General features: G+C 36.4%; 60 protein-coding genes, 1 tRNA gene, 1 other RNA gene, 1 riboswitch and 1 other annotated feature. Of the genes, 14 read left to right on the top strand and 48 right to left on the bottom strand.

Going from position 1 to position 57,671, the window contains the following annotated elements:
* Nucleotides 1-13 precede the first annotated feature (13 nt).
* The 3 genes from ABF682_RS03115 to groES form a co-directional block, all read right to left on the bottom strand.
* Nucleotides 14-1,843 (bottom strand): APC family permease, encoded by a 1,830-nt coding sequence (locus ABF682_RS03115; RefSeq protein WP_289977869.1) that lies wholly within the window; start codon nucleotides 1,841-1,843, stop codon nucleotides 14-16.
* A 362-nt stretch (nucleotides 1,844-2,205) separates the two neighbouring features.
* The gene (groL, locus tag ABF682_RS03110) at nucleotides 2,206-3,831 is read right to left on the bottom strand and encodes a chaperonin GroEL (RefSeq protein ID WP_289977858.1); all 1,626 of its coding nucleotides are present in this window, start codon (nucleotides 3,829-3,831) and stop codon (nucleotides 2,206-2,208) included.
* Nucleotides 3,832-3,866: 35 nt separating this feature from the next.
* The gene (gene groES, locus ABF682_RS03105) at nucleotides 3,867-4,151 is read right to left on the bottom strand and encodes a co-chaperone GroES (RefSeq protein ID WP_289977857.1); all 285 of its coding nucleotides are present in this window, start codon (nucleotides 4,149-4,151) and stop codon (nucleotides 3,867-3,869) included.
* A 176-nt stretch (nucleotides 4,152-4,327) separates the two neighbouring features.
* Here groES and ABF682_RS03100 point away from each other — a divergent pair, with 176 nt between their 5' ends.
* The gene (locus ABF682_RS03100) at nucleotides 4,328-4,960 is read left to right on the top strand and encodes a lysostaphin resistance A-like protein (protein ID WP_415618989.1); all 633 of its coding nucleotides are present in this window, start codon (nucleotides 4,328-4,330) and stop codon (nucleotides 4,958-4,960) included.
* Between the two features lie 44 nt (nucleotides 4,961-5,004).
* Here ABF682_RS03100 and ABF682_RS03095 read toward each other — a convergent pair whose 3' ends face one another.
* Nucleotides 5,005-5,661, bottom strand: coding sequence for a redox-sensing transcriptional repressor Rex (locus ABF682_RS03095; protein WP_289977855.1), 657 nt, complete (start codon nucleotides 5,659-5,661; stop codon nucleotides 5,005-5,007).
* A 228-nt stretch (nucleotides 5,662-5,889) separates the two neighbouring features.
* Here ABF682_RS03095 and ABF682_RS03090 point away from each other — a divergent pair, with 228 nt between their 5' ends.
* Nucleotides 5,890-7,830: an ABC-F family ATP-binding cassette domain-containing protein gene (locus ABF682_RS03090; RefSeq protein WP_415618988.1), complete on the top strand. Its 1,941-nt coding sequence runs from the start codon at nucleotides 5,890-5,892 to the stop codon at nucleotides 7,828-7,830.
* 416 nt (nucleotides 7,831-8,246) lie between these two features.
* Here ABF682_RS03090 and ABF682_RS03085 read toward each other — a convergent pair whose 3' ends face one another.
* From ABF682_RS03085 to ABF682_RS03055, 7 genes are all read right to left on the bottom strand, one after another.
* A complete protein-coding gene (locus ABF682_RS03085) occupies nucleotides 8,247-9,032 on the bottom strand; it encodes an EAL domain-containing protein (RefSeq protein WP_415618987.1) in 786 nt (261 codons plus the stop codon).
* Nucleotides 9,033-9,037: 5 nt separating this feature from the next.
* Entirely contained in the window at nucleotides 9,038-10,330 is a 1,293-nt protein-coding gene (locus ABF682_RS03080) for a glycosyltransferase family 2 protein (RefSeq protein ID WP_415618986.1), read from the bottom strand.
* Nucleotides 10,327-10,806 (bottom strand): hypothetical protein, encoded by a 480-nt coding sequence (locus ABF682_RS03075; RefSeq protein ID WP_415618985.1) that lies wholly within the window; start codon nucleotides 10,804-10,806, stop codon nucleotides 10,327-10,329. Before ABF682_RS03075 ends, ABF682_RS03080 begins: the two co-directional genes overlap by 4 nt.
* Nucleotides 10,807-11,085: 279 nt before the next feature.
* Nucleotides 11,086-12,123 carry a tRNA (adenosine(37)-N6)-threonylcarbamoyltransferase complex transferase subunit TsaD gene (gene tsaD / locus ABF682_RS03070; RefSeq protein WP_415618984.1) on the bottom strand — a complete coding sequence of 346 codons (1,038 nt, stop codon included), beginning with the start codon at nucleotides 12,121-12,123 and terminating at the stop codon, nucleotides 11,086-11,088.
* Nucleotides 12,116-12,703 carry a ribosomal protein S18-alanine N-acetyltransferase gene (gene rimI, locus ABF682_RS03065; protein WP_289977849.1) on the bottom strand — a complete coding sequence of 196 codons (588 nt, stop codon included), beginning with the start codon at nucleotides 12,701-12,703 and terminating at the stop codon, nucleotides 12,116-12,118. Before rimI ends, tsaD begins: the two co-directional genes overlap by 8 nt.
* Nucleotides 12,678-13,403, bottom strand: a complete 726-nt coding sequence (gene tsaB / locus ABF682_RS03060) for a tRNA (adenosine(37)-N6)-threonylcarbamoyltransferase complex dimerization subunit type 1 TsaB (protein ID WP_415618983.1) — start codon at nucleotides 13,401-13,403, stop codon at nucleotides 12,678-12,680. The genes rimI and tsaB overlap by 26 nt, the downstream gene beginning before the upstream one ends.
* Nucleotides 13,404-13,644: 241 nt before the next feature.
* The gene (locus ABF682_RS03055; protein WP_289977844.1) at nucleotides 13,645-14,175 is read right to left on the bottom strand and encodes a folate family ECF transporter S component; all 531 of its coding nucleotides are present in this window, start codon (nucleotides 14,173-14,175) and stop codon (nucleotides 13,645-13,647) included.
* A 35-nt stretch (nucleotides 14,176-14,210) separates the two neighbouring features.
* Nucleotides 14,211-14,307: riboswitch (THF riboswitch) on the bottom strand.
* Nucleotides 14,308-14,608: 301 nt separating this feature from the next.
* On the opposite strand from ABF682_RS03055, the gene ABF682_RS03050 reads away from it, so the two are divergent.
* From ABF682_RS03050 to ABF682_RS03040, 3 genes are all read left to right on the top strand, one after another.
* Nucleotides 14,609-15,538, top strand: coding sequence for a hypothetical protein (locus ABF682_RS03050; protein ID WP_289977843.1), 930 nt, complete (start codon nucleotides 14,609-14,611; stop codon nucleotides 15,536-15,538).
* Between the two features lie 399 nt (nucleotides 15,539-15,937).
* On the top strand, nucleotides 15,938-16,714 hold the full coding sequence (locus ABF682_RS03045; RefSeq protein ID WP_415618982.1) for a phosphosulfolactate synthase: 777 nt from the start codon (nucleotides 15,938-15,940) through the stop codon (nucleotides 16,712-16,714).
* Nucleotides 16,707-17,363, top strand: coding sequence for a histidine phosphatase family protein (locus ABF682_RS03040; protein ID WP_415618981.1), 657 nt, complete (start codon nucleotides 16,707-16,709; stop codon nucleotides 17,361-17,363). The genes ABF682_RS03045 and ABF682_RS03040 overlap by 8 nt, the downstream gene beginning before the upstream one ends.
* A 90-nt stretch (nucleotides 17,364-17,453) precedes the next feature.
* Here the strand turns inward: ABF682_RS03040 and ABF682_RS03035 are convergent, their stop codons facing one another.
* Complete coding sequence (locus ABF682_RS03035; RefSeq protein WP_415618980.1) at nucleotides 17,454-18,521, bottom strand: YdcF family protein; 1,068 nt, start codon at nucleotides 18,519-18,521, stop codon at nucleotides 17,454-17,456.
* A gap of 158 nt (nucleotides 18,522-18,679) precedes the next feature.
* Between ABF682_RS03035 and ABF682_RS03030 the strand changes: the two genes are divergently transcribed.
* On the top strand, nucleotides 18,680-19,654 hold the full coding sequence (locus ABF682_RS03030; RefSeq protein WP_415618979.1) for an asparaginase: 975 nt from the start codon (nucleotides 18,680-18,682) through the stop codon (nucleotides 19,652-19,654).
* Between the two features lie 112 nt (nucleotides 19,655-19,766).
* On the opposite strand, the gene ABF682_RS03025 is transcribed toward ABF682_RS03030, so the two are convergent.
* The 13 genes from ABF682_RS03025 to ABF682_RS02965 form a co-directional block, all read right to left on the bottom strand.
* Nucleotides 19,767-20,519 (bottom strand): acyl-[acyl-carrier-protein] thioesterase, encoded by a 753-nt coding sequence (locus ABF682_RS03025; protein WP_415618978.1) that lies wholly within the window; start codon nucleotides 20,517-20,519, stop codon nucleotides 19,767-19,769.
* A gap of 17 nt (nucleotides 20,520-20,536) precedes the next feature.
* The gene (rsmI, locus tag ABF682_RS03020) at nucleotides 20,537-21,427 is read right to left on the bottom strand and encodes a 16S rRNA (cytidine(1402)-2'-O)-methyltransferase (RefSeq protein WP_415618977.1); all 891 of its coding nucleotides are present in this window, start codon (nucleotides 21,425-21,427) and stop codon (nucleotides 20,537-20,539) included.
* A complete protein-coding gene (locus ABF682_RS03015) occupies nucleotides 21,424-21,768 on the bottom strand; it encodes a DNA replication initiation control protein YabA (RefSeq protein WP_289977829.1) in 345 nt (114 codons plus the stop codon). The genes rsmI and ABF682_RS03015 overlap by 4 nt, the downstream gene beginning before the upstream one ends.
* Before the next feature lie 14 nt (nucleotides 21,769-21,782).
* Nucleotides 21,783-22,778: a DNA polymerase III subunit delta' gene (gene holB / locus ABF682_RS03010; protein ID WP_415618976.1), complete on the bottom strand. Its 996-nt coding sequence runs from the start codon at nucleotides 22,776-22,778 to the stop codon at nucleotides 21,783-21,785.
* A gap of 11 nt (nucleotides 22,779-22,789) precedes the next feature.
* The gene (locus ABF682_RS03005) at nucleotides 22,790-23,119 is read right to left on the bottom strand and encodes a cyclic-di-AMP receptor (RefSeq protein WP_289977826.1); all 330 of its coding nucleotides are present in this window, start codon (nucleotides 23,117-23,119) and stop codon (nucleotides 22,790-22,792) included.
* A 26-nt stretch (nucleotides 23,120-23,145) separates the two neighbouring features.
* Nucleotides 23,146-23,784: a dTMP kinase gene (gene tmk, locus ABF682_RS03000; protein ID WP_289977823.1), complete on the bottom strand. Its 639-nt coding sequence runs from the start codon at nucleotides 23,782-23,784 to the stop codon at nucleotides 23,146-23,148.
* A gap of 79 nt (nucleotides 23,785-23,863) precedes the next feature.
* Nucleotides 23,864-24,103: a YaaL family protein gene (locus ABF682_RS02995; protein ID WP_289977818.1), complete on the bottom strand. Its 240-nt coding sequence runs from the start codon at nucleotides 24,101-24,103 to the stop codon at nucleotides 23,864-23,866.
* Nucleotides 24,104-24,117: 14 nt separating this feature from the next.
* Entirely contained in the window at nucleotides 24,118-24,717 is a 600-nt protein-coding gene (gene recR, locus ABF682_RS02990) for a recombination mediator RecR (protein WP_289977815.1), read from the bottom strand.
* 29 nt (nucleotides 24,718-24,746) lie between these two features.
* On the bottom strand, nucleotides 24,747-25,061 hold the full coding sequence (locus tag ABF682_RS02985) for a YbaB/EbfC family nucleoid-associated protein (protein WP_415618975.1): 315 nt from the start codon (nucleotides 25,059-25,061) through the stop codon (nucleotides 24,747-24,749).
* A 14-nt stretch (nucleotides 25,062-25,075) separates the two neighbouring features.
* Entirely contained in the window at nucleotides 25,076-26,815 is a 1,740-nt protein-coding gene (gene dnaX, locus ABF682_RS02980) for a DNA polymerase III subunit gamma/tau (RefSeq protein ID WP_415618974.1), read from the bottom strand.
* Between the two features lie 69 nt (nucleotides 26,816-26,884).
* Nucleotides 26,885-26,971, bottom strand: an RNA gene (ffs, locus tag ABF682_RS02975) — signal recognition particle sRNA small type.
* A gap of 41 nt (nucleotides 26,972-27,012) precedes the next feature.
* Nucleotides 27,013-27,507: a tRNA adenosine(34) deaminase TadA gene (tadA, locus tag ABF682_RS02970; protein WP_415619028.1), complete on the bottom strand. Its 495-nt coding sequence runs from the start codon at nucleotides 27,505-27,507 to the stop codon at nucleotides 27,013-27,015.
* 12 nt (nucleotides 27,508-27,519) lie between these two features.
* The gene (locus ABF682_RS02965) at nucleotides 27,520-28,128 is read right to left on the bottom strand and encodes a class I SAM-dependent methyltransferase (RefSeq protein WP_415618973.1); all 609 of its coding nucleotides are present in this window, start codon (nucleotides 28,126-28,128) and stop codon (nucleotides 27,520-27,522) included.
* Nucleotides 28,129-28,322: 194 nt separating this feature from the next.
* Between ABF682_RS02965 and nrdH the strand changes: the two genes are divergently transcribed.
* Genes nrdH through nrdF form a run of 4 tightly spaced genes read left to right on the top strand, consistent with a single transcriptional unit; the run spans nucleotide 28,323 to nucleotide 32,061 of the window.
* Nucleotides 28,323-28,553, top strand: coding sequence for a glutaredoxin-like protein NrdH (gene nrdH, locus ABF682_RS02960; protein WP_289977806.1), 231 nt, complete (start codon nucleotides 28,323-28,325; stop codon nucleotides 28,551-28,553).
* On the top strand, nucleotides 28,550-28,930 hold the full coding sequence (nrdI, locus tag ABF682_RS02955; RefSeq protein WP_289977805.1) for a class Ib ribonucleoside-diphosphate reductase assembly flavoprotein NrdI: 381 nt from the start codon (nucleotides 28,550-28,552) through the stop codon (nucleotides 28,928-28,930). The genes nrdH and nrdI overlap by 4 nt, the downstream gene beginning before the upstream one ends.
* On the top strand, nucleotides 28,902-31,079 hold the full coding sequence (gene nrdE / locus ABF682_RS02950; RefSeq protein ID WP_415618972.1) for a class 1b ribonucleoside-diphosphate reductase subunit alpha: 2,178 nt from the start codon (nucleotides 28,902-28,904) through the stop codon (nucleotides 31,077-31,079). The genes nrdI and nrdE overlap by 29 nt, the downstream gene beginning before the upstream one ends.
* 22 nt (nucleotides 31,080-31,101) lie before the next feature.
* Nucleotides 31,102-32,061 (top strand): class 1b ribonucleoside-diphosphate reductase subunit beta, encoded by a 960-nt coding sequence (gene nrdF, locus ABF682_RS02945; protein WP_289977801.1) that lies wholly within the window; start codon nucleotides 31,102-31,104, stop codon nucleotides 32,059-32,061.
* A gap of 252 nt (nucleotides 32,062-32,313) precedes the next feature.
* Here nrdF and mprF read toward each other — a convergent pair whose 3' ends face one another.
* The 17 genes from mprF to ABF682_RS02860 form a co-directional block, all read right to left on the bottom strand.
* Nucleotides 32,314-34,899: a bifunctional lysylphosphatidylglycerol flippase/synthetase MprF gene (mprF, locus tag ABF682_RS02940; RefSeq protein ID WP_415618971.1), complete on the bottom strand. Its 2,586-nt coding sequence runs from the start codon at nucleotides 34,897-34,899 to the stop codon at nucleotides 32,314-32,316.
* Nucleotides 34,900-35,046: 147 nt separating this feature from the next.
* Entirely contained in the window at nucleotides 35,047-35,415 is a 369-nt protein-coding gene (gene rplL, locus ABF682_RS02935) for a 50S ribosomal protein L7/L12 (protein WP_289977799.1), read from the bottom strand.
* 45 nt (nucleotides 35,416-35,460) lie between these two features.
* Nucleotides 35,461-35,964: a 50S ribosomal protein L10 gene (gene rplJ / locus ABF682_RS02930; protein WP_289977798.1), complete on the bottom strand. Its 504-nt coding sequence runs from the start codon at nucleotides 35,962-35,964 to the stop codon at nucleotides 35,461-35,463.
* Nucleotides 35,965-35,992: 28 nt separating this feature from the next.
* Nucleotides 35,993-36,130 (bottom strand) — a sequence feature (ribosomal protein L10 leader region).
* 59 nt (nucleotides 36,131-36,189) lie between these two features.
* The gene (gene rplA / locus ABF682_RS02925; RefSeq protein WP_415618970.1) at nucleotides 36,190-36,879 is read right to left on the bottom strand and encodes a 50S ribosomal protein L1; all 690 of its coding nucleotides are present in this window, start codon (nucleotides 36,877-36,879) and stop codon (nucleotides 36,190-36,192) included.
* Nucleotides 36,880-36,981: 102 nt separating this feature from the next.
* Nucleotides 36,982-37,407 carry a 50S ribosomal protein L11 gene (gene rplK, locus ABF682_RS02920; RefSeq protein ID WP_003688885.1) on the bottom strand — a complete coding sequence of 142 codons (426 nt, stop codon included), beginning with the start codon at nucleotides 37,405-37,407 and terminating at the stop codon, nucleotides 36,982-36,984.
* A gap of 113 nt (nucleotides 37,408-37,520) precedes the next feature.
* Entirely contained in the window at nucleotides 37,521-38,255 is a 735-nt protein-coding gene (locus ABF682_RS02915) for an alpha/beta fold hydrolase (protein WP_415618969.1), read from the bottom strand.
* Between the two features lie 22 nt (nucleotides 38,256-38,277).
* Nucleotides 38,278-38,829, bottom strand: a complete 552-nt coding sequence (nusG, locus tag ABF682_RS02910; protein WP_289977793.1) for a transcription termination/antitermination protein NusG — start codon at nucleotides 38,827-38,829, stop codon at nucleotides 38,278-38,280.
* A 131-nt stretch (nucleotides 38,830-38,960) separates the two neighbouring features.
* Nucleotides 38,961-39,128: a preprotein translocase subunit SecE gene (gene secE, locus ABF682_RS02905; RefSeq protein WP_415618968.1), complete on the bottom strand. Its 168-nt coding sequence runs from the start codon at nucleotides 39,126-39,128 to the stop codon at nucleotides 38,961-38,963.
* Nucleotides 39,129-39,141: 13 nt separating this feature from the next.
* Entirely contained in the window at nucleotides 39,142-39,291 is a 150-nt protein-coding gene (gene rpmG, locus ABF682_RS02900) for a 50S ribosomal protein L33 (RefSeq protein ID WP_415618967.1), read from the bottom strand.
* Nucleotides 39,292-39,345: 54 nt separating this feature from the next.
* On the bottom strand, nucleotides 39,346-39,882 hold the full coding sequence (locus ABF682_RS02895; protein WP_289977790.1) for an NYN domain-containing protein: 537 nt from the start codon (nucleotides 39,880-39,882) through the stop codon (nucleotides 39,346-39,348).
* A gap of 2 nt (nucleotides 39,883-39,884) precedes the next feature.
* Nucleotides 39,885-40,634 (bottom strand): 23S rRNA (guanosine(2251)-2'-O)-methyltransferase RlmB, encoded by a 750-nt coding sequence (gene rlmB / locus ABF682_RS02890; RefSeq protein ID WP_289977789.1) that lies wholly within the window; start codon nucleotides 40,632-40,634, stop codon nucleotides 39,885-39,887.
* A 1-nt stretch (nucleotide 40,635) separates the two neighbouring features.
* Nucleotides 40,636-41,040, bottom strand: coding sequence for a Mini-ribonuclease 3 (locus ABF682_RS02885; protein ID WP_289977788.1), 405 nt, complete (start codon nucleotides 41,038-41,040; stop codon nucleotides 40,636-40,638).
* Complete coding sequence (cysS, locus tag ABF682_RS02880) at nucleotides 41,033-42,454, bottom strand: cysteine--tRNA ligase (RefSeq protein ID WP_415618966.1); 1,422 nt, start codon at nucleotides 42,452-42,454, stop codon at nucleotides 41,033-41,035. The genes ABF682_RS02885 and cysS overlap by 8 nt, the downstream gene beginning before the upstream one ends.
* 347 nt (nucleotides 42,455-42,801) lie before the next feature.
* On the bottom strand, nucleotides 42,802-44,286 hold the full coding sequence (gltX, locus tag ABF682_RS02875) for a glutamate--tRNA ligase (RefSeq protein WP_289977784.1): 1,485 nt from the start codon (nucleotides 44,284-44,286) through the stop codon (nucleotides 42,802-42,804).
* A 128-nt stretch (nucleotides 44,287-44,414) separates the two neighbouring features.
* Nucleotides 44,415-45,542 carry a PIN/TRAM domain-containing protein gene (locus tag ABF682_RS02870; protein WP_415618965.1) on the bottom strand — a complete coding sequence of 376 codons (1,128 nt, stop codon included), beginning with the start codon at nucleotides 45,540-45,542 and terminating at the stop codon, nucleotides 44,415-44,417.
* Between the two features lie 21 nt (nucleotides 45,543-45,563).
* Entirely contained in the window at nucleotides 45,564-46,934 is a 1,371-nt protein-coding gene (gene radA, locus ABF682_RS02865; RefSeq protein WP_289977782.1) for a DNA repair protein RadA, read from the bottom strand.
* Nucleotides 46,935-47,017: 83 nt separating this feature from the next.
* Nucleotides 47,018-47,554, bottom strand: a complete 537-nt coding sequence (locus ABF682_RS02860) for a dUTP diphosphatase (protein ID WP_415618964.1) — start codon at nucleotides 47,552-47,554, stop codon at nucleotides 47,018-47,020.
* A 105-nt stretch (nucleotides 47,555-47,659) separates the two neighbouring features.
* Here ABF682_RS02860 and ABF682_RS02855 point away from each other — a divergent pair, with 105 nt between their 5' ends.
* The 3 genes from ABF682_RS02855 to ABF682_RS02845 all read left to right on the top strand — a co-directional run bounded on the left by ABF682_RS02855 (nucleotide 47,660) and on the right by ABF682_RS02845 (nucleotide 50,059).
* Nucleotides 47,660-47,953 (top strand): GNAT family N-acetyltransferase, encoded by a 294-nt coding sequence (locus tag ABF682_RS02855; RefSeq protein ID WP_415618963.1) that lies wholly within the window; start codon nucleotides 47,660-47,662, stop codon nucleotides 47,951-47,953.
* A 13-nt stretch (nucleotides 47,954-47,966) separates the two neighbouring features.
* A complete protein-coding gene (gene rpiA, locus ABF682_RS02850; RefSeq protein WP_289977777.1) occupies nucleotides 47,967-48,650 on the top strand; it encodes a ribose-5-phosphate isomerase RpiA in 684 nt (227 codons plus the stop codon).
* Between the two features lie 74 nt (nucleotides 48,651-48,724).
* On the top strand, nucleotides 48,725-50,059 hold the full coding sequence (locus ABF682_RS02845; protein WP_415618962.1) for a C1 family peptidase: 1,335 nt from the start codon (nucleotides 48,725-48,727) through the stop codon (nucleotides 50,057-50,059).
* A 331-nt stretch (nucleotides 50,060-50,390) separates the two neighbouring features.
* On the opposite strand, the gene ABF682_RS02840 is transcribed toward ABF682_RS02845, so the two are convergent.
* The 4 genes from ABF682_RS02840 to ABF682_RS02825 form a co-directional block, all read right to left on the bottom strand.
* Nucleotides 50,391-51,065: a 2,3-bisphosphoglycerate-dependent phosphoglycerate mutase gene (locus tag ABF682_RS02840; protein ID WP_415618961.1), complete on the bottom strand. Its 675-nt coding sequence runs from the start codon at nucleotides 51,063-51,065 to the stop codon at nucleotides 50,391-50,393.
* 243 nt (nucleotides 51,066-51,308) lie between these two features.
* A complete protein-coding gene (locus ABF682_RS02835) occupies nucleotides 51,309-52,481 on the bottom strand; it encodes an NlpC/P60 family protein (protein WP_415618960.1) in 1,173 nt (390 codons plus the stop codon).
* 358 nt (nucleotides 52,482-52,839) lie between these two features.
* Nucleotides 52,840-53,793 (bottom strand): DMT family transporter, encoded by a 954-nt coding sequence (locus ABF682_RS02830; RefSeq protein ID WP_289977771.1) that lies wholly within the window; start codon nucleotides 53,791-53,793, stop codon nucleotides 52,840-52,842.
* Between the two features lie 14 nt (nucleotides 53,794-53,807).
* A complete protein-coding gene (locus ABF682_RS02825; RefSeq protein WP_289977769.1) occupies nucleotides 53,808-54,752 on the bottom strand; it encodes an AEC family transporter in 945 nt (314 codons plus the stop codon).
* A gap of 225 nt (nucleotides 54,753-54,977) precedes the next feature.
* Here ABF682_RS02825 and ABF682_RS02820 point away from each other — a divergent pair, with 225 nt between their 5' ends.
* Nucleotides 54,978-56,141, top strand: a complete 1,164-nt coding sequence (locus ABF682_RS02820) for an LCP family protein (RefSeq protein WP_415618959.1) — start codon at nucleotides 54,978-54,980, stop codon at nucleotides 56,139-56,141.
* Between the two features lie 314 nt (nucleotides 56,142-56,455).
* On the opposite strand, the gene ABF682_RS02815 is transcribed toward ABF682_RS02820, so the two are convergent.
* Both ABF682_RS02815 and ABF682_RS02810 read right to left on the bottom strand, forming a co-directional pair.
* Nucleotides 56,456-57,439: a beta-ketoacyl-ACP synthase III gene (locus ABF682_RS02815; protein ID WP_289977764.1), complete on the bottom strand. Its 984-nt coding sequence runs from the start codon at nucleotides 57,437-57,439 to the stop codon at nucleotides 56,456-56,458.
* A gap of 139 nt (nucleotides 57,440-57,578) precedes the next feature.
* Nucleotides 57,579-57,664, bottom strand: a tRNA-Leu gene (locus tag ABF682_RS02810).
* Nucleotides 57,665-57,671 lie beyond the last annotated feature (7 nt).

Below are 57,671 nucleotides of genomic sequence, written 5' to 3'. Positions count from 1 at the left end.
AGCCCTATAAAACCTATTTTTTTAAATGATAGCTGTACGTTGATACAATAATGTTCTCACGTGAATTTAAAACGGCACGTAATCTTAAACTAGTCTGGTTGTGTAAAATGTTTTGCCATGGTTTACGCGGTACAAATTGTGGCACTAAGACTGTCATTGAGTAATTCTTTTCCGCCGAGTTCTTAGCAATAACATCGCAAAAACGTAAAACAGGGGTTGCTACTGAACGGTATGAAGAATGTAAATCAACAAAGCGTACATCTGGGAATGATTCCTTAAATTCCTTTGCAGTCTCATGTTCCTTTTTGGGGTTCTCATCAAATGAAACATGCATTGCGATTACATAATCACCGATTGATCTTGCATAATTGATAGCTCCAGTCGTCACATGAGTTACTGAACTTACAAGGACAATTACAGTTGAACCATTGTAATCATGAAGTGAGGCTTCTTCACTCAAGCGTAACTGGGAAGCAACCATGATATAATGATTATGAATTTTTTGAAATGCAAATAATAAAACCGGCATAATTATCAAATATGGCCACACATTTTGAAAATGTAGCAAGAACAAAAACACAACTAAAAGAAATGAAATAATTGTTCCTAACAGATTAACAAGGGAATTTAAAATCCAATTGGTTCCTCTTTCTCTGAACCAATGAATGATCATCCCCGACTGAGAAAGTGTAAACGGTACAAAAACACCGACTGCATACAAAGGAATTAATAAGTTGGTTTGCCCATGAAAAATTAAGATTAAAACAATCGCTCCAACTGCAAGTGAAATAATTCCATTTGAATATGCCAAACGGTCTCCTTTGTCCATATACATATGTGGCATAAATTTATCTTTTGCTAAATTATAAGCTAGTATTGGAAATGCTGAGAATCCGGTATTAGCGGCAACTGCCAGTATCATAGCTGTCGAGAATTGTAGGAGATAATAAAAGATTCCCTTACCGAAAACCGCCATTCCTATTTGAGATAAGACCGTTTCTTTGTTATTAGGAAGAACACCCAGATAATAACTCAAGAAAGTAACTCCTGTAAAAAACGCACCTAGAATTACGGCCATCAGAGCTAAGGTATTAGCGGCATTTCTTCTTTTAGGTTTTTTAAAATTAGGGACTGCATTACTAATAGCTTCCACACCCGTCAAGGAAGATGATCCCGCTGAAAATGCCTTAAGAAACAAGATTAAAGACATTCCAGGAACTGCTCCCCCTATTGGTGCAGGCGCATTATATTGAACCTTATTCGTAATAATATTGAATAATCCCCATCCAAGCATCGAAACCAAAATAGTAATGAATAGATAAACTGGAAATGTTAAAAAAGAAGCTGATTCACGCATGCCGCGCAAATTCAAAGTCATAATAAATAAGACAATGATAATTGCAATAGCAATACTATATGTCCTCAAAAATGGAATTGCTGAAGTGATTGCCTCCGTCCCGGAAGTTACAGAAACGGCTACAGTCAACATGTAATCAACTAGCAATGAACCACCTGCAACTAAGCCGACTGGTGTTCCCCAGTTCTTTGTTGCAACAATATATGCACCTCCGCCAGATGGATATGCATGAATAATTTGTCGATAGGACAATGTTATTGCAAACAATAGAATCAAAACAATCCCAGCTGCTGGTAACGCATACCACGTAGCCGCAGCAGATAAGGCCACCAAAACTGCTGTAATTTGCTCAGTCCCATATGCTACTGATGATAATGCGTCAGAAGACAGCAGAGCCAAGGCTTTGAACTTTGTTAGTTGTTGGTTACCCTCATCTGCAGTTTTTAAAGGTTTTCCAATCAATAATCGTTTTAAATAGCGCCACATTTAATTTCCCCTCTTTGATAAATAAGATAATCAAATTCTATGAAATAGTATTATTTTACTATCTGCTAATTCCCTATTAAAACAATTTATCACACTTTACATTCAGTTGCACCCTCAAAATAAGAACAATCTTACTATTTTGCTTAATAAAAAGGGCTAAATCAAAATATACATTTGATCTAGCCCTTTTTATTAATAAACCTTAAACATGTCATATGCATCAATTTTTCTCTAACTTCAAATTACTTAAAGCCAAGACCACACTGCATCCTAGTGAATTCAAGTTAATACTAAGATTTTAATAGCTTAAGCTTATGTCAGTCACACTTACTTTAACTATCATAAGCCCAATCAGTTAGTTATTACATCATTCCGCCCATGCCTGGTGCAGGAGCAGCAGGGGCAACAGGAGCTTCAGGAGCCGGTACCTCAGCAACAACTGCTTCTGTCGTTAACAATAATGCAGACACACTTGCCGCATTTTGTAAAGCAGAACGCGTGACCTTAGTTGGATCAACAATTCCAGCTTCTACCATATCAACCCATTCATCTGTAGCAGCATTGTAACCAATTCCTGTTTTTTGTGATTTTAACTTTTCCACAATCACAGAACCTTCAAGTCCTGCGTTAGCAGCAATTTGACGGACAGGTTCTTCTAAAGCACGCTTAACAATATTAATACCGGTTTGAACATCACCAGTCTCTTCCAATTCGGAAACTTTGCCAATAACGTTAACCAATGCTGTTCCGCCACCAGAAACAAATCCTTCTTCAACAGCTGCTCTAGTAGCATTCAATGCATCTTCAATACGATACTTACGTTCCTTTAATTCTGTCTCAGTTGCTGCTCCGACCTTAACTACAGCTACACCACCAGCAAGTTTAGCTAGGCGCTCTTGTAGCTTTTCACGATCAAAATCTGAAGTTGTTTCAGCAATTTGTTTCTTAATTGTATTTACACGCTCAGCAATCTCAGACTTATTGCCGGCACCCTCAACAATAGTAGTCTTTTCTTTTGTCACAGTAATCTTGCTTGCAGAACCAAGCTGATCAACCGTTGTATCTTTTAATTGGAGACCTAAGTCTTCTGTAATAACAGTCGCACCAGTCAATGTAGCAACATCTTGCAACATCTCTTTACGGCGATCACCAAAGCCTGGAGCCTTGACAGCAACAACATTGAACGTTCCACGAATCTTGTTCAAAACAAGCGTAGGTAAGGCCTCACCATCAACATCATCAGCAATGATTAACAATGGACGCCCTTGTTCTACAATTGATTGTAAGAGATTGAGAACTTCTTGAATGTTTGAAATCTTCTTATCAGTAATCAAAACATATGGATTGTCTAAATCTGCTTCCATCTTATCATTATCTGTAACCATATATTGTGAAAGGTATCCACGATCAAATTGCATTCCTTCTACAACATCCAATGAAGTATCAATTCCCTTTGATTCTTCAATTGTAATAACACCGTCATTTCCAACTTTTTCCATTGCATCCGCAATTAACTTTCCAATCTCTTCACTAGTTGAAGAAATTGCAGCAACTTGAGCAATATCACTCTTTGATTCTACTTTGTGTGACATTTCATGCAGTTCATCGACTGCAGCTTTTGTTGCCAACTCAATTCCTCGACGAATACCCACTGGATTTGCACCTGCAGTTACGTTCTTCATTCCTTCCGTAACAATTGCTTGTGTCAATACAGTAGCAGTTGTAGTACCATCACCTGCAATATCATTTGTCTTTGAAGCAACTTCCGCAACAAGTTTTGCTCCCATATTTTCAAAGTGATCTTCAAGTTCAATTGCCTTTGCAATAGTTACACCATCATTTGTAATTGTTGGTGAACCATAAGACTGTTCCAAAACAACATTTCTTCCTTTTGGACCAATTGTTGATTTAACCGTATTTGCTAACTTATCAACACCTGCAAGCATTTTTGAACGAGCATCTTCTGAAAATTTAATTTCTTTTGCCATTAATAATTCACCTCATAGTCGATTTATAATAATCTTTAGTCTACAATTGCAACAATATCTTTTTCATGAACAACCAAATACCCTTTTTCTTCGTATTTGACCTCTGTGCCAGCATATTTATCAAACAAAACTGTTTCACCGACTTTGACTGATAAAGCAACCTTTTCGCCGTTATCTAAAACTCGGCCTGCACCAACAGCTGCCACTTTTCCTGTTTGTGGCTTTTCTTGAGCATTGCTAGCAATCACTATACCGCCAACAGTTTGTTCCTCATCTTTTTGAACTTCCAAAATAACACGATCTCCTAAAGGTTTAAGCACTGTATATCCCTCCAATATTGTTTTGCTTTTAGCACTTTATTAGTTCAAGTGCTAATCACAACTATTACTATAATCAATTCATGCTAAAAATGCAAGTTTTTTATCACTCTAACTGCAAGAGTGCTAAATTAATATATGCTATACTAGACCTATTATTAAAGTGAATGGAGCTAACTATGAATATCAGAAAAAATTCTTTCGTACTACTCGTAACATATCTTGTTGTCATGCTATTTCCGAATCTTTTTTTTACAGTAAGCAAAAGTAATCTATTGCTGTTCATCACAACTAGTATTGTGGGAACTGCAGGAATATTCTGTATGTTCTACCTTAACCAGAAATTTCCGTTTGCGAACCATATTGATTCAAAAAAAAGCTCCCTGACTTCAGTACTATTATTAGGTATTTTGGGAACAATTCTAGCTTTTCTTGTCCAAAAAGTAACAATGCTTGCTGAAATTTATTTTCTACATCAACCAGCGGTCTCCGAAAATACAAGCCAAATAATGACAATTATCGCTCACTATCCTTATTATTTAATATACGTAATAGTTGCTGCACCGGTAATGGAAGAATTTATTTTTCGCAAAGTATTCTTCGGTAACCTCTCAACCTTTATTAATCCAATGGGAGCTGCACTCTTCTCAAGTATTCTTTTCAGCATTGCTCATGCTGACGGGCACTACTTAACCTATGCTTGTTTAGGACTAGTTTTGAGTTTTGTATACTACAAGGCTCACAATATTAAAGCACCAATCATTACTCATATACTTATGAATCTTCTGGTTGTTGCACTTCAACTAAAATAAAAAGCCTTACCGCAGTAAGAACTTTAGCAAAGCATTTTTAGCTGTTAATCTTCTGATGGTGTTTCAGCTTCATCACCAAATTTATTCAGGAAATAAATTAGGGTTTGTAATTCATTTGTTAGATCAACGTTCTGAACTCTAACAGTACTAGGAACTGTAATTCTAAGCGGCGTAAAATTAAGTATTCCCTTAATTCCAACATCAACAAGCTCTTTTGTAACCTTTTGAGCGACACTGGATGGAACGGTTAAAATTACAATCTCAATTTGCTGAACTGTTAACTGCTCCTTCATATCAGCCATATCATAAACCGGGACACTACTTTGAATTGTTCCAGTGATATCCTGATTAATATCAAAAGCAGCACTAATACGCACATTATTACTCTGATGAAAATTATAATTCAAGAGCGCATGCCCGAGATTACCAACTCCAATCAGTGCTACATTTGTTAACTGGTCTTGCTTTAAGGTCTTCTTGAAAAAAGCAAGCAAGCTGTCCACATCATACCCATATCCTCGTTTTCCTAGAGCACCAAAGTATGAGAAGTCTCTTCTAATTGTTGCGGAATCAACCTTAACAGCATCTGCGAGCTCGGTTGATGAAATTCTTTGTTTGCCTGCATCCGATAAGAAGTGCAAGTAACGATAATAAATTGGCAGTCTTTTGGCTGTCGCGTGAGGAATTTTTGATGTTACCATTGTTTGTCTCCCTTCATTAATAAATGATTCAGTCTTTTTATGTAGTATAGCACATTCCTTGTGAAGTTACGTATTTAACTATCTTCACAAGCAATAATGTTGTACACTATATTTTACCGTATTCATGCTACACTAAAATACATTCACATGCAATAGAATGAGCAATTACTTACCAAGTTTCACAAAGATTATAATTGCTATTAATTTTAATATTCAAGAGGTGTTTTTATGATTTTACTTCAAGTACAAAATGTTGAGCGTCTATTTGGAAGTGATGTTCTCTTCCAAAAAGTTAACCTTGATGTTCAGGAAAGCTCAAGGATTGCTCTCGTCGGGCGAAATGGAGTCGGCAAAACGACATTAATTAAAATGATTGTTGGCTTGCAATCGCCTGATAATGGTCAGATTACAAAAAATAAAAAAATGACAATTGGCTATCTTGCACAAGAGAACGGTTTAGATTCCTCAAAAAGTATTTATGCAGAAATGCTTACTGTTTTCAATGATTTAATGAAAATGGAGGTCAAACTGCATGAACTAGAAAATGCAATTGCAAACTTTAATCATTCTACCCAATCAAAATCACAGTATGACACACTTCTTGACAGTTATGACCAGCTATCGCACAACTTCAAAGAAGCAAACGGTTATGGCTATGAATCAGAAATTCGAGCTGTTCTTCACGGCTTTAAATTCTATGAGAAGGATTTTTCAACTATCATTGGAACCCTGTCTGGTGGACAAAAAACTCGATTAGCACTTGCAAAACTATTGTTAGAAAAAAATGACCTATTAATATTGGATGAACCAACAAACCATTTAGACATCCAGACTTTAGGCTGGTTAGAAGGCTATTTACAATCATATTCCGGTGCTCTCTTAATCATCTCACATGACCGCTATTTCCTTGACAAAATCTCTCAGGAAGTTTGTGAACTCACACCAAGTGGGGCGGAGCATTACCATGGGAATTACTCTTCCTATATTGAAGAAAAGGCAAAACGTTTTCAACAGAAAATGAAACAATATGAAAAACAACAAGAAGAAATTGAAAAACTTGAAGATTTTGTTACACGCAACATTGTACGTGCATCAACAACAAAGAGGGCTCAAAGTCGCAGAAAACAGCTTGAAAAGATCAAGCGCATAGAGCGGCCCACTGACGGACAACAAGGACCTCATTTTCAATTCACCGCGGATCGGCAAAGTGGCAATATTGTCCTAACTGTTAATAATGCCTTTATCGGTTATGGAAACAATCCCATCTCGGGTCCAATCAATATTGATTTACGAAAACATCAGATGATGGCAATCGTTGGCAGCAATGGGATTGGCAAGTCAACCTTATTGAAAAGCATCCTCAGTAAAGTCCCTCTGATCAGTGGAGAATATTCGTTTGGAACAAATGTAGATACAGGCTACTACGATCAGGAATTAAGAAATTTGCATACTAAAAAGACTGTCTTAAACGAATTATGGGATGAACATTCTACCACTCCTGAGAAGGATATCAGATCAATTTTGGGAAGCTTCCTTTTTTCTGGAGATGATGTAAAGAAAGTTGTTCATAATCTTTCTGGCGGTGAAAAAGCTCGTTTATTGCTGACAAAACTTGCATTTAATCACGATAACTTCCTAATTTTCGATGAACCAACTAACCATTTAGACATTGATAGTAAAGAAGTTCTTGAAGAGGCACTTCTAAACTATAATGGAACTGTTCTCTTCATTTCACATGATCGTTATTTCATCAACAAGGTTGCAACCAGTGTGCTCGAAATATCTGAGAATGGCAGTCAGCTTTACTTAGGTGACTACGACTACTATGTTGATAAAAAAGAAGAACAGCTTTTACTTGCACAACAAAATGAGCAAAATAAAGTCGTAATTACTAAGGAAAAACCAAATAAAAATAATTATCAACTTAATAAAGAGCAGCAGCGACAAGAAAGAAAGCTGCGTCGTGAAGTTGAAGAGATTGAAAAACAACTTGAGAAGCTCAATTCTGAAGAAGAAGAAATTCAAAAACAGATGACACTTCCAGAAGTTTATTCCAATCTGCAAAAGAGTAATGAATTGCAGGTGCTACTAAAAAATACGCAAAATACAGTATCTAATTTGGAAAATTCTTGGGAAGAAAAAAGTATGGAGCTTGAAAACTTTGCTTAATACTATAGTATTAGTTCTAATAGAAATTATCTGCTTTAGTTTCTATTAGAACTTTTTTTATCTTGCTATGATAAAATAACAGAAGAAACAGGGCAGAATGTATCAAAAAATATATTAGTCTACAAAACCTAATTGCTGTTAGTTTGGATAACGACAGTATCAATGACTTTTCCAAAAAATAAAGGTCGTTTTTTCGACTATTTGCACCCATTGCTCAGCACATTAATCTCAGAAAAAAATAGGCAATTAATCACTACTCGTATTTAAGCAGCAACTAATTACCTGAAAATTGATGAGCAATTGTGAAAAAATGCATTATCATTACATTCTTTATTTTTAAATCGACAGCAAAAGCTGCAGCAATCAACAAATCAGACCACAAATCAACTAAAAAATATAGTTACTTTTTCTTAATTTTAAAGTTCTTTTAACGGTTTTGGTCTACTTATCACAAAGCCCTCATAGGCCGAAAAATCAAATTTTTCGGATAAGGCAAACTCTTCTTCATTTTCTAGTTCCGTAATAAAAATTTTTAAATTATTTCTCTGAGCAATTCTAACCCATTTACCAATATTTAAATCAAGCCAATGTTTCTCTCCGTACTCACGATACCTAGACATTGGAATTTTAATTCCACCTACATACTTTAAAAACGGTTTGACCCTACTAAAATAATCATCTGTCGTTTCAATCCTATCAATAATTACCAAAACATCCCTATTTTTCAAAAAAGATAGTTTATTTTTCAATAATCTTGCTTGGATGAAGCCGAGGTTATTTGTAATGCTAATTTCAATCTGCAATTTTGCAGGACTCACTTTGGACTGCGCCCAATTAACAAAGTAAGTAAATCGTAAATCAGTTAACTGCTCTAAGGTAACATTTAAGGCAACAAATCCTGAAAAAGACTCATCTTTTTTAAACATTTCATTGAGCAATGTGATTGTTTCTTGTAAAGAAAAGGTCCCTAAATGTTCTGGCAAAGTCCATTGCTCTTCTTCTGAATCATAGGCACGCAAAAGGCACTCATACCCAACTAATTTATTTTGTTTATCAACTTCTGCTTGTACAAAATATGCATATTTTTTTTCTCTTTCTTTATCATAAACAATTCCGTGTTTCTTATATTTCAAGTAAAATGAAATGATAATTTCGTAAATTGCAAATATTAATACAATAATTAATACCTCAAAAAAAAACATTTTTTCTACCTCAGATTTATTTTCTTTCGTTCCGGGCTCTTCCAAACTCCGCTTTTTTTGCCTGTTAAGGTCCTTACAGCAGGAATAAAACGAGTAACAATTGTTAGAGGGTTAACAATCCAAAAAAGCAACATATATAGAGGGGCAAAGAGCAAGTATTTCATTTTTACACCTTGATTGTCCAATAACAAAGCTGTAATTAATTGTAATAACCCACCACACATTTCAAAAAACAAAAAAATAAAACTCATAATAAATGCTGTCCAAACTGTGTTGAAATCTCCAAGTAAAGAAAAATAAACAATTGATAGTAAAAAGAAAATCGATGAAAAAATATAAAAAAAAGACCAAACAATAGCCAATGTTGAATCCAAAAACATGGACATTTGGAATTTATGTTTAATTGGATGACACCGATACTCATTAAAATATGTCAGCCAAACTTCAATCCCCCCCTGGGCCCATCTTTTTCGTTGCTTATATAGCTCCCCTAATTTTTCGGGAACATTCATGTGAAATAATATTTCAGGTGCAAACTTAGGAATCACTCCAAATTTTTGGTGATCCCATGCAATACTAATATCTTCAGTAATTCTATTCTGTCGAAACCCACCCACGTCGACCAAAAATTTTTTCCTATACATTGTATTAGCGCCACTATATGCATACATCGAATTATTAACTGCTGTTTGCGTTCTTTTGATAATACCCACAATACTTGAAAACTCAACAGTTTGTGATTTGCCCAATAGAGTAGTTCGATTCTGAACATCCATATTTACGGTTACAGCTGCTGTATTTAGATCTGTACTGTTCAAAAAATAATGCATGTACTTTTTAAGTGCATTTGTTTCTGGCAATGTATCTGCATCATTACTTAAAATATATTCTCCTCGTGCAAAGGCTATGCCAATGTTGAACGCATGCGCTTTTCCTTTGTTTTGTTCAATATTAATGATACGTAAATTATCAAACTTTTTTTGAGCACTCTTTAATATTTCTAATGTTGAATCTGTAGATGCATCATTAAGAACCAAAATTTCATAATTTTTATAATTTAACTTTGTTGAGAGATACTTAATTGTATCAGCAATCATAATCTCTTCGTTATGTGCAGAAACCATTATGGTAATAAATGGCTCTGCTATATCAATAATGGAAGTCAGATTCTCTTTTTTACTTTTTCTCAAATATTTATACGATAACCCACCAATAAACCAGTTAACTGAGCCAACAATTGGATAGATAGATAATAAAATTAAACAAGATTGTACGATAAGTAATATTCCATTTTTCATTTATTCCCCCCTTTAACGACATTGAAAATTTCATCATCTGCCAAGTTATCTTCTTCTTTTAATGAATAAAAACTAATTGATTCCCGATACTTTTTGGAACCAAACTTTCGATTGGCATAAGCTTCAAACCTCTCTTGACGCCTTAGGTCTTCCATCGAATCAAATAGTGGCCATTTCTCGGATAAAGCCTCTCTTCTATTATTTTGAACAATTGTGGAAGTTATTGTAAAAATAACACCAATAATTGTAAAAAAAACTAGTAATTCAAAAATTATCTTAAACGTCTGAAATTCAAAATCATACTTCCAAAAATTTAGTTTACTATTTAACTCCCAGCGTGTTACTGAAAAGGAGAAACCAGTAATTATGACTGGTATTATTACAAAAGCCCATGAAAATATTGCAACTAAAGTCTGCCATATTTTCAATCCAAGATGTCCTTTCTCAAAAAACAAATCATCGTAATTATCTTTCACTTTTAAACCTCCTTTACGTACTTTTAAATGTAATAATTATTGACACAAAACAATCTTATTATAATTCAAAAAGCAACAAAAAGCATCTATGAAATAATGCAAATAATCATACTAATCTTTAGCAATCTAACCTATAGTTTACGAAACTAATTGTTTGAATGAATACATTTAAAAGAATAAGGAAAACGATTATGCAGCCATAAAGAACCACCTTTAATTTCAGAAATTGTTATAATTTCCAGCATATGTATATATATACATATCCCCTTTCTCGTACCCTTATCTTTCTTCATCAAACCATTCAAATTCTAAACTAGGATCTGCATTTAACGCTAACCCTGCAACTTCTCCATTTTTCCATGCGATATAACCAGCTGCACCAATCATTGCAGCATTATCACCACATAATTTTAATGGGGCCTTGATTAATTCAATGTCAGTATGTTTACTTATTAGTCGATCTAAACCATCTCTTATTCCCTGATTAGCTGCAACTCCGCCCGCTAAAACCAACTGTCTGACTGGAAATACATTAAGTGCATGCTCGGTTTTATGCAATAACACATCAATTACACTCTGCTGAAAACTTGCAGCTAAATCATCAGTGTTAAGCTTTTCTCCAACTTGATCTGCATGGTGGACAGTATTAATAAATGCACTCTTAAGACCGCTGAAGCTAAAATCAAAGTTGTCTTCCTTGAACATTGCTCTTGGAAATGAAAAAGTATCACTTCCTTTATGAGCCATTTCATCAATCTGTTTGCCCGCAGGATACGTTAATCCCAAAACACGACCGATTTTGTCATAAGCTTCACCTGCTGCATCATCGCGGGTCTCGCCAATAATCTGATATTCATTCTCTTTGGGTAAATAAACTAATTCGGTATGACCACCTGACACTAGCAAAGCCATTGCTGGAAATTTGATTTCACTTGTAAATCTTGCAGCATAAATGTGCCCTGCCATATGGTTCACAGGAATTAATGGCAAGTCATGTGAAAATGCAACTACCTTGGCACATGCAACACCGACAAGCAATGCCCCAACTAGTCCTGGCCCATATGTGACTGCTACCGCAGAAAGATCGCTATATGTTACGTTTGCTTCAGTCATAGCGTCCTCCAAACACATTGTCACTTGCTCAATATGGTGCCTGCTCGCAACCTCTGGTACAACCCCTCCGAATCTTTTATGACTTTTAATCTGAGTTGCAACAATGTTTGACAAAATCTTGTTACCATCTTCGATAACAGCCACACTTGTTTCATCGCAACTTGATTCAAAAGCTAAAATCAATTCTCTTTTCTGATTATTCATTTACCGATTCCTTCTTGTTTTTTATTGATAAGCGCATATCTACAGCATCCTCATGATTAGACTGATAATAAGACTTTTTTAACCCGATGTTCTTAAATCCGATTGTACTGTAAAGTTTTTGAGCACGCACATTACTCAAACGTGTTTCAAGAGACAGTGAAGAATACTCATTGAACCTTGCACACTTAATCATCGTTTGAATTAGAAACTGTCCCAAACCTCGATTTTGAAAATCAGGATCCACCGCAACGTTTGAGATGTGAACATCTCTGACTTTTTGGTTAAATGATGCACCAATAAAAGCAACAAGTCGATCATTTTGCCGCATTATTAAATACAATTTATTCTTTTCATTACGTAATTCACTCTCAAAAACTGTTTCATCCCAAGAGTTATCATCCATGTAAACCAATTTTTGCAGTCTAAGCATTTCAGCTACATCAGGAACCACAGCTCTGCATAAAAGATATTCACTATCATGTATTACAACTCTTTGATTGTCAAAAGTTAATGAAGTATCTTCAAAGTAATTAAAGCAATAATCCAAAATTTTGTTAAATTTTCTCAACAAATGCTTCATCTGCTTCCCCCTGATGCTTTTCTAACCATTGGCTTTCTGCCTGCGTTAATCTCAGATAATCAGGTACAAAGCTATGAATCTCAACTGGTTTTTCTTCTAAGCCCAACAGTCCTAGATGATAAGCTTGCGGATAATCGGTTTCCATGCTCGAAAAAGCAACCTGTTGCTCTTTACTCGTCTGCTCTAAAATTTGTTTTTTAAATTTGTGGCTGTCGCTTCCAACAAAAATCAGCCGTTTATACTTTTTGATTTGCTCAAGCAACTCGACTAATGAAACATGTTGATCAGAAATTACATTAACAAGTTCAATGCCAGCCTTGCTGTAAACCCCAGCGAAGACATTACCGCGTCTTGCATCAAAAAGCGGAACTATCATTGTTCCTTCTTCATTAATTCCATCCGCTAAAACTGCTAAGCTTGAAACCCCCACCAGCTCTTTTGTGAGCGTAAATGCAAATGTTTTAGCCGTTGTGACTCCTATCCGTAAACCAGTGTACGAACCCGGCCCCTTTGCAACTACAAATCTATCGATATCTGTCGGCTTCATTCCAACACTACTCAATAGATTAGCAATTTGCGGCATCAATGTTACACTGTGATTTCTTGCTTGATTTGTGGTAATTGTTGCTACTAACTCTTTATCTTTTAATATTGCAATACTCAAAGGTTGATTTGAGGTATCAATTGCCAATATGTTCATTTTATTTACCGCCCCGATTTATCTTTAAATTCCATGAATAATACTAACACAATTATTATATGAACAGTTCTGTATGCTAATTTTTTAATCATTGTAATAAATCTTTAAGAACAATTCTCAGACATTCACTACTATTTCATTTTACTATAAAAATATGGTTTAAAAAAACGATGAGTGGAATTATATATAATTTCCGCCATCGTTAATTTGAATTTTAAATTTTATTGTTTACTGTCACAACTCAGTCAATCCGTTTAACCAGTCCGGCCAAAGCTTTATTCTTGCCAACAACATACAGTAAAATAATCTGGACTGGAATCATTAACAATTCCTTAACGAACCGCATTGGGAAAATTGCCCAAAAATTAGCATGATATAAAAGGGTTAACCAATAGGTGTTCATTACTGCATCTACAAGGAAAACGTTAACCAATACGGCAATGATAATTCTTGCCACAGTGATATCCTTCTTATAGAACAAGAGTCCGTAGACAAAAGCCCCTACAAAAGCGGAAATTGTGAAACCTGCAAAATATCCTCCAAGACCTCCAAAAACCAGCGTCCCGATAATATCTGCACATGCCGCACCAATTGCTCCTAATAACGGACCAAACCAATATGACATAAAAAATACTATCACGAAAGTAAAACTGATTCTAACAGACCAGATTCCAAACGATAAAAACTTAGCTACAACAATATTGAGAGCGATTAATAAGCCCATCAACACAATATTGCGCACCGACAAACGTGAAACAAAACTACTATTCATATAAGACATCTCCTCTTTGGAGTTGCCACAAAAAATGCGGCGAATGCGAAAATAAAACCGCAGGCGCTAGCCTTTCGTCCAGAAGACACATTCCGTCCTTCCAGCACTTGACGCTCTATTTTCTACCCCGAAATTTGTACTGTGTGTACCAAAATAGTGTATCACATTTACATACTTAATTGTTACAATTTTTCTCAGAATAATCAAAAATAGTATTTGTAAAACTCAAAAAGGGCAACTATATCTCAAACACTTATAGTTTCAGCTGAATAAGTTCAGGATACACCCCGTTTTCACAATTTTAAAATCGCCTTTTTTGTGAAATTCATGTAATATCTTTTTGAATATTTGCTTTATTTCTGCATTTAAGGTCAAATTAGTGTTAACATCGATTCATGAGCTAATAATAATTTATGAGATGAGGTTACATATTGTGATAAAAAATCTTTATAATCCATTAAAATCTTACTTTGGAGAGAATAAAACCATCTTCAAAAACAATTGGCTTTTTGCTGGTATAATATACGTTTTGCTTATTCTTATAGCAAGTATATTGTTTTTGCTAGACTATGAACTTTTCGCGGTAGGTGTTTCATCAATTTCTACAAGCATTACACTTTTATTATACGGGCAATCAAGCTATCTAATATTCATTAACCTTTTAGAAATAATTGGCAGTCTGATCCTGTTCTTCTTAATTGCACTGTTTTGCTTCTTCATTCGAACAACTATTCAATATGCTGTTCAAGACACTCTGAAGAATGAGCTTGCAAAGGTTTCTTTCTCTAGTGTCTTTAAAAAATTTAAGCAATTAAATAAGAATCAAGTACTTCGTTTATTCTGCTACTTTGCACTATTCATTTTTTTGTGGTTGTTGCCTTTGCTTGTGATTCATCTATTTACTAGCAAAATTGAAATTGTTACGGCTCTTCTACAATTCCTCTTTTTCGTTGTACTACTTTGGAAAGGGATTGATTACTCGCAGGCACTTTTTCTATATCGGGAAAATCAGCCGCAGTTTCTGGGACAATCACAGCGTTACGCATTAAAGGCAAGCAAACGTTTCATTAGAAGTTTACGTTTCAAATACCTATTATTATTAATCGGTTTATGTATTCCACTAGCCGTTTGGATTGGTCTTTGGAGCATAGTTACTTATTTTGGATTCTACATTTGGGAACCAATCATGATTTATGGTGGACCTTTTGTTGGAGTTATTGGTGGCTGTTTCTACCTACCATTTGTTCAATTCACACTCGCTTACTTTTATGAGAAAAATAATAACAGTGACTTGCTTGAAAAGTCCTTTCGTGACTGTTTCAAACCAGTCGGAAAACTCACTGGTGAAGCATACAAAAATTAACTAATTTTTACTAGGGGAAATACGACGATATCAGATATTAAAGCTTGGGTATTGTCACAAGATTACTCATAAGGTGTTACTTGCTATGAGTAATTCAAAGTTAAAAATTAGCCAAGACTTTATAATTTTGTGAAACACATTTATAGGAAATCGAATAGGGGAGTTAGGTCAAAATTCAACTTTTGACCTGTCTTCTTTTTTATTTCAGATAAACGGGTTCTATAAGTTAAAATTCTCCCCTTAATTCCAAATCATTCGTAGCAAAGGACACTCTATATTCATAATTTCGTATTAGTGCTCAAATTTTGCCACCCTTGTACTGACTGACCGTTCGCTAATCTCATACAAAAGCATTTGTATTACACTGATTTTATATACTTCAAAAAGGAGACATCATTCATGCATGCATATAATTTTTTAAATAACGTTCCTCATCTTAAAACAAAAAGAACTGGGCTAAGTATGATTCTGGACAAAGGACTAGGCTTGAACGCCGCATCTGATTTAGCCCAAAGTGCTGGCGAATACATTGATTTCATTAAATTTGGTTGGGGAACTGCAGCTACCTTTGAATCTGCTTTGGTAATTCAAAAAAACAAGATATATCATGCTAATCAGATATTGACTTATCCTGGCAGAACTTTGCTGGAAGTTGCAATTCAAACAAAGAAACTAGACCAATTCTTCAAAGAAACAGCTCGCTTAGGCTTCAATGCAATTGAAGTCAGTGATGGCTCGACATCAATTGCTAAAGAAATTCGGGATAATGTCATCTTCTTAGCGCGCGAAAAAGGATTCTTTGTGATTTCTGAAGTTGGCAAAAAAAATCCGCTATTAGATCATAAATTCAGCATTGAAACTCGAGCAGCACAAATCAAATCCGACCTCACTTCTGGATCAAACTTAGTAATTATTGAAGCGCGTGAGGCAGGCAAAAACATTGGTATTTATGACGAAAATGGTAATATCCTTTTGGAAGAACTCGATACGTTAGCAAAAATCGGGATTGATAAACTAATCTTTGAAGCACCTTTGAAAAAACAGCAAGTCGACTTAATTTTAAAACTCGGTCCCCAAGTTAACCTCGGTAATATTGCGTCTGCTGATGCGACTTCCCTTGAGACTTTGCGAACTGGTCTGCGCGGAGATACAGTAGGTAAAATTAATAATGGCTAAAAGAATTATTTTTGTTCGTCATGGTAAAACACAATGGAATGTTGAAGGAAGGTTGCAAGGAGCACATGGTGATAGTCCACTTATAGACACTCCAGAGATCCAATCTGATTTAAAAGCGCTTGCTGCTTATCTAAAACTTGCTGGTATTTCAGCTGTCTACTCTAGTCCACTTAAGCGTGCGTATAAAACTGCAGCATTGCTTTCTTCACAAATTTCTTCCAACCTCAACATAACAGCTGACCCAGACCTAGCAGAGCTTTCGTTTGGCTCTTTTGAAGGTCTCAAGAAAGAAATACTGCTGACAGATTATCCTTTTGAATTTGCTTTATTGTCTTCTAGAACAGATGATCCGTGTCTCCAAACCTTAGGAATTGAATCCTTCCTAAGTGCTCAAAAAAGATTCTGCAAGGCGATCGCCAATATTACTGCAACAATGGAAGATAATCAGGTTGTTCTTATAGTCTCACATGGCGCAATCAGTCAATTAGGCATTCAGCATTTAACAAGGAATGACTATCTTAGTGGACTTTCAAATCTATCTTTATCGCAAGTTGTTGAGCAAAATGGCCACTATATTATTGAAAAATATAACGAAACTGCCTTCCTAACTCATCCAGTGATTCAGCAAAAAAATACTTCAATTAAGTAATCTAATAAAAGATAAAAGGACCTTCTAAAGTTTAAGCAAGAACATCTTCTTTTTGGTGTGCTCATTTTAGAAAGTCCCTTTATAATTTCACTACTTAAGATATACATCAAGAATTGCTAATCCGAGATTCAACAATAATAATAGTGTTAGTACCACCACATGAAAGTTTTTGTGCCGCATTAAAATTGCGATATACTCTCTAATAAAAGCATTAGGTATAAAGAACCTGCTTGTTTTAGCACCAATTCCATCAATATTAAGCCCAACATACCTGGCAAATCCTGCTGCCCTAAATGTATGATAATCACTTGTTGAAAAAACACCTGCATCTAGCTGTAATCCCTGTTCAATGACTATTTTCTTTGAGAATAACATATTCTGGTATGTATTTTTTGACTTTGTCTCTGTAAATAACTCTAGATCTTGCATGTCATGACTTACTGCATATTCTTTCATGGCTTGGCCTTCAGGAACGGTTTCATCTTTACCCTGACCACCTGAAAAAATTACAATTGGTTTGGTTTTATTTTTTTTGAACTGTAATTCACAGAAATCTTTAGCCCTCATAATTCTTGAAGCCAGCAGTGGTGAAACACGATTGCCATCTAATAATCCCGCACCCAAAACAATAATATATTTTTTGTCCAATCTTGGCGGCAGAAATCGTGTGATTAAAAAGGATGTAATGAAATTCAGCAGCCAAAAAACACAATATCCAACAACTATTAAAATAGAACTAATGATCATCCCTGCTACATGGCTGGGTAAAATTGCTCTCAGTCCTCCAAATACTAGTGGACTAACGATAATCATTATTCCAAGAATTAATGTTAGCATATTGCCGAGAGTATGGCTCTCCTTTCGCCAAACAATCAAAGCATTCCACAGCAACAAAAAACCTAGCAGCAAATATACGACGAAGATTGGAATCAATATGATAACTGCTAAAATTAAAATTCCATACTCCAGCCATAGTAACTGGCTGTAGACCGCTGTTAAAATAATTGTTATCGCTAGGACAATCAATGTTGCATTGCCCAGAATACCATTCAACAATCTAAATTTATTTTTCTTTAAACTAATTGCTAATATTGCTCCAACTGCGACAAGAAAAAGCCATGAAGAAATAATCATAATTGTTCCTAAACTAACTTGCACTTTAGATCCCCCTATATAATTCTTTGTTATAATTTTAACAGATATATCTTATACTTTACATGTCAACTAGCAGCTATCTTGAACTATTTTTATAGCTGGCATTTAATTCACCGAGTGTATATAATAAAACAGTCAATTCTTATAGGAGGTTCCCAGTAATGAAAACAATACTCATACTGCATACTGGCGGTACAATCGCAATGTCGCAAAATGAAGATGGCGGTGTCGCTCCTGGTAGCGCTAATCCCTTAGATACATTTGAAAACCCTTTTCTTGGTAAATTAAATCTGATTACAGAGGATGTCTTTAATCTTCCTTCTCCTCATATTGGACCTGACGAAATGCTGATACTGCAAAAAAGAATATTACAGGCAGTAACGGAAAATATTGACGGTGTTGTTGTCACTCATGGCACAGATACTCTTGAAGAAACAGCATATTTTCTTGATTTGACCGTTCCAAATGACTTCCCTGTAGTTGTGACAGGAGCAATGCGTTCCGCAAATGAAATTGGTTCTGATGGTCTTCACAATTTTCAAACAGCCATTCAAACTGCGGCAAGTGATGAAGCAAGAAATAAAGGTGTACTGGTTGTGATGAATGACGAAATTCACACTGCTCGCTACGTTACAAAAACGCATACTACTAATGTTGCAACCTTCCGTACACCTACATTCGGCCCAATTGGATTAGTAACCAAAGATCGTGTCTTCTTCTATGAACAACTGCTGCTCAACGACTATCATCCAATCAATCATGTTGTAAAACATGTCTATCTGATAAAGGCATACGCCGGGATGGATCCTGAAATATTGGAATTTATGGACAATGATAAAACAAACGGTATTGTAATTGAGGCCTTAGGAGCTGGTAACTTGCCTCCGCATGTTCTACCTGCACTTAAGAAATTACTGGCTCGTAAAATACCGATTGTGCTAGTCTCACGCTGCTTCAACGGCATTGCTCAAAAAGTATATTCATACGATGGTGGTGGAATCCAACTAAACAATCTAGGTGTTACGTTCTGCCATGGCTTAAATGGTCAAAAGGCACGTATCAAGCTATTAGTTGGCCTCAGTGCAGGTCTTTCAACTACAGAATTGACTAACTTCTTGGGTGATGCTGTTTCGTAAGTATAATTCTTTATGCATGTTAATAAATTAAAAAAAGTATCAATATGTTAGACAGAATGTTCCCTCCAGCTTAACATACTAATGCTTTTTTATTTTTACACACAAAATTTTTCTAACTGCTAATTTTAGATCTCCACGTACAACAAGCATAGCAGCTTTCTTCTTCACCCGCTTTAACCAAATGATAAGTTATCAACTGATTTTCAGCCATCCTAGTCTCGGTGTTAACCATCTCACCATAATGAACCTCACGTTTATACTTAATATTCATTTCTACGAGCGTGTGTGTCACTAGGAACTCCTCAGTTAGCCCATCAATCATCCAATCAAAATAGTGGACGTTGTTAACGTGCTGATTTGAGTCAATATCCATAAAGCGTACCCGATAGTTTTTTTCTGAAATCAATTGGCTAGTGTCATCACTTTTTGGATCAGGTACACGCTCAATCTTAGTAGTATATTCGCTCTTATATGGCTCAATAAACTCTGGCAGCAAACGTGCAATCTTCCTTTTTCTCTGATCCATCAAGACGAAAACACTGTGCATTTTTACAATGATAGTTCCTCTTTCATCCTCAATCCAGAAATCACGATAACAAAAATAACGATTATATGAATCAGCCCTAGTAAATATTCTTATATTCTCACCATAAACCGGCAATCTTTCAACTTTCAGGACATGCTGCGTAATTACCCAGCCATAACCTTTTTCATTTAATTTTTCTTCAGTCAAACCCAATTGGATACTCTGATCTTGTGAAGTCAACATCAAGATATTTACCAACATCCCGATTGTTGTTTTTCTAGTCCGATCAGTTTCGTAAAAAAGAACTTTATGGGACTCACTAAAAATATTTTCTTTCAAAAAACCGCCGTCTTTCTCTATGCATCAATATGATGAAAAGTATTGTAAACTACTTGCTTTCTCAAATTGTTTTTCTTTGCAACTTCCTTAATTGCATCATTCGTCCGATAATCCTCTTTATTAATCAAGTTAGCAACCTGTTCTTCTACTGGCACTCCACTGATTGCCTCTAACTCATCTTCTTCTGGGCTATCTGGGCTTCCTTCCATGATAATGCAAAATTCACCACGAACCTGTTCTGTTTTGGCCCATTCAAGTGCTTCGGCAACCGTACCTCTGATGAACTCTTCATATCTTTTGGTAAGCTCTCGACACAAAACAATTTTTCTTGTTCCACCAAAAAAGACCTGAAAGGACGCTAATGTTTTTTTCAGGCGGTGCGGTGCCTCATAAAAAATCAATGTCTCTTCTTTTTTTGCCAGAGATTCCAACTGCTCTTCTTTTTCCTTTTTTCGTCGTGAAATAAATCCAATAAATGTAAAGGGCTGCGGAACCAGTCCTGAAGCAATCAATGCGCTCAACCCCGCATTTGCACCAGGTAATGGGATAACCGAAATTCCTGAATTGATGCACGCTACAACTAATTCATGTCCAGGATCACTAATTGATGGCGTCCCTGCATCACTAACTTGCGCAATCGTAATTCCTTCAGCTAGTTTCTTTAATAGTTGAGGAATTCTTGCCTGTGTATTGTGTTCGTGAAAGCTAATCTGCGGTGTCTTAATTTCAAAATGATTCAATAATTTCTGAGTATTACGCGTATCTTCCGCCGCAATTAGATCTGCCTCCTTGAGAACATCAACTGCTCGATAGGTCATGTCCCCCAAATTACCTATTGGCGTTGGTACTAAATAAAGTGACCCTTGGGTTTCTTCTTGCCGATAGCTGCTCATCTTCTCTAATGTCATTGGCGTCTCTCCCCATAAATTACATCTTGGCAAAAGACACAGGGTTCATCGTTAATTCTTCTAGTTCCATACATACTATCAACATTGCATACATGAAATCCTTCTTCGTATAGCATCTCTAAGTTTTTGCGTGACTTAGATAATCCGACTTGTTCATCAGACTGCTTTTGTTCTTCTAATTCTTTCAGATGAACTCGCAAATGCTGGTTCTCAATCTCTAATTCTGCATTTTTTTCAATGACTTTTGTCATCTCTGCTTTTATCAGTTCAATTTTTTCAATCATCATCTGAGCTTCTGCACCTAAATCGGAGAATCCATCATATAATTCTCGCTTGTTCAAAAAATCACCTTCGTTTATGCGTGATAACATTGACTTAAATCAATGGTCAATGCTTCAATAACATTCTGGAACGAGACATTCACCGCTAACTTCCTTCTCGTCTCTAGAACTAACTCAACAGCTTCCATAACCCTGCCAGCTGTCAATCCTGCTATTAATACTGTGAAGTCTGCTTCAAATTTCACGAAAATATTATCCTTCTCACCATAATATACAGATATTGAGTTTTTAACAAGTAAGATTATTAAATTCAATAAAATAACTTCATCATCTTTATTATTTATTAGTGGCAATAAACTTGTTTGAACTTCCACAAAACATCTTGCGTCTCCTTGTAAAATATGTAAGTACCAGACACATACATTCTGGACAAGTTTATCAAAATCTTCAGTTGCTGCTATTTTTTCAGATTCAGCTAGACTATTTGCCAGATTACCCAAAATAACTGCTTTATCTGCCGGAACTCCTATTTTTTTTAACGCAGCTGCCAGTTGAGTACTAGAGGGTTGTGTAAGTTCAAACACTTGGCACCGCGAGACAATTGTTGGCAAGATTCGATTGACCGTTTCCGTCAACAAAAATGCAACTACAGTCCCACTAGGTTCTTCAAGAAACTTCAACAGACTATTAGCAGCACTTGCCGTCATTTTATCAGCATCTTCAATAATAAAGGTCTTTTGCTTGCCTTCAATCCCACTCTTGCTAAACTCTGACTTCAAGAAGCGAATCTGATCAACTTTGATTGATAACCCGTCAGGCGCAACATGTACAACATCTGGATGGTTACCGCTTGCAATTCTCCGACATTCTTCGCAATCTAAACAAGGTCTACCCGCAATCTTATTTTGACAGAAGATTCCCTGAATAATCCACAACGCTAATGCTTTTTTACCGATGCCTTTTGGACCAGTCAATAAGTAAGCATGTGCTAAGTGACCTTGTTTTATCATATTAGCAAAATAATCAGTTAAAACTATTTGCTGCTTTTGGATTTCATTGTTATCACTCATAGTCTACAAACCTAAAATTGTTGGAAAGAATCAATTGGTAATACAAAGACTGTTGCTCCTCCAACTTGAACCTCTACAGGGTACGCAGCAGACGAGTCCATTGAAGCATCTAAATTAATTGGAGGTGTCATGAATTGTTTACGTGTTCTTGATGTCTCACGAATAAGCTCGAGTACTTCTTCAATTCGTTCTTCTTCAATTCCAATCATAAATGTTGTATTACCTGATTTTAGAAAACCACCAGTTGTTGATAACTTTGTTGCACGAATATTAGATTCAATAAACAAATTGCTTAATCGATTACTATCTTTGTCTTGGACAATCGCGATGATCATTTTCATTTTCTTTTTCCTCCATCTTTGAATCCTTATTTAAAAAGATCTGGTAATCTTATTCTCATTTGATTAACTGTAAGTTCGATAACTTCATTCAAAGGACGAGAAGCATCAATCACAATAATTCGTTCAGGATTATTCTGTGCGAGTTTTAAATATGCAGCATGTACAGTGTTATGGAAATCCAAGGACTCCTTATCAAGCCTATTTATCTCGTTTTGTCTGTGTTCTTTGATACGATTTAATCCTATTTTCGGCAATAAATCAAAATAAAAAGTAAAATCTGGAGTAAGACCTTCCGTAGCAAAAAGATTCATTTGTAAGACTTCTTCTTCACCCAATCCCCGCCCAGCGCCCTGATAAACGATTGAACTATCTACATAACGATCACAAAGAACTAGTTTTTCTTGTCTCAATGCTGGTAAAACACTCTCGATTAAATGCTGTCTCCGTGCTGCCGCATAAAGCAAAGCCTCAGTTCTTGCATCCATCTCAACCAATTCGGTATCTAAAATTATATCCCGAATTGCCTCAGATATGCGATTACCCCCTGGTTCTCTCGTTAATAGATACTTCTTATTATGTTTCCTTAATAAACTAACTATTCCCTGCAAAACACTGGTTTTCCCGGATCCTTCTGGGCCTTCAAAAGTTACAAATTTTCCACTCACACATTTGACCTCACTAACTTACTCATAATTCTATTTTACTTTACTAATTCCTAGCTGTCTAACAATCTTAACTTCAAATTTAATGTTCAATTATTGAAGACTGCACATGCCCGCGAACTTTCCTTCTGCGAGCTTCCATATATAGAAATGCATATTTTGCACCTTCAAGCATGGTTTGGGCAATTAACTCACTATCTTCTTCTCTGACTGCCCTTTGAGTTTGTTTAGCCTGTTCCCATTGAGCAGCTGCTAAATCAATCGTATTAAGCAGTCTTTCATCATATTCTTTTCTTAACCTCTGCTGCTTCTTGCCAAACATCTCAATCATCCTCTCTAAATTTCTTGACGACCTTCAATTGCTTTAAACAATGTCATCTCATCTGCATATTCAATATCACTGCCTACCGCTAATCCATGAGCTAATCTCGTTACTTTTATTTGTGCTGGCTTAATCAACCGTGAGATATACATCGCGGTTGCTTCGCCTTCTGGAGTCGCATTAGTTGCAATAATTACCTCTGTCAAAGCCGTATTTTTTTGAAGTCTTTTGACGAGGCCAGTGATATTAATATCTTCAGGGCCTTTACCTTCCATGGGAGATAAAACACCATGCAAAACATGATACAGCCCATGATATTCCCGCATTCTTTCAAGTGACATTACATCTTTAGGCTGTTCAACAACAATGACTTTTGTCTGGTCCCGCTGTTTATCAGCACAAATGATACATGGATCGCTTTCCGTTATATTTCCGCAGATACTGCAATAATGCAAATCTTTTTTTGCAGTGATTAATGATTGTGCAAAATCATTTACGTCCTCTTCTTGCATATCAATTGTAAAGAAAGCTAAACGGGTCGCTGTTTTCTCCCCAATTCCAGGTAATTTTAGGTAGCTATCAATCAATTTGGCAATTGGTTCTGGATATTGCATATTAACATTCCTCTCTGCCTAATTTATAATTAAAATCCTGGAATATTTTGTGAGTACTTGCCCATTGTCTGTTGCGTTTGCTTGTCAATTTTTGCAATTGCATCATTGACTGCCATTATTACTAAATCTTGCAGCATATCAATATCGTCAGGATCTACAGCTTCAGGCTTAATTTGAAGATCCTTCATTTCTTTCTTTCCATCAAATGTTGCAACTACTAAATCATCTGCTGATTTCCCTGTAAATTCTTGTTTCTCAAGCTCTTCTTGGTCCTTCTTCATATTCTTTTGCATCTTCTGCATTTGTTTCATCATACCTTGCATATTTCCCATTCCACGCATCATAATTAATTTTCTCCTTAGTCTTCTTTTATTTTAACTATCTGATTGAAGTCTTCACCAAAAAGCTGCTTTGCGGCAGTAATTTGTGAATCCTCTACTGCTTGCTCTTTACTATCAGGCCTATTATCAGGCTGTTCGTCTTTTTCAGAACTTCCTTGATGTTCAACAAGATATTTCTCCCTAATCTCAGGCCATTTATCTTTTGGCATAAATACCAGCTTATAATCTTCCCCTATTAATCGTTCCAAACCTTGGATTAGGCTATCCTTTAATGCTGTGTTTCCATCAGCTTTCTCATACAAGAAATCATAATCAAAACTAACAATCACACCCTTTGCACTAGCAGCTACAGGCTTGCTAACATTCATGATTGCACGCTGTGTAATTGACAGCATATTCATCAAATCTGACCAGATATCTTTTAACTTTATCAGGTCATCTCTTGTCGCATCAGCAAGTATAGGATATACCCTTTTTAAATCAATTGTTGCACTGCTCTTTTTTCTTACAGGTGCTTTCTTTTCTTTTACTGTTTCAACACGTTTTACTGTACCTTTTTGTAAATTACCAACAGCTTGTTTCAACTCTTTAACTTGTAATTTCAACTGTGTGATTTCTTCTTGGGGCGCTTTTTGTATCGCATCAACAGTTTTCTGAGCAACTTTGACCTGTTTTGTTAATTGTGCTAATTTGACGGTCAAGACTTCAAGATAGATGTCTGCATGTGTAGAAAAACGCATATTTTGCTGCTGTTCGTTTAAAATATCAATTGCCTTATACAATGACTGAACATTTGTTTTATCTGCAAGGTCTTTGAAGTCCTCGTCTATATCCAACAAACTATTTTGTTCTACAATGCTGGGAGAAGCCTGATATAATAATAAATCCCGACAGTAATCAATAACATCTTCTACCAAGCGGTTAGCGTCTTTCCCCTCAGCCATTACTTCTTGCAATGTTTGGAGGGCCAAGGCTGTCTCACCTTCAAAAACTAATTTGAGATACTGATTGAGTTTCTCGTGCTTGACACTACCTGTCACAAGCAATGCATTTTCAAGCGTTACGACATCATTACCAAAAGAAAGCACTTGATCCAGAATACTCAGTGCATCCCTCATTCCACCAGCCGATGCTTTTGCGATGACTCTCAAAGCGCGTTCTTCATACTTAAAATCTTTTTCTGTTAAAATATACTGCATTCTCGCAATAATATCATCATTAGTAATTCTCTTAAAATCAAATCGTTGCGTTCGCGATATTATTGTTGCCGGAATTTTATGCGGCTCAGTCGTTGCTAAAATAAATACAACGTTGCTAGGTGGTTCTTCCAGTGTCTTCAATAATGCATTAAATGCCCCAGTTGAAAGCATATGGACTTCATCAATAATGTATACCTTATAATCAGCCTGCGTTGGTGCGTACTTAACCTTATCCCTGATATCACGAATCTCATCCACACTATTATTAGAAGCCGCATCAATTTCAATTACATCATTCAGCCGTCCTTCAGTAATTGCATGACAGGTTGCACATTCATTACAAGGCTCACCATCTTTTTGATTATGACAATTAACCGCCTTTGCAAAAATCTTTGCTGCCGAGGTTTTACCCGTACCACGCGGCCCCGTGAAAAGATACGCATGACTCGTTTGCTGGGTCATAATTGCATTTTGTAAAGTTTGCGTTATCATCTTTTGACCGACTAAATCAACAAATTTTTGTGGCCGCCAGACACGGTATAGAGCCTGATATCCCATGCTAACACTCCTATCTTTTGCAATTTAAAAAAACTCCCGACCACAAGACAGTCAGGAGATAAATGTCATATTAACTTGAGACACATGCCGAACCGAGCTTAGTGCTGCTTCCTTCCGGACCTGACACGGTTCACAAGGACAACATTGTCCCAAGGCCTTGCGGCATATTCTATGATACATGAAATCCTAGGAAAATGCTAGTCCTTTCGCTTTGATTTCTTCTTTTTTAGCCTAATATTTCTAAAAAAATCCTTAAGCAGCTGTGCGCATTCAACTTCCAGACATCCTTTTTCAACAACCACCTGATGATTGAATCTACTATCATTCAGCAAGTTCATCAATGACCCCGCAGCTCCAGCTTTAGGATCCAGCGCTCCATAATAAACCTGCTTGATTCTTGAATTAAGAATTGCACCACTGCACATCGGGCAAGGTTCTAACGTCACGAATAACTGGGCTTCGGGCAAACGCCAACTTCTGCAAAAAGCATTTGCTTCTTGAATTGCCAATATCTCAGCATGCATTGTTGCATCCTGTGCATGCTCTCTAAGATTATGACCGCGACCGACAATCTTCCCAGCGACTACAACAACACATCCAATAGGAACTTCACCAATTACAGCAGCCTTTTGTGCCTCATAGATAGCTTCTTTCATGAAGAATTCCTTCTGCAGATTACTTAAAATCAAAATCGACCTCCAACATTAGACATTCTTTATACTTTCTAAAATAAAATAACCCTTGTCTCTTGCCACTACCTCACAATTGTCAAAGACTGTTTCCATTACTTTCTTTGCAGATGGTGCCCCTTGTTTCTTTTGAATTACCACAACTAGTCTGCCACCAACACTAAGATGATTGATTGCTTCGACCAAAATTTGTGAAACGATCTTCTTCCCCGCACGAATCGGTGGATTCGATATAATCAGGTTATAATCTGCACATTCAACCTTGTTATATACGTCAGATTCCCAAATATTAACATTTTTAATTTCATTTAATTCCGCATTTTTTTTTGCTAATGAAAGTGCAAGTTCGTTAACATCTACCATATCAACAACTAACTTTGGATTTCCTTTCGCTATTCCTAAACCAATCGGGCCATACCCACAGCCAAGATCCAAAATCCTACCCTCATGCATTGCTTCAATTCTTAGATTATCAATTAATGCTCTTGAACCATAGTCAACAGTTGTTTTTGAAAAAACACCATTGTCTGTTACAAAATCAATTTTATTTCCTAAAATATCAAAAGCCCATCTTTTTTCTTCATGTACTACTTTAGGGTTTTTTGAGTAATAATAATTTTCCATTTGTCCCTACCTTTTCAATAATTGTCCTAAACTTTTGAGGCACTTGAATTCTATCAGAAATTTAAGCTCCAACAAAATCACTATATGTCGTATATTAGCAAAAGAAACAAACACAATATATAGTATTTGTTTCTTGCTTATTCTGATAAATGATGTATACTAATCATACAACAAATTAATGTGAGGTGCTAGTTATGAGTTTATCTATTTATACAAAAAACAATTGCATTCAATGCAAGATGACTAAAAAGTTTTTAAGTGAGCACAATATTTCTTTTGAAGAACACAATATAAATACTGAGCCACAATATATTGATTATCTTAAGGAGAAAGGATTTCGATCTGTCCCCGTTATTGAAGACAACGATGATCCAATCATCAATGGTTTCCGTCCTGATCTTTTAAGAAATCTGGCTGTACAATGAAAATTGTTTTCTTTAGTGTGACCGGTCAAACACGAAGATTTATAAATAAATTGGATCTTCCGTATGTTGAAATCACACCAACGAATCCTTTCTTTGCGGTAAATGAACCCTACATACTGGTGGTTCCTACCTATGAAAAAGAAATAACAGAATTCATAGAAGATTTTCTAAACTATAGTGTTAATCGGCAAAATCTGCTCGGAGTTGCGGGCACAGGTAATCGAAATTTTGCCGAGCTTTTTATTTTTACTGCAAAAGACATTGCACGCGAATATCAAGTTCCCTTAGTATACTCATTCGAATTCAGCGGTACTCCTAAGGACATTGAAAATTTTAAGAAAGTGGTGCATGAGATTGACATTAAAACAGCTAGATAGCACTAATGTAACTTATTATGATTTAAATAATGAAATTAATATTCCAGTAAATGGACAGATTCCACTCAATAAAGACAAAGAAGCACTCGCTGCTTTCTTGAAGGAAAACATTGAACCAAACTCAATGAAATTTTCATCTTTGGAAGAACGTTTTAATTATCTAATAGCCAACGATTATCTAGAAAAAGAATTCATTGAAAAATATAATTTTCAATTTATTAAGAAACTATATTCATTCCTTTCTGAACAGAACTTTACTTTCAAGACTTTCATGGCGGCCTACAAATTTTATGCACAGTATGCACTTAAGACAAACGATAATAACCTATATCTTGAAAGTTTCATTGATCGTGTGGCTGCAAATGCACTATTCTTCGCTGATGGAGATGAGCAGTTGGCGTTGACACTTGCCGATGAAATTGTTCATCAGCGTTACCAACCAGCCACACCTTCATTTTTAAACGCTGGGCGCAAGCGTCGTGGTGAACTTGTTTCTTGTTTCTTAATTCAAGTTACAGACGATATGAATTCTATTGGACGTGGAGTAAATTCTGCACTTCAATTATCACGAATTGGCGGTGGTGTTGGAATCACGCTTAGTAATTTGCGCGGAGCTGGTGCCCCCATTAAGAACATTCAAGGTGCCGCGTCAGGAGTTGTCCCAGTCATGAAGTTACTTGAGGATAGCTTTTCTTACTCAAATCAGTTGGGACAGCGTCAAGGTGCCGGGGTGGTTTACCTGAATATCTTCCATCCAGATGTTGTTGCCTTTTTATCTGCAAAGAAGGAAAATGCTGATGAAAAAATTCGTGTTAAGACACTTTCACTGGGATTAGTAGTGCCTGACAAATTTTATGAGCTTGCACGTAATAATGAAGAAATGTATCTTTTTGATCCTTGGGGTGTAGAACGCGAGTATGGCAAACCATTCTCTTATATTGATATCACAAAAGAATACGATAATCTTGTTGCCAACCCTAATATTCCTAAGAAAAAGATTTTGGCGCGTGATCTCGAAACTGAAATCAGCAAGTTACAACAAGAGTCTGGCTATCCTTATATTATTAATATTGATACTGCCAACCATGATAACCCGATTGACGGTAAAATCATTATGAGTAATCTTTGTACTGAAATTCTTCAAGTTCAGAAGCCATCACTTGTTAATAATAGCCAAAATTTTGACGAACTTGGTACTGATATCAGCTGTAACTTGGGATCAACCAATATTGTTAATCTGATGGCATCACCTGATTTTGGTAATTCTGTTGATGCAATGGTGCGTGCACTTACCTATGTTACCGATCACTCTGAAATCGATGTTGTTCCTTCAATTCAAAATGGTAATCATCTTGCACATACTATCGGATTAGGTGCGATGGGATTACATGCTTTTTTTGCTAAAAATCACATTTTCTATGGTTCTGAAGAATCAATTGATTTTACCAACATCTACTTCATGCTGCTAAACTATTGGTCTTTACAATCCTCAAATCAGATTGCCAAGGAACGTGGTATTGTATTCAACGGTTTTGAAAAGAGTTCTTACGCTGATGGCTCATACTTCAATAAATATTTGGAGCAAGATTTTCAACCCAAAACACCTAAAGTCAAAGAAGTTTTCAAGAATATTTTTATTCCTTCAAAACAGGATTGGGAAATACTCAAGGATGCTATCAAAAAAGATGGGCTCTACCATCAAAATCGACTTGCCGTTGCTCCTAATGGTTCAATCTCATACATTAATGATACAACTGCCAGCTTACATCCAATAATCAATCGGATTGAAGAACGTCAAGAACGTAAAATCGGCAAAATTTATTATCCAGCTCCATACCTTTCAAATGATACAATTCCTTATTATCAGTCTGCATATGATACAGATATGCGCAAAGTTATCGATGTGTATGCTGCAGCACAACAGCATATTGATCAAGGTATGAGTATGACACTGTTTATGCGTTCAACAATCCCTGAAGGCATGTATGAATGGAAAAATGGAAAAACTAACAAGATGACCACACGTGATTTGACAATTTTGCGTAACTACGCACATGCCAAGGGAATTAAGTCAGTTTATTATGTTCGGACATTTACAGATGATCAAAATGAAATTGGTGCAAACGAATGTGAAAGTTGTGTTATCTAATAGCTAAGGAGCCTGAATAATAATGGAAGATTTCTACCGAGCAATTAATTGGAATAAGCTTGAAGATCAAATTGACAAAGCAACATGGGAAAAGTTAACAGAACAATTCTGGTTAGATACAAGAATCCCACTGTCAAACGATTTACCCGATTGGCGTAAATTCAACGATGAAAATAAAGAAGTTGTCGCACATGTTTTTGGAGGATTAACGCTGTTAGATACTGTTCAGTCACAAGATGGTATGGATTCTCTAATGAAGGATATCAGAACTCAGCACGAACGCGCTGTTTTAAATAATATTCAGTTTATGGAGTCTGTTCATGCAAAGAGTTATTCTTCAATTTTTTCTACTTTAAATACACCTAGAGAGATCGAAGAAATATTTGACTGGACGCATACAAATAAATATTTGCAGTACAAAGCTAATAAAATCACTAATATTTATCGTACCGGAACTCCATTAGAGAAGAAAGTCGCATCAGTCTTTCTTGAGACGTTCCTCTTTTACTCTGGTTTCTACACACCGCTTTATTGGCTTGGTCATAATAAGTTGGCTAACGTTGGTGAAATTATTAAGTTGATTTTACGTGATGAATCCGTTCATGGAACATATATTGGATACAAATTCCAACTTGGTTTCAACGAACTTGATGAAAAGCAGCAAAGTGAAATGTTGTCTTGGGTCTATGAACTGCTTTACGACTTGTACGACAACGAAGAAAAATATACTCATGAATTATATGATACTGTTGGCTGGACAGAAAAGGTTCTTGCCTTTCTAAGGTACAATGCAAACAAGGCCCTGATGAATCTCGGTCTGGATGCTCTCTTCCCAGATACGGTTGATGATGTTGATCCTGTTGTTATGAATGGCATTTCTACTTCTACCTCCAACCATGATTTCTTTTCACAAGTTGGAAATGGTTATCTTTTAGGGGATGTTGAACCAATGTCTGATGAAGATTATAATATTGGATTATAAATGCTGAGCTTGAATTATGCTGCTTAGACTTATAGGACACGTTTATTCATAAAAATAAATAAGGAAATTTGAGTCAAAATGAAGTACCCCATAATAGTTAGACATCGCAAAATCTAATTATTATAGGGTACTTTTTATGACCAAATATACAAGTAAATTCAAAGTTAGTACTCAAATTTTCCCGACTTATCTTACTCTCCCTTGTTACCATCTCTCTTCAATAACAGTAGCGACAAAAGAGTTGAGTTATATTTATTTGTTGAAAAATGCAGCAAAAGCAAAAAAACTTTTTCTCCCTTTCGAAGGCTGATTTACTACACTCGCCACTTCTGCCATCGTAACCATAACAGAACTTCTGCGTCTATAGGCAGTGTATTTAGGATACCAATTCGTAACGTATTTTTCCTTATATGCCCTCAACCCTTGAAATCCGTAAATACGATATCCATACTCGTAAATTAAATGCGCGGCCCTTTCTTCAATGAAGCTGTATGAAGATCTCCCTACGTTGGATAAAGGTGCCATTCCTAAGTTGAAGTATTCATAATGTTCCGCGCGACCATATTCGAAAAGACTTATAAAAATCTTATCCATTATTCCTGAAGGAGCAGCTTTCCTATGACGCATTAAATCAATTGATAGAACCCTTTTACTACCAGTAGGCATCATAGAAGCAAAGGCTATTGCACGGTTCTTTGAGTCGCGTATCACAGCGATTGGAGCCTGATTAAGATAATATTCATCAAAGAATCCAAGAGAGAAACCCTTTTCGACTTGTCCATCCAACCATTCATCTGATATTTCTTTAAACTCAGCTAATTTTTCTTGCGAAAATGGTGGCATTTCAAAAGAAAATGAATAATCTTCCCGTTCAAATTTATTCATTAATGCCCGCTGTGCTCGCTGCTTTTTCCCAGCTAGTGTAAAGGAATCTAACTCAACAAAACCTTCTTCACCAGTTTTTAAGAAATCAAAACCAAGATCATGCAGCAAAAGTGTTAATTCATTGCCTATTTCGTAAAAAACAAGTTGATATCCTTGTACATCAGCAGCTATCATTAGCTGTGTGACAGCTTCCCTCAGATATTCACGATTCCCCACCGGTTCACCCATTACTATAATCTTATCAGCTTTTTTCTTATACATGAAAAAAAGCTGATTTTCTTCATTCTTTTGGAAGAAATAAAATTGCTTGTCTCTTAGATAAGCCAAATGACTTGTTTCATTACCTCCATATTTTTCAACAACTGCTTTTACTTTTTTTTCTGGAAAAACCATATCCGAGAAAATTGACTTATTAGCAGTGAAGTACCTGAAAATAATAATCAATATAATCGCAGCAATCAACATTCCGAGAAATCCTAAAAACCAAATTTTTTCTGATGGAAAAAGTAGTGCAATCGGTATCTCATGTCGTATAAGATGTTGTGGTGCATTCATAATACCTACGGTGGCATACAATCCAAAGACGACGATAAACATGACAATATCCATTACTATTCTGTTAAAAGAATAAGTCAAGTTCTCACGATATAATTCCTTGCGAGAAACGGCCACCACAAGTGTAACAAATATCAAAAAGATTGCAGTTGCTATCGAGAAGCTTCGCCAGAGCGTGTTTATAATTCCGATTAACAACACGCATAGTGTTGGCCAATAGGCTTTTTTTACTTTTGCTTCAATCCCTCTCGCAACACCTATCAGCAAAAAGGCAAAGACAATACTCGATAATTGATTCAAGAAGAAAAAAGTATATGGATATAATTTAACAAATACAGTATTACCAAAAGCAAAATTTGGCACAGTTGACTCTAGCAGTATTAAGCTACCTGAGACATACAAAAATAATGTCAAGATAACATGGGCTGTTTTCTGAATAATCGACTTTGGAATTCCATCCAAAAAAAGATTGAGTCGTTTGCCTGCATTCCTAGCAAAAAGAAAGATCCCAATAAAAAATGGCAATATGTAATAAAACAACCTGAAAAATAGCAGCCATGCCACACCTTTTCCGTTAACAACTCCCAAATTAAGCAAACCAATCAACATGAATACATCGAATGAGCCTAACCCACCAGGAACTAACGAAATTACTCCAATGATTGATGCGATAAAATACAATACCATGACTTCACCAATATTGAACTGTACTCCCATTAAAACACCAATCAGCAAAAACATTCCCGCTGCAAAACCCCATTCAAGCACCGAACCTGATACTAATAAAAACTCCTTCTTCCACGAAAGATCATTGAAGAATTTAGAGTCATTCAATTTTGTAAACATAATGATTCCAGGAAAATATAACGCACCACCAATTAACCAAACACTATACTGATCAAACCGATGATCATATCCAAAGCCAAAAATCATAATCAGAGAAATCATACAAAACAATGATAATCCAGATAATAAAAATAAAGCAATTTTGGATAAAGCAAAAATTACCTGCTTTTTCGAAGCATTTTTACCATAGAAATTAGCACGCAAAGTTGCCCCCAAAAAGCCCCCAAAACCAGCAATATTCGTAAATGTATTTGTAATCCATCCATTTCGCAAGATCTCCTGCATAGAATACTTTCCCGGAAGAAACGAAACAATTACAAAGTCATACACGAGCATTGGTAAAACAGCGATAAACCCAGCTACTGTCATTATTCCAATACTGCCAAGCGATTGTGAACTTAAATTGAATCTAACTTGCTCCCATGATATGCCCTTAAAGATTCTTCCAACTTCAAAAGCAACAAACCATAATACTGAAAAAATAAATAACCCTTTAATTAAAGACCATCGTTTTTCAAGAAAAAAGATAATCTTTGAAACCCCATTCTTCATTTTCCCCAACTCCCAATTCAAGAACCTTTGATTATTATGCCACACCTATTAGTAATCTGCCCTGCTAAACTCATAAATTTAATAAATTTGCTAAAAAAAGAGACTCACCCATTAATTACTGAGTGAATCTCTTTGAGTTAGTTGCAATTACTTAAGAGTAACTACGCCGCCAACAGCTTCAAGTTTAGTCTTGATTTCTTCAGCTTCGTCCTTAGAAACGCCTTCCTTAACGATTGAAGGAACACCATCAACCACACCTTTAGCGTCTTTCAAGCCAAGACCTGTAATCTCACGAACAGCCTTGATTGCTTTAATCTTTTGGTCGCCAGATTCTGTTAATTCAACATCGAATGAATCTTTTTCTGCAGCAGCTTCGCCTGCACCTGCGCCTGCAGCAGCAACTGGAGCTGCTGCTGAAACACCAAATTCTTCTTCGATAGCTTTAACTAAGTCGTTTAATTCAAGAATGCTAGCTTCTTTTAAATCAGCAATGATTTTTTCTGTATCTAATGCCATTGTTAATATCCTCCATTAAAATAATTTATTTTTTAAAATTGACAATTAAGCTGCGTCGCCATCTTTGCTTTCGGCAACAGCCTTAACAGCATAAGCAACGTTGCGCACAGGTGCTTGCAATACTGAAAGTAACATTGAAAGCAATCCTTCGCGACTTGGTAATGTTGCAAGTGCGTTGATTTCTTCTAAAGACGCAACCTTACCTTCAATCATGCCACCCTTAATCTGTAACGTATCAATATCCTTTGCAAATTTTGCAAGAATACGTGCAGGAGCAACAACATCTTCCTTAGAAAAGGCTACAGCTGTAGGACCAGCAAAAACGGCATCTAAACCTTCATAACCGGCCTTATCGGCTGCACGCTTAAGATAAGTGTTCTTAACAACACGCATCTCGACACCTGCCTCACGTAATTCCTTACGTAATTCAGTTACTTGTTCAACTGTAACACCACGATAATCAACAACTACACATGAAACAGCAGCATTGAATTTTTCAACAACCTCTGCAACAGCTGCAGCTTTTTTAGTGATAATTTCCTTACTCATTTGATTCACCTCCTAGTCATTGTATCAGGGTTCAAAATAAAAAACCCTATGTCCACTAAGACATAGAGAAAATTTCAAAGTAAAATATAGTTTCACTTAAAATCCTCGGCAGGCAATATATTAAGGCTTTCGCCACCTGAGTCTTAGGTAGAATCATTATAAAAAATCAACCGTAGTCAGAATATCGCATAAACTGACCAAAGTCAATAATAATCTTAAAATTAATTAAAGGCTTGCAACATCGATAGTAACACTTGGACCAAATGTTGAAGCAAACGAAACATGTTTGATATATTGTCCTCTAACAGATGCAGGACGTGCTTTTGCAATTATTTCATGAATTGTACTGAAGTTGCCAACCAAAGCATCTTCTGTAAATGAAACCTTTCCGATAGGAACATGAACATTACCAGCTTTATCCGTACGATAAGTTACCTTACCGGCCTTAGATTCTGAAACAGCTTTAGTAACATCCATTGTAACTGTCCCTGTCTTAGGATTAGGCATCAAGCCTTTAGGCCCTAGGACACGTCCAAGACGACCTACTTGAGCCATCATATCAGGTGTTGCAATTGCAATATCAAAATCCAACCAACCATCTGAGATACGTTGAACTAGATCATCGTCGCCAACAACATCTGCACCAGCAGCCTTTGCTTCTTTAGCTTTATCACCCTTAGCAAAAACAATAACCTTTTGATCTTTACCAGTACCATTTGGTAAAACAACAGCCCCACGTAATTGTTGATCAGCTTGTTTTGTATCAAGATTCAAATTGTAAGCTACTTCGATTGTTGCATCAAAGTTTGCGAAATCGATTTTCTTTACTAAGGCAACCGCTTCTGCAACTTTATAAACCTTATTAGCTTCAACTTGTTTTGAAGCTTCAATATATTTTTTACTATTTTTAGCCATTTTGTGTTTTCCTCCTTGCAAATGTGGTGTAACGGATATACCTCCCACTTGGCACATCTACTTTCATAGAGTGCCCGTCTGAGAAGCATGGCCGTAGAAAAATTAGTCTTCTACAACAAAGCCCATGCTTCGTGCAGTACCTTCAATCATGCGCATTGCAGCTTCAACATCTGCAGCGTTTAGATCTTGCATTTTTGTTTCAGCGATTTCCTTCACTTGTGCCTTTGTAACTGTAGCAACCTTCTTAGTGTTAGGCTCGCCAGAACCATGTTCAACACCAGCAGCCTTCTTTAACAAAACTGCTGCAGGCGGTGTCTTTGTAACAAATTCGAATGAACGATCTTCAAATACTGAGATTACAACAGGGATAAGCATCCCAGCCTGATCAGCTGTACGTGCATTAAATTCCTTTGTAAATCCCATGATATTGATACCAGCTTGACCTAGAGCAGGTCCAACTGGTGGAGCTGGAGTTGCTTTCCCAGCAGGAATTTGCAATTTAACAACATTAATTACTTTTTTAGCCACGGTACATACCTCCTTAAGTCCGTGTGTGGTACGGATGGCCAGCTTAATTTGGCCTCCCACTTGTATGAAAAACATACTATTGTACAATACCACGTTATCTTATTTTATTCAAGTTAATTTAATAAGAATTCCATAATCTGCTTCAAAATATCATTATCTTCATGTAATTCACGATGCGTTACTTTTCTATTCCTTACTATTTTTTCACGATAGTGTCCCACATCTTCAAGTAAGTAGCGTAAAGCTTTTGCTGAAGAAATAGATACCTTTCCATCAGAAAAGCCAAAATCACTATTACCTATGATATTAAAAACTTCAATATCATTATCGAGATTTTTACTACCCTTTTTTAATAATTTGTATCTCGTCGTTTGCTTTAAGGGAACCCCTTTTTCAGACAGCTGAATATGTTCAACTTCCGCAGAATCAATTCCTGGCTCAATATCTGCAAATGGTGCTCCAAGCATTATCATTTTTTTTATTTTCGGCAAGTTTTTAATCTGCAAATTTGTTAATAGATATAATACACTAACTGCGCCCATAGAATGGGCTACAACATTGAGCTGTTCAACACCATATTCGGACTTCAACTTACTGAATATTTCTCCCAGCCATGTTCCTTGCTGTTCAACGCTTCGCTTCCCATTCCTGAAAATTATCTGAATTCCAGAATCCTTCAGAATTGATTTTTTAGAAAAACTGAAGACACCTTTATGCGAGACCGTAATAACAATTCGATTGGAAATAAATTGTCTCTTTCTTAGTTTGTGTATCATACTGAAGAAAGACCAAAATCCGCCAGCATAGCCGTGTATAAAAACAAGCGGCACGTTAATTTTCTTGTCCATCAAATCACTTTCTTCAAATAGACTAAATTAATTTATCAACCTGATCATAATTTAATTCGGTTGCTGTTTCTCGACTGAACATATCAATACTGACACGTAGCTTCATTTTTTCCTTATCAACTTCAGTTATCTTACCAACAAGGCCTTTGAACGCTCCTTCAATAATTGTAACTGACTCGCCTATCTCAACATCAAAGTCCTGATGTCTTGAGCTCATCCCTAATCTGCGAAGTATTAACTCCACTTCATCTGAAAGAAGCGGTGCCGGCTTACTTCCTGCCCCATGAGATCCAACAAAACCAGTTACACCTGGAGTATTACGTGCAACATACCATGACCGATCCGTCATTACCATTTCGACTAAAACATATCCTGGAAATGTTTTTTTAGTCTCAACCTTATCCTTACCTGTCTTAGTAGTTTCCGTTTCTTCCTCTTCTGGAACTACAACTCTAAAAATATAATCTTCCATCCCCATTGACTGTGCACGTGATTCTAAGTTTTTTCTTACTTTGTTCTCATATCCTGAGTATGTGTGCAGCACATACCAGTTTTTTTCAAATGATTCTGGCATCAGATTATCCTCCTAAAATAATTAAAACACAAAAATAAAAAAACCTCGAACATTCGAAGTTTCCTCTACGAAAATAGTATATCATAGAAAATTGGAAATTACCTACGATTCAGTAACTCTTTTAGAAATTATTATGCAATAAAGCTTACCACCCACTGTACGAGAAAATCAACAATGGCAAAAAAAATGGTAAACATTACTGCAGTCGATATAACCGTTGTTGTATCACTGATGGCCTCATTCTTAGTTGGCCAGGTAGTATCTTTCATGGTTTTAAAAACACTTTTAATAAACTTCACTGAAAATCCTCCCTTACCGTGTCTCACGGTGCAAAGTATGCCTATTACAATATTTACAAAATTTCTTGACTTCTAGCCGTTCCTGCCTAGTTGGATTAGCAGCAATAATATAATTACGCGATCCACACACTGAACAAGCTAAAGCTATCTTCTTTTGTGCCATAATGTTTCTCCTATCAATTGTCAGACTAAGTCTACCATGATAATCCTTTTACTGTCAATTATCATTTTTATCTTTAGACATATTATCTCGCAAATCTGCTAAACGTGATAGTTGCTCTTCATTCCATGGTACTTTTCTAACCGCAGCCTCATCTTGATATTGTTTTGCTTGCTTTTTGACATCCTTCTTAGCTCTACTAATATCTTGATACAACTCCCAAGCAGGTATCCGCAATGCGCCTTGAGAAAAAATTGTCCATTGCTCTGCTTGATCGCTTGTCGCGACAGTCACTTGTGTCAGTCTAGTTTGCAACTCTTTTGCCAGTGATTCGATATATGAATCGGCAGTCTGCTCTTCAGCAGTCCAGATAATCTCCAATCCATACTTTTGATAACTTTTACTGAGGCCAGGGACATACATTGCATCGAAAACAACAATGATATGATAATTTCTTTGTTTCTTATAATTAGATAAAACATGCAGCAATGTATCGCGGGCTTCTTCTAAATGTCCTGATAATTTCAATTTATTTAATTGCGGCCAATTACCAATCATATTATAAGCATCAACAATTAGAATGTTCTTCTTCATCTCTAATTCCCCCGTGAAGAAAATCCTTGGTATATCAATAAGCTTGCAGCAACACTTGCATTTAGGCTTTGAACATGTCCAACCATTGGAATTGTTAACATCTCATCACACTCTTTCTTCAAGAGAGGTGAAATTCCCTTGCCTTCATTGCCAATGATTAACGCGACAGCACCAGTTGCATTCCATTTTCGAAAGTCAGTTCCATTCATATCAGTTCCAAAGATCCAAACATTCTTCTTTTTGAGTTCTTTAACAAATTGCACTAAATTAGTAACACGTGCAACTGGGACATGTTCAATTGCTCCAGTGGATGTTTTCGCTACCGTTGAAGTCAGCTGAACAGCACGTCTTTTAGGAATAACAATTCCATGTACACCCGCAGCATCAGCAGTTCGCATGATTGAACCTAAATTGTGTGGATCTTCAATTCCATCCAGAATTAAGAAAAAAGGATCCTCATTCTTACTGGCAGCAGTTGCAAATATATCATCAACTTCAGCATACTTATATGCGGCAACCGCCACAACTATTCCCTGGTGATTTTGTCCATCAGCCAATAAATCTAATTTACTCTTAGGAACTTTGGAAACAATAATTTTCTTTTTCTGTGCTAGTGAAATAATATCACGAATAGCATCAGACTTTAATTCTTCTTGTACAAAAACTTTGTTAATATCCTGGTTGCTTTTGAGCGTCTCGGTTGCCGGATGCCGTCCGATAACGAACTCAGTATCATTATTTGTATTGCCCAAATTATTTTTGCTCCTTTTCAATCATTTCAATACACCATTGGGCTAATTCAGCGACTCGATTTTCCTGATTACTTAAAAATAGATAACCGAACAATGCCTCAAAACCAGTTGAGATACGGTAAGTAATCACTGCCGTATTCTTTGCAGAAGTATGACTTTTAGCATTTCTTCCGCGCCTAAAATATTCTAATTCTGTCTCATTTAAAATATTTTGTTCCTGCATTTTTTCAGTCAGAAAAGACTGTGCCTTTGCTGAAACATAATGAGTAGCTGTCTTATGAAGATGGTTTGGCTTTGTTAACCCCTTAGCAAGCAAATGTTTACGAATATAGACTTCATAAATTGCATCACCCATATATGCCAACGCAATCCCATTTACCTGTTCGAAATCATTTTTTTCATTCATCTTTCTTCCACCTTGTTCCCTGTGCAGTATCTTCCAGTATGATGCCCTTTCCCTTTAATAAATCCCTAATCATATCACTTTTTTCAAAGTTATGATCCCTTCGTGCTGCATTGCGCTGTTCAATCAGCTCTTTGACCTCTTTTACATCAACATCTGTTTCTTTATGAACATTCAAAAAAATACCAAAAATATTCAGTTCCTTAATCAATATTTGCATAAATTCTTCCAAGGTACTCTTTATTACTCGATCTTCCGAACTATAAACATTTAATTTCTTAGCTAGGTCATAAACAACTGTAATTGCATTTTGGACATTAAAATCATCATCCATCGCTGCTTCAAAATCAATTTTTTGTTGGATTAAATATTCATTACTTTCATTATCATTTTGCATTTCTTCAGCATCTTTTAGACGATAGGCAGCATTATCATATGCTCCCTGCAATTTTTTCAAATTTGCAGCTGCGTCTTCCAGATTAGCTTTACTGTATTTAATTGGACGCCGATATTGAGTAGTCGCCATGAAGAACCTTAAGACTTGCGGACTAACTTCTTTAACAATCTCGTGAACAGTAATGAAGTTTCCCAATGACTTACTCATCTTTTCCTCGTCTTCACCAATTGTAACAAAGCCATTATGCAACCAATAATTCGCAAATTTTTTGCCTGTCTTAGCTTCACTCTGTGCAATCTCATTTTCATGATGTGGAAATTCCAAATCCTGACCACCTGCATGAATATCAATCGTATCACCCAAAAATTTCGTTGCCATAACTGAACATTCAATGTGCCAACCTGGACGTCCGCTTCCCCAAGGTGATTTCCAATAAATTTCACCTTTTTTTGCTGCCTTCCAAAGAGCAAAGTCTAAGGGATCTTCCTTCTTTTGAACTTCGTCATCATTAAGGCGCTCACTTGCTCCTTGCTCAAGCTCATTGATTGATTGTCCAGAAAGTTGACCGTATTTTGCAAATTTACGAGCCCGATAATAAACATCGCCTTGGGATTCATACGCGTACCCATTAACAATTAGTACCTGAATAAACTTAATAATATCGTCCATTGTATCCATAACTCGTGGATTCAAAGTTGCACGCTTAATATTAAGTGCATCTGTATCTTCATAGAAAGCCTTGATGTATTTATCAGAAACCTCACGCGGCGTAATCTTAAGTTTCTTGCTGGCAGCAATAATCTTATCATCAACATCTGTGAAATTTGAGACATAATTAACTTGAAACCCACGATACTCAAAATAGCGACGGATTGTATCAAAAGCAATTGCACTCCGCGCATTCCCAATATGGATATAATTATACACGGTTGGGCCACATACATACATTGTAATATGTCCTGAATTAAGGGGTGTGAAATTTTCTTTTTTATTTGTGAGTGTGTTATAAAGTTGAATCATTCACTGCTTCTCCTTTTTTATACTTAATTATAGACGATTATTCAATAAAGTGGTATAAACTCCTCAAATCTCTTGCAATCTACAAAAAAATGACTGTGGTAAAAAATATAACATTCAGGTTTCACTATCAAATTGAAAGTACAGTACATTCTTTGCGATAGGTCTTTCAAAGTAACCAGAAGATTTCGTTCTCTGGAGCATCTTTTCCTAAAATTAAAAAATTGACTAGACATGTAGGAAGAGGCTAGATCAAAATTTAACTTTTGACCCAGCCCCTCATACTAAATTACAAATAAACGTATCTAAAGTTAGCTTGCTTCATAAAAAGACATGGCAATTGAGCTGGACTACATCTCAGCCAGTGTCTTTTCAAGATGCTTTAAAGCCTTTTCTTTGCCTAACAGCTCAACTGAAGCTGCCAGCTCTGGTCCATGCATTTCACGTGTGGTTGCAATTCTAATTGGCATGTAAAGCTTTCTGCCCCTAATTCCAGTTTCTTTTTGAATTGCATAAATCGTATTTTGAATCTCAGTAGCATCAAAAATTGGCAACTTTGCCACTTTTTTCGCAAATTCATTCAACACCGTTTTTGCACTTTCATCACTTAACTCTTTCAATGCAGCTTCATCTAACTTCGGTGGCTCGTCAAAGAAAATTTCTGATAATTTTACAATTTCACCCGTATAAGACATTTGTTGCTTAAATAAGCTAATTAACTTGCGAGCCCATTCAATTGTTTTAGGATCAGGATTTTCCTCAACTTTGCCTGCTCGAATCAACTGCCTAAGTGCAGAATCAACAACTCCGTCTTCTTTAGCATTTTTAACGTACTGATTGTTAATCCATTCAAGTTTCTTACCATCAAAGGATGCTGGTGAGCGGCTCAAACGCTTAGGATCAAACATACTAATCAGTTCTTTACGGTTAAAAATTTCTTTTTCACCCACTGGAGACCATCCCAATAATGTAATGAAGTTGAACATCGCATCCGGCAAATATCCCAATGCACGATATTGTTCAATAAATTGAAGTACGCTTTCATCACGCTTGCTCAATTTTTTACCGGTTTCAGTATTAATAATCAATGTCATATGACCGAATATCGGTGCTTCCCAGCCAAACGCTTCATACACAACTAATTGCTTTGGTGTATTCGCAATATGATCATCACCACGCAACACATGTGTAATCTCCATCATATGGTCATCTACAACAACTGCAAAGTTATATGTAGGTATCCCATCACGTTTTTGAATAACAAAATCCCCACCAATTGTATTCGAATCAAAACTAATTTGACCCTTAACCATGTCATCAAATTCATAAGTCTTATTTTCTGGAACCCTAATTCTAACAACCGGTTTTAATCCAGCTGCTTGCGCTTCTGCTTGCTTTTTAGAGATCTCTTCGTCAGACATTCCTGCATATTCATAAATATATCTTGGAGCTTCCCCATTCGCCTTTTGTTCTTCACGTTGTGCATTCAACTCGTCTTCAGTCATATAAGACTCATACGCAAGTCCATTATCTAATAATTGCTTAATCAAAGGTAAATAAATTGCTTGTCTTTCAGATTGTCTATATGGGCCAAAGTCTCCTGGTTTATCAGGGCCTTCATCCCAATCAATTCCCAACCATGTCAAATTCTCTAACTGACTTCTTTCACCATCTGCAATATTTCTCTTAGAATCAGTATCTTCAATTCTAATAACCATTGTTCCGTTATTATGTCTTGCAAATAAATAATTAAACAATGCAGTTCGTGCATTCCCTATATGCAGATGCCCCGTTGGACTTGGAGCATAACGCACACGAATCTTCTTATCTACCAATTATAGCGCCTCTTTCTTTTTCTGAATTGATTAATCAGACTAATATCCATAGTCAAAACAATCGATACAATAATAATTTTACAATGAATATACAGAAAAATAAACCAACCAAATAAAAGTTTCTTATTTTAATTTTTTTCTTTGATTCCTCTAGTTGAATGCACTGGCTTAGCAAAGATCATTCTCCCAGCATCTGTTTGTAATGCACTTGTCACTACCACTTCAATCGGGTTGTTCAAATAATACCGCCCGTCTTCAACGACAATCATTGTTCCATCATCTAAGTATGCAACCCCTTGCTGCCTTTCCGTACCATTCTTGATTACAGTAACCGTCATTTTTTCTCCTGGTACCACTCTGGGTTTTAATGCTTTCGCCAAAGCATTAACATTCAACACTTCAACATTTTGAAACTCACTGACCTTATTTAAATTATAATCATTTGTAACAACCACGGCATCCAGAAGTTTGGCCAATTTAATTAACTTGCTGTCGACCTCTTGAATGTCATCAAAGTCACCCTCATACATTTCAACGGGAACTTTTTTATCAGCGCGCAGCTTATTAAGAATGTCAAGGCCACGTCGCCCCCGAACTCTCTTAATGCTATCTGCAGAATCAGCGATATACTGGAGTTCGTATAATACAAAATTTGGTACAATCAATGTTCCTTCAATAAAACCTGTATTGACCAAATCATAAATTCGACCATCAATCAAGATATTTGTATCTAAGAGTTTTAAACGGTGAAAGTTATCACCAGTTTTTCTCTCCAAAACGCTAGCATTATCGAGATCCTCTACTTTTTTTTCTGTACGCTGTCTTCTACTACTCATAAGTTTTTTAAAAAAATCTAGATGATTTCTTCCTACAAAATATCCCAAATAACCGAAAATAACCATTAAAACTATCGGAATCACAGTGTTTAATAAAAACACTTGTGAATGCGAAACCAAAGTTGATATCAAGGCAGCTATCATCAGGCCTACAACGACCGAAAGACTAGTTGAAATTATTACATACGGATTTTGTTGTGCCAAGTTGTTTTCTAGTCTCTTTATTAATCTCTCCAGCGGCTCAGTCACAAATATTGAAACAATGTGCATTACTGCTAATCCAATTAAAATATTTACAGCAAAATTATTAAACCAGATATGATCTGAAAGACCTATCAATAACCAAACCGGAGGCATGAAGGTGTATCCTGCACCAATTCCTAAGACAGCGAGCACAACTTTTATCATTATTTTTCTCATTTCTTTCTCCTTCCTAAATTATTAGTTAAAGGTCACCTTCAACGCTTCGCCTAAAGTCGAAACACCAACAACCTTTATATCTTTCGGGGGAGTCCATCCAACCAAATTATTCTTAGGTAAAATTACCCTTTTGAAACCAAGCTTTGCAGCTTCAGCAACCCTTTGTTCAATCCGATTAACTCTTCTGATTTCACCGGTTAACCCAAGTTCCCCAATGAAACAATCGGTTGCTTGTGACTGGGCATCTCGATAACTTGAAACAATGCTAACTGCGATCGCCAAATCAATCGCAGGTTCATCCAACTTCACACCACCAGCTGCCTTTAGATATGCATCTTGATTCTGTAGCAAAAGGCCTGCACGCTTCTCAAGAACAGCCATAATCAGCGAGATTCGGTTATGATCTAGCCCCGTCGTTGTTCGCTTGGCATTTCCAAATGCCGTTGGTGTAACAAGTGCCTGAATTTCAACTAAAATAGGTCTAGTACCCTCTAAAGAAACAACGATGGCGGACCCCGTTGCCCCGCTGAGTCGTTCTTCTAAGAAAATTTCAGAAGGGTTGGCAACTTCATATAGCCCTCCTTCTTTCATTTCAAAAATTCCGATTTCATTTGTTGAGCCAAATCGATTTTTTACAGCCCTCAAAATTCGATATGCATGGTGTAAATCTCCTTCAAAATACAGAACCGTATCAACCATATGTTCCAATATTTTGGGTCCAGCGATTGCCCCACCCTTTGTGACATGCCCAACTATGAAGATGGTTATTCCGTTAGTCTTTGCAATTTGCATTAACTCAGCTGTAACCTCCCGAATCTGTGCAACACTCCCGACCGCGGAAGCCATTTCAGGTTCCTGCATGGTTTGAACCGAATCAATGACTACAAAATCAGGTTTTAACTTGTCAATGTATTGATGAATACTTGTCATATCGGTCTCTGGGTATAAATAAAACTTCTGCCCTTTTATTCCCAGACGCTGTGCCCGTAACTTAATCTGCATTGCACTTTCTTCGCCAGACACATACAAAACCGTTAACTCTTGCTTTGCTAATTGCCCCGAAAGTTGAAGCAACAGCGTGGATTTCCCAATTCCAGGATCTCCACCTATTAGAATAAGAGAACCTGGTACGATTCCACCACCTAAGACACGATCAAGTTCGACTGATGCAGTCGTTGTTCGCGGATTATCTTGGACGTCCACTTCATCAATTAATTGTGGTCTGGGGCTGTTACCGCTAAAACTAACTCTTGCTTTTTTATTGGCTTTATTAGACTGTTCAACCTCTTCAACCAATGTATTCCAAGCACCACAATTTGGGCAACGTCCCAAATATCGAGGTGAAGAATATCCACAGTCTTGACACACATACTGCGTTTTAATCTTGACCACTTGCTAGCCTTCTTTCACTTACTCAACTCATCATATCATGTTTGACTTTTTTTAAGCATCATTCCCTGATTCTTTACGGTTTTTTACTTACCTGATGATCCAAAACCGCCCGTTCGCTTCCTCAATGGTTCTTCTTCGCTATCAACCGTTAGAAACGGAATGAAGATTCCCTGCCCAATTCGCTCATTTTTCTTGATTGTCACATCCCTGATACCAAAATTCATGAGCTGAAAGAATATCTCTCCATCATTATCAGCATTGCCATAATAATCAGCATCCACAATTCCCACTCCGTTCGGCAAAATCAAATTTCTTTTCAGTGGGTTACTAGAGCGATTTGCAAGCATCAAAAATTCTTCTGTTCCCATGTATGCTTTGACTCCTGTGGGAACTAAAAAGGGCTTAAGGATCTTGTTTGCTTTTTCATAATCAATGTTCGTAATCGCTTGCTTTTTTTTGATACTCCATAAAATTTTTAGAAAATTAAGTTTCCAGATTGATGGCAGCACAAAGTCCTGCGCCGCATAAAAATCATAGCCTGCTGCATTTTTTGTAGCACGCGTTGGCAATGTAATTTCTTCTTCGTTAAATCGTTTTACTACCTCAAATCCTCTTCTCAAAATATCACTCTTTCCATAATTTATTCTACTATTCTATCATTATTTAATAAACAGATACAGTACCTTCTCATATGCTATAATTAAACAAAAAAAGAGGTGTTTTATATGATTACTAAATTCACAGAAAATTCCTTTGATTATTATCGTTCGGAAGCTGATGAAAAACCTATCGCACATATTGGCTTTTCATTGCTTGATAACTCCCAAACATACTTGGTTGAACACACCTGGGTAGATGAGAGTGCACGTGGAACAGGGTTAGCTGGAAAAATTACAAAGGATTTTCTCGCAAAAGTCGCTGACAAGTCCAAGAAAATTATCCCGTTATGCCCGTATACAAAGAAGTTTTTCGAGAAACATTCTGAGTATCAATATCTACTCAAAGCAGAAAATAATTAATGAGGTGAATATCGTGAATCAAGATGAGTTAAAAGCTCTTGTCGGAAAAAAGGCAGTTGATTGGGTCGTTGATGATATGATTGTTGGCTTGGGAACCGGTTCAACAGTTAAATATATGATAAGTGAACTTGCAAAAAAGATTCAAAAAGAACAGCTATCGATCACGGGGGTGGTCACCTCTGAGGAAACAGCCAAGCAGGCAACTTCATTGGGAATCCCACTAAAGTCAGTCGATGAAGTTGACCACATTGATCTTACGATTGATGGCGCCGATGAGGTTAGTACCGACTTTCAGGGAATCAAGGGTGGCGGTGCTGCACTTTTATTCGAAAAAATCGTGGCCACTAACTCGCAAAAAAACATCTGGATTGTGGATCAAAGTAAACTCGTGAATAGATTGGGAAAATTTCCTCTTCCAGTTGAAGTCATTCCTTATGGCAGTCAAAAAGTTTTTACACGTTTTGATTCTAAAGGATTTCAACCGACTTTCAGATTGGCTGCTGACGGTGCAAAACTACGAACCGATTCTGCTAATTATATAATTGATTTACATTTAGGACAAATAACGAATCCACTGAAGCTTGCTGCTTATTTAAAAACACAAGTTGGTGTCGTTGAACATGGTCTCTTCCTAAACACCGTTAACACTGTTATCGTTGGCTATGATGATGGTCCTAAAGTTCTAGAAGCGCGCTGATTGCCAGCAAGGTTTACGTGTTACTTCTTTTATCATATAATGTTCTTATATCTTTTTAAGGAGAGTGACAAATAGTGAGCAAAGCTATCAAGCACCAACAATTATCAAAATTTAAAAATTCTCTTGCAAGACGGTCAGAACACAAAGTTCTTGAGCGCGCAGTTACAAAAAATGGAATTTATACAACTTCAGCCGATTATCGTTCAGAAGTCAGCATGACTCCTGTTTTCTCAATTGACTTGGATACTGGTGATGTTGCTAATCAAAAGCAATCAGGTCGTTGTTGGATGTTTGCAGCATTGAATACAATGCGCCATGATATGAAAAATAAATTCAATGTACCAAAGAATTTTGAACTTTCACAAAATTATACATTTTTCTGGGACAAACTCGAAAAAGCCAATTACTTCTATGAAAATGTAATTACCACAGCTGCTTTACCAACATCAGACCGTAAAGTTTCCTTCCTGATGACAACACCTCAACAAGATGGTGGGCAGTGGGATATGATTGTAGCTATCATCGAAAAATATGGTGTAGTTCCTCAATCAGCTATGCCTGAAACATTCAACTCTTCTGCTTCACGTGAATTCAATAACACTTTCGACTTAAAATTACGCAAGGATGCTGTGACTTTGCGTAACTTAGTTGCCGATGGAATATCAGAGAAAGAGCTTGAAGATATAAAAGAGAAGATGCTGGATGATGCATATCGGATGTTAGCTTATAGCTTTGGTGAACCACCTACTCATTTTGACTTTGAGTATCGCGATTCAGACAAAAACTATCATATTGAACGCAACATCACACCTATTGATTTCTTTAACAAGTATGTTGGTTGGAACCTGGACGATTATGTTTCAATCATCAACGGTCCAACTGCTGATAAACCATACAATCACATGTACACAGTTGAAATGCTTGGTAATGTCGTAGATGGTCGCCCAGTCCGTCACTTGAACGTTGATATGGCAACCTTCCGCAACGTTGCAGTAAAGCAGCTTCAGAGCGGTGAAAGTGTGTGGTTTGGTTGCGATGTCGGCCAGTCTTCTGACCGTCAAAAGGGAATTATGGATACTGCGCTATACCATAAAGATGAACTCTTTGATATTGACTTAAGCATTTCCAAAGCTGAAAGATTGGACTATGGCGAAAGTCTCATGACTCATGCTATGGTTTTAACTGGTGTTGATTTGGTTGATGATGAACCAACTAAATGGAAAGTCGAAAACTCATGGGGTAAAAAAGTTGGTACAGACGGTTTCTTCGTTATGAGTAACAATTGGATGAATGAATATTGCTATCAAATTGTCGTTAATAAGAAATTTCTCTCTGCAGAATTACAAGAAGTTCTCAAAGAAGAACCAAAAGTCCTTGCGCCTTGGGATCCAATGGGTGCTTTGGCATAAATTATCATCTTCTGTATAAGAGTTTTCGATACATCGTTAAAACTCGAAGATGAACGAAATATTTTAATCTCTAAAAATATGTACTTAAGTGTAGCAGAGGAGTATGACATAAGTCGAGAAAATTTGAGTACTAACTCGAGATTACGAACATAGCGAGAAGGTTGCTATGAGTAATTTGAAGTTAGACGGAGAATTTTGACCTATGGAACACGTTTATACAGGACAAAGGGGGTGGCCAAATGTTAAATTTGGCCGCCCCCTTTCCTACGTTTAGAAGTCTCCAATTTCTTATTTTTGAATAACCTAGCAAACCAACTAAAAATTAATGAACTTATCTTAATTCTCTTTTGGAAATAATCTTTAATCTACTATTAAGTTCATAGATAATCGGAACCGCATTTTCGACTTCGACACCATCAATTGCTGAATCACTGATTTCTTCAATATATTTAATTAATGCTCTTAAGGTACTTCCATGTGCAACAATTATTTGATTTTTTTGATGAATTAACTTGGGTGCAATACTATCTATCCAATATGGAATAATTCTATCAGAAGCATCCTTTAAACTTTCTGCCAGTGGTAGAATCGTCTTGGGATAAGCCGAATATCTTCGGTCTTCATCCGGCTCACTCATCCTAGGAGGTACAGTGGTAAAACTTCTCCGCCACAATGCAACCTCTTTTTCTCCATAAATTTCTCTTGTCCATTGTTTATTTAACCCTCGTAAAGCCCCATAATGTCTTTCATTCAAGCGCCATGTTTTTTCAACTGGGATACTATTTTGATTAATACACTCAAGCACAATATTTGCGGTTTTAATTGCACGTGTCAGTACAGATGTATGCAATTCAGTAAAAATAATTTTTTCTGTATTTAAGAGGACTCCAGCCTTTTTCGCCTGACGCTCTCCTTCTAGAGTTAATGGTGAATCCGACCAGCCAGTATATTCATTTACCAGATTTGCAGTACTCTGTCCATGTCTTAGCAAAACTAATTTAACCATGTTTTCTCTCTCCTCTGATCCTTTTACCTAATGCTTTTATCATATCAGATTTTTTTGATCTAGAATAGTTTATTCAAAGGAAATAGGAGCCCAAGTTAATTTTCAACCCGGTCTCCTTATTATTTCCTTATAACCATGCTTCATAAGTCAAAATTCTTCATCTAGCTTCATGCTAAAACTTAAGATTTACCAACTTAACGATACTCTTTTCACTAATCAAATGTCAGTTGATTTAAAATGCTACTACTTTAAACGTCCTGCAAACGAAGGCGTATATCCTGAAATTGTTCCAACTTTTACTGTTTCACCTGTTCTTGGTGCATGAACATACTGGCCATTTCCGATATAAATTGCTACATGATACGAACTGCCTTTGCCACCCCAGAATAATAAATCTCCCGGTTGAGCTTGCGAAACAGCTTCATATGTAACATATCCCTCTTGCGAAACAGTATTATGTGGAAGCGATACTCCAAACTTAGAATAAACATATGCTGTCAAGCCTGAACAATCCATTCCTGAAAGAGATCCTCCACCCCAAACATAAGGAATATTCAGTTTTGTCAAAGACAATGCAGCCGCAACAACTGAACTCGTATCTACGTTTGAACTTGCTGCTGTTGTTGAATAGGCAGTTTGTGTTACAGTTGCCGAATTATTTGTAGTAGTGCTAGAAGTATTAGAACTGGTTGCAGCAGTGTTTGAAGTAGTTGTACTACTGTTTCCAGAAGAAGCTGTTGTTACAGCCTTTGTAGCAGTCGCAAGTGCACTATTTGCCTCTGCACTGCTCTTAGCAGCCTTAACTGCTGCTGCTGCCTTTTGCGCTGCTGCTAAAGCTTCTTCAGCCTGTTTCTTTGCATCATCTTCTTTAGCCTTTTTAACTTTTAATTGAATCTTTTGAACTGCCAAATCAGCCATATCATTCCTCAACTTCTCACTGGCTTTTTTCTGAGCTGTAACAGATTCATCAACTTGCTTTTTATCAGCCGCAACTTTTTCCTGATCACTCTTCTGTTCTTGCAAAGTTTGACTATTTGCTTGAACCATAGTTGCAACAGTAGCAACACGATCAATTGCATCACTAAAACTCTTTGAATCCGTTAAGAACTCAATTAGGCTCCCGGTATCATTTTGTTGTGCCGAACGTGCTTGTTCAGCTAAATGAGATTTTCTAGCATTAATATTTTTTGTCAATGAAGCAATCTCAACTGAATCCGAATATTGCTGATCTTGTAACTTTGAAAGCTTCGTCTGGCTTTCGCTTACTAACTTCTGTGTATCAGAAATTTTTTGATTAACATCATTAATCTGTGTTGCAGTATCTGAAGCTGAAGCATTAGTTCCTAAGCTAACAACTGCTACAAGTGATGCAACTACGAGTACAGTTTTTGAAATTAAATTATGTTCCACTGACATACACCTCTGACATTTGATTAAATGTTTTTTTTTAATTATTTATGTACAATTTAACTACAAGAATAATTCTACCATGCTTGCACAATAATGAGCATTACATTATATTTACAAAATCAGCTCAAGAATGGTGCTTTTAGACATTTCTGTTACATTAATATTTCAAAAGTTACAAAGAGCAATCACAAATATTTTATCCATCTTATGCACACGTTTAGTTAAAATTTACGAACATAATCGGTTTAACCACTAATAGTGATTCTTTTAGTGGACTTCATGTGTAAAAAAGTACTAAAAAAGAAGGGCCTTAGTTGTTTTTAACAACAATTCCCTTCTAAATTTGAAATATATAAACCCATCATCAATTTTTGGGTATAATCGTTTCTTCTTTGACACGATTACCCAAAAATGTTACAACGGAGCCTAATAAAATAATTATGATTCCGATAATTGTAAGTCCCGTTACCTTTTCTCCAATCAACATTGCTGCCAAAATTGGGGCTAATCCCGGTTTTATAAAAAACACTAGGGAAGCTGTTGAAACATTTGAATTCTCCATTGCAAGGAAATAAAAAGCAAACCCCCCGCCTGTGACACAGACACCCAAATAAAGCAACATTGGCAGTGAACCAATTGTTATATTTTGCAGTATTGGCAAATTTTGAAAAGTTTTTAGACTTGGAACACTCCCTAAAAACTTAGCAATAAATGGTATATGTGTAATTAGTGAGAGTATAAGTAATTCAATAGTCCCAGCTACAAATGTATAACAAGTCATCACAATCCCATTTAGTCCCCTCTTCATAGAACCATAACGTGAAATAATTGAATAAAAACCAAATGTGACTGCTGCTAAAACGCCCAAAATAATTCCCATTGGTTTAGTAAGATGCAGTGGATCAATGATTACAAGCAGACCTAAGATAGATATTACAACAGCAATTAAGTTCGCTCTTCCCAAATGTTCTCGTAAAATGATAAATGCAAATATTAGGGCAAACACTGGGTTACAACTGAACAAAACTGCAACTGTTGAAGCTTTAGTTGCCACAACAGCCAACTGAAAAAGTGTCATACTAACAATTACGCAAAGAAATCCAGTCAAACAAAAAAGATACCAATCTTCTTTTCCAAGCTTTCGTTTGCTTGTTTTCAGTCCCTTGCTTGCAAATGGCAGCAAAACCAATGCACCAATGAAGAAACGAATAAGGTTCAATTGAATTGGATTAAAAGTCGCACCGGCAACCTTTAGCGCTATTTCCATTGAACTGAACATAAATGTTGATATAAGAACATAAATTATTGTTTTTTTCACAACTACCCCTCTTTTTAAATACTTTGTGTAACTAACATTAAAATCGGCACAACCGCAAGTGAGATTAACGTTGTTTCTGTGACCATCACCGCCGCATAATCAGAATCCGCACCATACAAACTCGCAACGACTGGAGCATTCGTCATAACAGGCATTGCCGATTGAAGTATAAAAACTTGTTTCATCAAAACCGGCATATCCGCTGGCATAACTAGCAAAAACATTAATGCCGGCGCAAATAAGAACCGTCCCATTAATACTAGGATATTATCTTTATGCAATGCAAGATGATTAAGTCCCGCATGTGAAACAGAGATTCCAATAAATAGCATCGAAAGTGGGATCGTCAGATTACCAATGTAATCCAAGTCAGACTTAACAAATACTGGTAATTGGACTTTTAATAAAACGAAAATGACTCCTACTATAAAGCCCATCAGTGGTGGTGAAAAAATCTTACCTAAAGCCTTCTTCCAATCTAACTGACTTTTTAATCCACCATCTCGTTGTATTAAGTAAGTACCCAATGTCCAAAAAATAGTAGTGTTTGCCATATAATAGATTAATACATACGGTATACTGTCAGCTCCAAAAAGTGCACGGTTAATCGGTAAACCTACAAAAACTGTATTCGAATTGAAAAACATCGATGAAAATAATCCGGCATGACTTTTGCGAATCCTAAATATTTTTACAATTGCAAATGCAAATGCCATTAGTATCACCATCGAAATAACTGGGAATCTCAAGTCTGGCAACATTCTGGGTAAATCATCCGCGTTAAATCTCGTGACAATCGTTGACACCATATAACACGGTAATGCAATTTGTGTTACTAATCTAGCTATTAATTTAGTTGACTTTTCACCAAACCACCCACGTTCTGCCAAAATATACCCTAGCACTATCATCACTAATATTACCAGCACACCCGAAATGCTGTGCTCAAAAACACTCATCCTCTCATCTCTCTTCTTTCTTCTTTCTTCTTTCTTCTTTCTTTCATGTATAAACATCCATCAGTATATCACAACTTATGAGAAAATTTTATTTGCTTTTTAATTAGACTATTTTATTTGAATATTCAAAATAGTTTAAAAAAAATTTAATTTTAAGTTATGCTACTCAATTAATAACTCTTAGTAGTATAATTCTTATAATAATAGTTGATTAAGGAGTTACTGATGAATAACAATAATAAAAATGAGTTTTCAACGTCATCTCCATTGAGAAGAAGGGAAGACAATCATGACCATCGCAGAAGGAATCCACATAAGAAACGCAGAGTATTAAGTTTAATTGGACTGATTGTGGTACTGATTTTATTTTATGGAGCTGGCGTCTACGCTCGCAGTCTCATAGGAGCTGCTCAACAAACTCTTGACAAAACGTACCAAAAAACCAAAGTTAAAAAATTAAGAAATGTTTCTCAGATTTTAAAGAAGAAAAAACCTTTTTCCATTTTACTTCTAGGAACCGATACTGGTGACCTAGGGAGAACTGATAAGGGGCGTACTGATACAATCATTGTTGCTACAATCAATCCTAAAACCAAAAAGGCAACCTTGACAAGTATTCCACGTGATACGCAGGTTAAAATCACCGGCTCGTCTAATTCTTATGACAAGATTAATTCCGCCTATACAATTGGAGGAACATCTGCCGCAATTTCAACTGTGCAAAATACTCTTCATATTCCAATCGACTTCTATCTACTAGTTAATATGGGTGGATTATCAAAATTAGTTAATGCAGTTGGTGGTGTTTCAATCGATCCTCTACTAACTTTCCATTATAGCTATGCAAATGTTACCAAGGGTAAAACTGTAACTCTAAATGGTAATGAAGCTTTGGCATATTCAAGAATGCGGTATACCGATCCAGAAGGTGACTATGGTCGTCAGAAACGTCAAAAACAGGTAATTGAGGCAATTGTTTCTAAGCTGCTGACGATTTCTTCTATATCCAACTTCCAAAAAATATTAAATACAGTCAAAGATAATATGCAAACGGACCTGACTTTCAATGACATGATGACCATTGAAACTAACTATAAGGATGCAGCGGGAACCATCAAATCCTATGTCCTTCAGGGCGAAGATGCAACAATTGGTGGTCTATCATATCAGGTTGCCACAGCGGCAGAAAAGCAAAAAATTTCTAATAAAATTCGTTCAGAATTAGGATTGAATCCTTCAAATGCAACTTTTGTCGGTCAAATATCTAGTTATGGTTCAAATTCTACCTATGGTTCGAGTTCTTCATCAAGTTATGGTGCTTATTCTTCAAGCTCTCGTTCGACCTATGGCACCTATTCCTCAAGCTCCCCTTCCCATTATGGTTATTAAATATAAAATAATCTAAATTAGTTCAGAGATTGAATCAAATTTAAATTTTGATTCAATCTTTTTTTGCACTATAAAAAAACAGCGGGACTGTGACATAATTCAAAATTACAAACATAGTCAGGGTTGCTTTACTATGAGTAATTTGAAGGTAGACAGAGAATTCTGACTTATGAAATACATTTATTCGTAATAAAGCAGAAAGGAGTCTGGGTCAAAAGCTAACTTTTGACCCAGACTCCTTCTGCTTATACGTTTAGTTAAGTCTCTAATTTTAATTGTTTCCAAGTAATCAAGTTTCATATCGTAAAACTTTTTTATATTCTTGATAAATCTAGCAACATACTGCCATATGATAGTCCTGCTCCGAAACCTGTTAATAATGCAACATGTGGCCTTTCACCACGTTTCAGTGCTTGATCGAGGCCAATGGCTATTCCCGCTGAAGATGTATTACCATAAAACTCAACATTTGTTTCAAACTTACTTAGGGGTACATTTATCCCAATTGCAATATTTTCAATTAACCTCAAATTTGCTTGATGTGTCACGATTAATTCTAACTCAGCATTTGTATAGCCATTTTGTTCAAGCAAATTAGTAATATGCTCTGGAACTATTGACGTTACAAATTCATAGACCGCACGCCCATCCTGATAAAAAGCATCCATCTTAGGATAACTATTTCTTGAAATCTCGCTTAATGGAGCAATTCTTCCACTATGAATTACATTAGGTGCTGGACTTGTCTCCAACTTTTCCGCAATGAATACTTCATCATCTGGATTATCACTTGCTGTTAGCAATACTCCACCAGCCCCATCACCAAAGAAAACAGCAGAAGTTCGATCAGAAAAATCCATCATTTTTGAATTTACTTCGGCAGCAATTACAATTGCCTTATTATAATTTCCCTGACGCAGAAATTTCTCTGCAGTACTTAGCGCAAAGATAAAGCCCGCACAAGCAACACTTATATCAAAAGAAAAAGCTTTTACAGCATCAATTTTTTGTTGAACAAGTGCTGCTGTAGCAGGCGTGATTGAATCTGGACTGATTGTAGCTACTATGATTAAATCAATTTCACTTGCTTCAACCTTGGATTCAGTTAATAAATTTTTGGCCACCTTCGCACAAAGATCTGATGTATTCTCATTAATCGCATAATGTCGTGTTTTTATTCCCGTATGCTTTTGAATCCACTCATCCGAAGTATCCATATAATTGGATAGTTCAGTATTAGTTACTACACGCTCTGGCACATAATGTGCACTAGCTTTTATTTTTACGGCTCTAGGCATCTTATAAATTCTCCTATATCATAATATCCGATTAATTCATTAGACAGTAGCTTCATTCAAGTCTGCTACCCTATTATTCGACTTATACATAAATAAAAAAGCCATACCAAAATAATAATTTTGGAACAGCCCTCTATGATGCGGGTAAATGGATTCGAACCATCACGGGCTGTAACGCCCACCAGATCCTTAGTCTGACGCGTCTGCCAATTCCGCCATACCCGCAACAACA

The sequence above is a fragment of the Liquorilactobacillus sp. genome (assembly GCF_047719775.1).
In the GTDB taxonomy this organism is placed as follows: Bacteria; Bacillota; Bacilli; order Lactobacillales; family Lactobacillaceae; genus Liquorilactobacillus.
Note: the sequence above shows the minus strand (reverse complement) of the source record. Positions and strands in the feature narration are given on the sequence as shown.

Coding starts and splice junctions, on each gene's coding strand:
- nusG (WP_289977793.1), bottom strand. CDS start 38,829: ATGCCAGAATCATTTGAAAAAAACTGGTATGTGCTGCACACATACTCA.
- ABF682_RS02820 (WP_415618959.1), top strand. CDS start 54,978: ATGAATAACAATAATAAAAATGAGTTTTCAACGTCATCTCCATTGAGA.
- ABF682_RS02985 (WP_415618975.1), bottom strand. CDS start 25,061: ATGATGCGTGGAATGGGAAATATGCAAGGTATGATGAAACAAATGCAG.
- rsmI (WP_415618977.1), bottom strand. CDS start 21,427: ATGACATTAGAGAAGATGAGCAGCTATCGGCAAGAAGAAACCCAAGGG.
- ABF682_RS03115 (WP_289977869.1), bottom strand. CDS start 1,843: ATGTGGCGCTATTTAAAACGATTATTGATTGGAAAACCTTTAAAAACT.
- dnaX (WP_415618974.1), bottom strand. CDS start 26,815: ATGGGATATCAGGCTCTATACCGTGTCTGGCGGCCACAAAAATTTGTT.
- ABF682_RS03085 (WP_415618987.1), bottom strand. CDS start 9,032: ATGTTTTTTTTTGAGGTATTAATTATTGTATTAATATTTGCAATTTAC.
- ABF682_RS02825 (WP_289977769.1), bottom strand. CDS start 54,752: ATGAGTGTTTTTGAGCACAGCATTTCGGGTGTGCTGGTAATATTAGTG.
- ABF682_RS03095 (WP_289977855.1), bottom strand. CDS start 5,661: ATGGTAACATCAAAAATTCCTCACGCGACAGCCAAAAGACTGCCAATT.
- rpmG (WP_415618967.1), bottom strand. CDS start 39,291: ATGGCACAAAAGAAGATAGCTTTAGCTTGTTCAGTGTGTGGATCGCGT.
- rplA (WP_415618970.1), bottom strand. CDS start 36,879: ATGGCTAAAAATAGTAAAAAATATATTGAAGCTTCAAAACAAGTTGAA.
- ABF682_RS02835 (WP_415618960.1), bottom strand. CDS start 52,481: ATGTCAGTGGAACATAATTTAATTTCAAAAACTGTACTCGTAGTTGCA.
- ABF682_RS03080 (WP_415618986.1), bottom strand. CDS start 10,330: ATGAAAAATGGAATATTACTTATCGTACAATCTTGTTTAATTTTATTA.
- ABF682_RS03090 (WP_415618988.1), top strand. CDS start 5,890: ATGATTTTACTTCAAGTACAAAATGTTGAGCGTCTATTTGGAAGTGAT.
- cysS (WP_415618966.1), bottom strand. CDS start 42,454: ATGATTCAACTTTATAACACACTCACAAATAAAAAAGAAAATTTCACA.
- ABF682_RS02895 (WP_289977790.1), bottom strand. CDS start 39,882: ATGAAGAAGAACATTCTAATTGTTGATGCTTATAATATGATTGGTAAT.
- nrdH (WP_289977806.1), top strand. CDS start 28,323: ATGAGTTTATCTATTTATACAAAAAACAATTGCATTCAATGCAAGATG.
- ABF682_RS02870 (WP_415618965.1), bottom strand. CDS start 45,542: ATGAGAAAAATAATGATAAAAGTTGTGCTCGCTGTCTTAGGAATTGGT.
- recR (WP_289977815.1), bottom strand. CDS start 24,717: ATGCAATATCCAGAACCAATTGCCAAATTGATTGATAGCTACCTAAAA.
- rplJ (WP_289977798.1), bottom strand. CDS start 35,964: ATGAGTAAGGAAATTATCACTAAAAAAGCTGCAGCTGTTGCAGAGGTT.
- ABF682_RS03055 (WP_289977844.1), bottom strand. CDS start 14,175: ATGAATAGTAGTTTTGTTTCACGTTTGTCGGTGCGCAATATTGTGTTG.
- rimI (WP_289977849.1), bottom strand. CDS start 12,703: ATGAAGCATTTGTTGAGAAAATTTAACAAAATTTTGGATTATTGCTTT.
- groL (WP_289977858.1), bottom strand. CDS start 3,831: ATGGCAAAAGAAATTAAATTTTCAGAAGATGCTCGTTCAAAAATGCTT.
- tsaB (WP_415618983.1), bottom strand. CDS start 13,403: ATGAACATATTGGCAATTGATACCTCAAATCAACCTTTGAGTATTGCA.
- rplL (WP_289977799.1), bottom strand. CDS start 35,415: ATGGCATTAGATACAGAAAAAATCATTGCTGATTTAAAAGAAGCTAGC.
- ABF682_RS02885 (WP_289977788.1), bottom strand. CDS start 41,040: ATGAATGAAAAAAATGATTTCGAACAGGTAAATGGGATTGCGTTGGCA.
- tsaD (WP_415618984.1), bottom strand. CDS start 12,123: ATGAATAATCAGAAAAGAGAATTGATTTTAGCTTTTGAATCAAGTTGC.
- ABF682_RS03045 (WP_415618982.1), top strand. CDS start 15,938: ATGCATGCATATAATTTTTTAAATAACGTTCCTCATCTTAAAACAAAA.
- ABF682_RS03100 (WP_415618989.1), top strand. CDS start 4,328: ATGAATATCAGAAAAAATTCTTTCGTACTACTCGTAACATATCTTGTT.
- mprF (WP_415618971.1), bottom strand. CDS start 34,899: ATGAAGAATGGGGTTTCAAAGATTATCTTTTTTCTTGAAAAACGATGG.
- ABF682_RS03040 (WP_415618981.1), top strand. CDS start 16,707: ATGGCTAAAAGAATTATTTTTGTTCGTCATGGTAAAACACAATGGAAT.
- ABF682_RS02915 (WP_415618969.1), bottom strand. CDS start 38,255: ATGGACAAGAAAATTAACGTGCCGCTTGTTTTTATACACGGCTATGCT.
- ABF682_RS02840 (WP_415618961.1), bottom strand. CDS start 51,065: ATGGTTAAATTAGTTTTGCTAAGACATGGACAGAGTACTGCAAATCTG.
- nrdE (WP_415618972.1), top strand. CDS start 28,902: ATGAGATTGACATTAAAACAGCTAGATAGCACTAATGTAACTTATTAT.
- ABF682_RS02965 (WP_415618973.1), bottom strand. CDS start 28,128: ATGGAAAATTATTATTACTCAAAAAACCCTAAAGTAGTACATGAAGAA.
- ABF682_RS02855 (WP_415618963.1), top strand. CDS start 47,660: ATGATTACTAAATTCACAGAAAATTCCTTTGATTATTATCGTTCGGAA.
- nrdF (WP_289977801.1), top strand. CDS start 31,102: ATGGAAGATTTCTACCGAGCAATTAATTGGAATAAGCTTGAAGATCAA.
- ABF682_RS03005 (WP_289977826.1), bottom strand. CDS start 23,119: ATGAAAATGATCATCGCGATTGTCCAAGACAAAGATAGTAATCGATTA.
- ABF682_RS02815 (WP_289977764.1), bottom strand. CDS start 57,439: ATGCCTAGAGCCGTAAAAATAAAAGCTAGTGCACATTATGTGCCAGAG.
- ABF682_RS02995 (WP_289977818.1), bottom strand. CDS start 24,103: ATGTTTGGCAAGAAGCAGCAGAGGTTAAGAAAAGAATATGATGAAAGA.
- nrdI (WP_289977805.1), top strand. CDS start 28,550: ATGAAAATTGTTTTCTTTAGTGTGACCGGTCAAACACGAAGATTTATA.
- ABF682_RS03030 (WP_415618979.1), top strand. CDS start 18,680: ATGAAAACAATACTCATACTGCATACTGGCGGTACAATCGCAATGTCG.
- holB (WP_415618976.1), bottom strand. CDS start 22,778: ATGAGTGATAACAATGAAATCCAAAAGCAGCAAATAGTTTTAACTGAT.